The organism is Levilactobacillus suantsaii (assembly GCF_014069315.1).
GTDB classification, from domain to species: domain Bacteria; phylum Bacillota; class Bacilli; order Lactobacillales; family Lactobacillaceae; genus Levilactobacillus; species Levilactobacillus suantsaii.
This window is the reverse complement of sequence record NZ_CP059603.1, coordinates 2,418,362-2,476,032: the sequence shown is the minus strand read 5'-3', so window position 1 is coordinate 2,476,032 and position 57,671 is coordinate 2,418,362. Positions and strand designations below refer to the sequence as shown.

Below are 57,671 nucleotides of genomic sequence, written 5' to 3'. Positions count from 1 at the left end.
CGGCAATTAAAAAGGCCGGGCAACCAGTAATTTCGTTTCCAATTGAAGTTACTGATGTTCCTCAGGAGACAAATTATTTAGCATTGTCGTTGATTGATTATGATGCAGTACCACGAACGGGCTTTCCATTTATTCATTGGTTAGCCGCTAATCTTCCCGTTAAAAATATTGATGAAGATTTTAGTAGGGGGTTCAAAGGACCCCAGGGGATGAATACGTGGGCTTCACGGTTCTACGATGAAGATGATGACTACGTAACCAGTCATTATGCAGGTCCAATGCCGCCAGATAAGCCCCATCGATATACCTTAACTGTTTATGCGTTAAAGCATGCAATGGCTGTTAAGGATAAATTCTATTACAATCAATTTCGCGATGAACTAAAGAATAATCTATTAGACAAAACAGATTTCGTTGTTAATGCCCATGATTAAAGCGAGATTTTATGAAACTAGAACGAGCTACATCGGCGGACTTAGAGAGTTATATCAATTACCATTATTAGCTTTTGAAAGTGAAGCGGAAATGATTGGCAGTTAGGAAATCTCAGCGCTTCGAGAAACAGCAAAAGAGAGTAAGAAGGATTTCCCACATTATTGGATTGTTTTAAAGTTGGTTGCTGATAATCAAATTGCTGGAGCGATTCATTACCGTGAACGAGGAGATAAGCTTGAAATTGGGCAGGTCATGGTCCATTCTGACTATTGTTGTCGCGGGTTTGCCAAAAGTCGTTGACGAATAGTATCCAGCCCAAGTGCGCAAATGATACACTTGCACAAAGAGCTGGAAAACAGTGCCATATATGGGTATGAACCGGTTGAAAGAAGTAACAGAAGAAAGTGACTTCTCTTTTGTTTCTATGGAAAAGAGTCATTAGAATTTAAGGTCAGCAGGTAAGAATCTGTTGATTTTTTTGCTTTAACTCATTTTGCGCGAAAGCTAAGTGCGGGATAGGCAAGCAAATATGTATCTTTTTATTGGGTGACAGTTGGCAATGTTATTTTTTACGGTAATTGTCCTGTTGGATTTGAGAGGACAAGAAAATAGTAAATAGTAAAGGGAGAAAATTTGAAAAGTGATAGTTAAAAATAGTGAAAGAATATTGCTAGTTCTATTGGTAATTATTAGTATCCTAAATTTGGCGTTAGCTAATCAAGTAGCGTTGGTGTTAGCTATTGCTTCCTTGTTAGTTCTAATTGGCGGATTTCATCATTTAGGGACCGCATTTAAATGGGCAACGGGGATCTTCTTTATTCTGGGACTATTAATTGCTGGATATGAGCATTTTTCATTATCGATGGTGATTAATGCAGTTAATTCAATGGACAATCTAATCGTATTATTAATCGTAATGCAACTTTTTACGGTTCCAATTGCCGTGGGGCGATACCAAAATTCAATCGTGACACTGGTTAATGGTAAGTTACCAACTAATCGGGGCTTATTTGCCTTCACAATGTTAATTACATTCTTGCTATCTAGTATTCTTTCAATGGGAACTGTCCCCATCATCTACTCCATCTTGGGGCCAACAATAAAACAACGACTTGGTGAAAAGTATAATCACTTCTCATCGGTTGCCATTAGTCGTTCTTTTACCTTAGGAACATTATGGGCGCCGGGCGCCGCGACAATTTTTTTAATTAGTACAATTACTCATGTGCCTTTGCAAAAACTATTTGTTCCCAGTTTTATTTTAGGGTTATTAGGACTGCTGTTAGCCTTGCTGATCGAATTACATGCTTTGCCAGCAAAGAAGAATGGCAAGCAGATTAAAAGTCGAGGTAATACTACGCGAGCAATGTTACAGGTATTCCAAATTATTTTGGCTGTGGTTGTTTTATTGGTAATCGCTTTTACATTGATTCACCTTGAAATTGGTGAAGCGATGATAGATGTTACCTTGGCTGGCTTAGTGGTTATCTTATTTTGGCTGTTGGCTTTACAAGTGGGAGACCATGACCATCAACGAACTGTTAAGGCTGGAAAGGAGTATCTTCAGAGCGGATTAATGCGTGGTGGAAGTTTGGCGCCATTCTTTGTTGCTATCGGTTTGTTTTCAAATGTCTTTGAACATTCCCAAGTATCCAAAATAATCGGTCGATTTTTAACACCATATATTGCGCACTTATCATGGGGAGCATTAATTTTAGTTCCCTTACTGGTTGTTATTTTATCTTTAATCGGTATACATCCCTTGGCTTCTGTAACCTTGTTGGGACAGGTCATGATGGGAATTAATTTACCATTTAATGCTTTAGCTATTGCTCTTGGATTAAATATTGGTAGTGTTTTAGCATACATGATGTCACCCTTTGCGGGAATCGTAGTTGTAATTGCCAATATTCTGGGAACTAGTCCAGCAACGGTATCATTGAAGTGGAATGGAAAATATTGTGTGAATTTATTTATTTTAAGTATAATTTTTATTATCGGATATACATTATTAGTTTAGGAACAAAGCGCTTAGAATCAATTGCTCGGGTTGATTTTAGGAGCTTATTTCCCAAGGATAGAAAACTGGGATCCGGTGGACTAATAAATAAGTCCAAAACGTTCTAGTTAAAGTGGGCGTCCCCAACTGTGGGCCTGGTTACTACAAAAGTCACGCCACATCGGGGACGTTGGGAAACGTTGAGTTGGAATCGATTTCAGAGATTGATTCTTCACGAGGGTCAATGCTTTCGACGCATGATAGTTTAAGATATAATGGTGCTTGAAAGGAGATTGATCTACATGAAGTATGCCGAAACGAAAAAGGTATTGAACCAATTAGTTGCTGATCTCAGTCAGATGTCGATGATTATCCATCAAACCCACTGGTACATGCGGGGGACGAACTTTTTGAAGTTACACCCGTTAATGGATAAATTCATGGCAGAAATCGACGACCAATTGGATGTCATTTCGGAACGCCTGATTGCTTTAGATGGAGAACCTTATTCAACGTTACAAGAGATGGCCGACCATACTCAAATCAAAGATTGGCCTGGCGATTGGGATAAGACGACGCCAGAACGCCTGGAACACCTGGTAACGGGTTACCGTTACTTAGAAAACCTCTACCAACACGGAATTGAAGTTACGGATGATGAGAAGGACTTCAGTACGCAGGATATCTTAATTGGACTCAAGACCGCCATTGAGAAGAAGATTTGGATGGTCCAAGCCGAATTGGGTAAGGCTCCAGAGATTGATCAATAAAATAACTCAGCTTTAAAATGACTAACCAACTAGCGCTTCGTTACGGTGAAAATACCGTTAACGGAGCGCTTTTCTGTGGGGTGAAAGGAGACGGAGTATAAGGATGGTAATAAAATCAAAAATGTACTTTTAATAAATAATTTATAGTGCGTCTATTTCACCTGGGTGACGATAATTTGCTATACTGAGGCTAATCAAGGAGGGATAGTTTTGGAAAATTCAGTGTTATCGGTCCGTCACCTGACCAAGGCGTATGGGCACCGCCAGGTTCTCCATAACGTGAATTTCGATTGCCAACGGGGTCACGTGGTGGGGTTGGTTGGGGCCAACGGGGCCGGCAAAACAACAATTATGAAAGCGGTTTTAAACCTGGTGAAGTTTCAAGGGGTCGTCACTATTAATGGACAACGTGTCGGTTTTAATCATCACCGGGAACTGACTCACGTGGGCTCACTAGTGGAAGCCCCCGGATTGTACCCGTACTTGACGGGGCGGGCGAATTTGGAATTGTTTGCGGATGCGACGGCTACACAGGCACAGCGGATTCAAGAGGTCAGTCGGGCATTAGAGATTGAGACCGTGTTGGACTGTGATGTGAAGACCTATTCGGTGGGGCTCAAACAAAAGTTGGGGATTGCGCTGGCGTTAGTCAATCAACCCAGCTTGGTGATTTTAGATGAACCCATGAAGGGGTTGGATCCCCAAGCAACTAAGGCGCTTCGTGAGTTAATTGTTAAACGTCAAGCGGCGGGAACCACCTTTCTGATTTCCAGTCATATTTTGGACGAATTGCAGCGTATCGCAGAAGACTTGGTAGTGATTAACCAGGGGCGGGTGATTTGCAACACCAGTATGCGGGAGGTCTTAGCGCAAAACCAACATTTCTTAGTGATTAAGACTTTGCAGGAAGACCAAGCCGTTAGCATCTTGCGCATTGCGGGGTACCGGGTGGTCGCACGTCACCCGCTGCGGGTGAAGTTACGGGGAAAAGACGTTGTGGCCCAGATTCTACGGACGCTCACGGATCACAACATTATGATTGATGATGTGCGACATGAAGACGGCGACCTCGAGCAGTTCTTCTTACATATGCTGGACCAGCAGGAGGCGCAACATGCTTAGACTTTATCGACAAGAAATGTTCAAACTGCTACGGCATCGGGGGACCTATTTTTGCTTGGTGTTGGTCATTCTCCAAAACATTGGTTGTGCTTGGTTGAGTGATCTTTACCGGCAAACGACCCGCACGAGTGATCTGTGGGTGGCTAACTTTGCTAGTCCGTGGCTAATTACAGTCATCATGATTGCGGCCACGGCGACGACTATTGCCAGTGAAGTCGAGTTCAATACGTTGAAGGATTTGGTCACCCAAGCTTATTCCAGAGAACAGGTGCTTATCAGCAAGTGGCTGACCATGTTGACTTACTCAGTGGTCCTTTACGCGGTGATGCTTGGGACCACGTTCATTAACAAGTTCATGTGGCCAAGTAATCAGTTTGCGGTGACCGCTAGCTTTCCGGGGACACCGAGTCTCATTTGGCAAGTGTGGCTGGCCAGCACAGCCGCTAACTTCATGACCATGTGGTTATTGCTGAGCGTGGTCTTCTTGTTAGCCGTCAAGTTTAAACGAGGAGTGACGGCCGCTAGCGTTGGTGTCGTGGGTTACGTGATCTTGCTGGGCCTCAGTCGGATGACCACGCAGGCCGTTGATAAATGGGAGTTTTTGAAGTGGAACCCCCTAAACCTTTTAAACTATCCGGTACAGTTGATTACCATTTGGTTGCCAAAAGTGACGCATTTGACCAATAATCAGATGTTTATTGGCAATTTAGGGTATATTTTGGTGTTTTTAGGTCTGGGGCTTTACTTTTTTGGCAAACGGGAAGTTTAGCAAACGCCTTCGCAAAAAAACTAACAAATTGTAAGCGATTCAGGTTTTGTAATCTTTGAAATATTTGTAAAAAAGCCCAAAAATTGCACAGTTTTACATGATTGGCTAAATAATTGTAAGTAAATTCGTTGCATACTAGCACTCTTAACCAAAAATCGAGTTTCAATTGGCGACCAAGGAAAGTGAGTGCTTAGTATTTATACGACGAATTGTCAAATCAAGTGTAACTTTTTACCGAAGAAAACTTCAGATGGTGTCTTCCAGCCTAAGACCTTACGGGGGCGATTATTTAAATTCCTGACAAACTTCGCGATATCTTGATCGGTCAGTTCATCAAGGTCAGTTCCTTTGGGAAAATACTCTCGGATGAGACCATTGGTATTTTCGTTGGTCCCACGTTGTTGTGGTGCGTGCGGGTCTGGAAAATAGACTGAGATACCAAGCTCTTTACCGACTTCACGATAACCCGCAAACTCTGTACCTCGGTCTGGTGTAAGCGTACGAACGCGTTTAGGTGTGACTGTATGCAGGAGGTCGATCATCGCTTGGGTCACATTCTTGGCATTCACTTTGGGTACACGCTCAGACAGAAGGTATCGTGACTTACGGTCGACCAGTGACACTAAACCCGAACGCCCGACCTTGCCGCGAACGGTATCGCCTTCCCAATGGCCAAAACGAGTCCGATTCTCACATGAGACTGGTCGTTCATGGACTGATGGGACATTATTAAAACGGCCACGTCGTTCGTTGACAGTTCCTTTAACCTTACGAGTTTTCCCACGATGTCGTAACTTTCGAGCGAATCCTCGAGCCCCATGACTTTTACGTTTAACGCCTAAATTATTTCGTTCAATTCCGCGATAAATCGTGTTGTAGCTGATATGCCAATTACTGGTCTCTAAAGATAAACGACCGGCGATTTGCTCGGGTGACCATTGTCGTTGAAGAATGCAGTGAAGGACAAAGTCGCGTAGCTTTAAATTCTCCAGTACCCTGAGGCGGCGACTCTTTAATCGGCGCTGTTGATAGTTCTGCTGGGCTTTTACGGCGGAATAGGCGCCCCGACCGCCGTTGCGTTTAATTTCTCGTGACACAGTGGCTTTGGAACAACCGATTTGATTGGCAATAACCTGGTAAGTATGGTGTAAAGTTACACCTAACAGTATGCATTCGCGGTCTTTTAAGGTAAGATGTGTATATGGACTCATAGCCTAAGAACTCCTTTAGATGATTGTTATGGTGACTTCATTCTACAGGACTCAGGCTAGGAGTCTATTTTTATTTTCTTACTTGTTGCACTTCAATTGTAAATTCGTCACCCAAAAAATCAAACACGTTGTCCGCATGATCATCATCACTGCCAGTCTGGTGATTAGTTTAGGGGCTTCTTTAACAACGACGGCGCAAGCCAAGACCTACAAGACCCCTTCGTGGGGCCATTGGGATTCCCGGACGGTGACGTACAGCATGTCCGGCTCATCCAAGAGTTATAAAAAGAGTTGGAAGACCGCAATCAAGCGCTGGAATAAGACCAAGATTGTGCACCTTAAAGCAGCTAAAGCGGGTCACAAGGCCGACATTGCACTCCAGTCTTCTGCCAAACTGGATACTGATGGGGAAAAGCTCTATACGGGATTCACCAACTATTCCTTTTATCGCCACACGTCAGCTCTGAGTGAAATTGTGTCCGCTAAGTCGACCTTGAATCGGGACCTCTTAACGGATTACCATTACACGAAGAAACAACGGGCGAACGTTGCGACCCATGAACTGGGGCACGCGTTAGGCCTGAGTCATTCAAAGGACAAAAAGAGTGTAATGTACGCCAAGAACCGGTACAAGACCATTGATCATCAAGATAAAAAGGCTCTGACCAAGGCGTATGCCAACGTTTAAAAGTTTCTAAGTCAATATACTGACAGGTCCAGGAAGTTTTCCTGGGCCTTTTCCTTTTAGCGGGTTAGACGTTGGGGAAAGTCCTACCACATTATCAGCGTTTAGCCGAGGAATGGCGTATAATGAAATTATTCTAATAAGTTTTTAACTTGGAGGGGAATTTATGACTGAAACGAAACACTTTTATCAGACGTTCCAACCCACGCATTATCAGATTGCACTCGATATTAATCGGGGCACAAAACTGATTAGTGGGACATCCACGATTACGGGGGAAGCCCTGGAATCGATCATTTCTGTTCACGAAAAATACATGACGATTAACGCTGTGACGGTGGCGGGGACCGCGGTGCCTTTTACCATTGATGAACAAGCTGAGGGCTTGCATATCGATTTGGGTCAGACCGGGAAGACAACGGTCACCATCGACTTTACCGCCCCCCTGACCGATTCGATGATGGGAATTTATCCGTCTTATTACGAAGTTAACGGCGAAAAGAAGCAAATCATTGGGACCCAATTTGAGACCACGGCGGCCCGGCAGGCCTTCCCGTGTGTCGATGAACCCGAAGCTAAAGCGACTTTCGATTTAGCCATCAAGTTTGACGAACAACCGGGAGAGACGATTTTAAGCAACATGCCCGAGACCAAGACGGAAGCGGGTGTGCACTACTTTGCTACGACCAAGAAGATGTCTTCCTATCTAATCGCCTTTGCCTTTGGGGATTTGCAAAAGAAGGTCACCGAGACGAAGAGCGGTGTCAAGGTCGGCGTTTTCGCCACCAAGGCTCACCAGGCCAATGAACTTGATTTCGCCTTGGATATTGCGAAGCGGTCCATCGAATTTTACGAGGACTTCTACCAAACGCCGTACCCGCTCCCTCATTCCTGGCAATTAGCCTTACCAGATTTTTCGGCTGGAGCGATGGAGAACTGGGGCTTGGTCACGTATCGGGAAGCTTACTTGCTGCTTGATCCGGATAACACGGCTCTCGATATGAAGCAACGGGTCGCCACGGTGATTGCCCACGAATTGGCGCATCAATGGTTCGGTGATTTGGTCACCATGAAATGGTGGGATGACCTCTGGTTGAACGAAAGCTTCGCTAACATGATGGAATACGTGGCCATCGATGCTCTGGAACCGGATTGGCACATCTGGGAGACTTTCCAGACATCTGATGCCCCAATGGCGCTCCAACGGGATGCCACTGACGGCGTCCAATCCGTCCACGTGGAAGTAGAAGATCCTGCCGAAATCGATGCCATTTTTGATAGTGCCATCGTGTACGCTAAGGGCGCACGGATGTTAGTCATGGCCCGAGCTTTAGTGGGCGACCAAGCATTGCGTCAGGGCTTAAAGGCCTACTTTGAAGCCCACCAGTATGGTAACGCTAAGGGTGCTGATTTGTGGGCCGCTTTGAGTGACGCTTCCGGCATGGATGTTGGTAGCATCATGAACACGTGGCTCGAACAACCTGGGTATCCCGTGGTCACGGCGGCCGTCAAAGACGGTCAACTGACCTTGAGTCAGGCCCAGTTCTTTATCGGTGATGGCCAAGACGCTCAGCGACAATGGAAGATTCCGTTGAACAGTAACTATGAGACGGCACCAGCTATCTTTGAGACGCCGACCGTGACGTTAGGAACGTACCAAGACTTACGGCAAAAAGCGGGCGAACCGTTCCAGGTCAACGTGGGTAACAACTCCCACTTCATTGTGAAGTATGATGACACGTTACTGACTGATATTTTAGACCACTTAGATGATTTAGACGCCATTGCGCAGTTACAAGTTCTCCAAGACCTGCGCTTGTTAGCGGATGGACGGCAGATTTCTTACGCGAAGATTGTGCCGTTACTCAGTCGATTTGCAGCAAGTGACGCAACGGTGGTCAATGCAGCGCTATACCGGATTGCTAATAATCTTAAGAAGTTCGTCACACCGGATTCCACGGAAGAGAAGGCCTTACGCGCCCTCTTCGACCAACTTAGTGCGCAACAAGTGGCGCGTTTAGGTTGGACGCCTAAGGCAACGGATACCAACGATGACCAGTTGACCCGGCCAATCGTTTTAAATGCCGCCTTGTACGCACAAAACGCCCAGGCGGTGGCGGACGCTCATGAACTGTTCACGGCAAACGCGGCACACTTAGGAACGCTACCGGCGGCCATTCGGGTCTTTGTGCTACGGAACGAAGTGCAGCATTTCGGCAACGCGACCTTATTCGACAATTTATTGAACGAGTACCGGACCTCGACGGATCCCAGTTATAAGGCAGATTTGTCGGTAGCGGTGACCGCAACGACGGACCCAACTTTGATTCACAAGTTGATTGGGGTCTTCGAAGATGCAGACACCGTCAAGCCACAAGACTTACGGTCCTGGTACCGGGGCGCCTTGGCCAACGATGCGGCCCAACAAGCGGCTTGGGACTGGTTACGAAACGACTGGCAGTGGCTAGAAGACACGGTCGGCGGCGACATGGAATTCACCACCTACATTACCGTGACGGCCGGCATTTTCCACACACCGGTTCGGTTTGCGGAGTTCAAAGCCTTCTTCAACCCGAAAATCAATACGCCGGGGATGACCCGTGAAATCAAGATGGATATCAAAATCATCGAGAGTCGCGTAAAATTAATTGAGGACGAGAAAGCAGCCGTGAATGCTTCGGTGGCGCAACAAACGCAATCTAAATAAAGATTTATGAATGTGTCGGTGACCGAGTGGTTGCCGGCACGTTTTTTGAAAACGGGAATGGGAAATGATTTGCCTTAGACCCACTCTAAGTTGGCACACTAAAGCGCGTATCAATTGACATAAGGGAGCGATTAAGATGAGTCAAGTATTAGCGATTATGACCAATGATGTTGAAGATATCGAGTATACCTCTCCCGCAGAAGCCTTAGAGGCGGCGGGCCATCACGTGACGTTGGTGGAAGATGAAGCCAATAAAACGTTGACTGGTAAGCACGGTACTACTTTTACGACGGAAAAGGGCATTGACGACATTTCAGTGGCTGACTACGACGCCTTATTGATTCCTGGTGGCTTCTCACCGGACCAATTACGGGCGGACGACCGTTATGTGGCTTTAGTCAAGGATTTCTTCCTGGCGGATAAGCCGGTCTTTTCGATTTGCCACGGCCCACAACTCTTCATCCAAACGGGTCTGGTCAAGGGGCGGACGTTAACGGCTTACACGACGGTGCGTCCTGACCTGTACTACGCGGGTGGTATCGTCAAAGATGAACCAGTCGTGATTGATCGGCACTTGATCACCAGCCGGACACCGGATGATTTACCCCAATTCAACGCCGCTATCACCAAAGAATTGGCATAGTTCTAGCGTTGAGGAAAAGGACCGAACTTGAGGAAAGTTTCCTCAGGTCCGGTCCTTTTTGGTGCACTCATCAAGCTAAACACATTTTTTCAGATGGCAGGCCAGCGATTGTCCCGCCAAGGCCGCCTGGCGTTTTTGAGCTAAACGTTGCTGCGTGTGTTGTAGCGCCGCAATTTCCTGGGTCAGCCGGGTGTCGGCTAAGGCTAAGAGTTGCAGGTAGTCCTTGGAGGAGACTTGGCCAGTGAGAATGGTCGCAATCTCCTTGATGGTTAGACCGGCTTGCCGGTAGCAGTGAATCCAATGCAAACGGTCGAGGTCGGTGGCGGAAAAGTCGCGTACGCCACTGGCCGTTCGTGGAATGGTGATGAGGCCGCGTTTTTCGTAGAATCGAATCGTGTAGGCACTGATTCCGGAAGCGGCAACGGCGTCTTTAATTTGCATGGGGCAAGCTCCTTTCACGATGTTAATCTTATCTAGTTTACGACTTCAGAGGTTGGTCCGTCAACGGGCGCAAGTTCTCCCGGGAGATAATGGAATTTGTAAGGCGTTTGACTAGGGGAACGTATGGTCGCTGTGGTAGGCTGAACCTAAGCTAAAAACAGGAGGAGAACGGGATGCGACGACAACTAGCACATTTGGGGAGCCAAGACCGCCACTTTTTTCAGGGAACCTTTGTCCGGACCGGCTACAAGAGTTACCGGGACCATTATCAGCCAACGCTACTGTTACGAGATATTTATGATGACCAGCACCGCTTGATTACGGATCACCTCTGGTTTAACTACACGTTAGGCTTTTTACAGTTAGGAGAACTGTTAGTGGGGGACCAACTTCAGTTTGCAGCCCGGGTCGCTCGATATGAGAAAGGGGCTTATTTGACTCGGCAGACAGACTATAAATTGGCGTGGCCAACGCAAGTCTGCGTAATCCGGCAAGTTAAAGGAACGCGGCAACCTGTGCCGGTGACCGACCGGCACGCATTGATTGGTTATATCATGATGCAAAATGCAGCTTTTTATCGGTTCCACGACCGACTGATTGATGATTATTACGTGGCGTCGTTTCGGCAATGGTTAGCGGCGCCGCATACGACACCAGCGCCAAAAACAGCCCCACGTCGAAATGACGGGGACTGTTCATAATCAGTGCTTAGTCGTTTAAGTTATAACGTAACTTCATGTGTTCAGAGCCCATGATGACCATGTCACCGAGTAACTTGGTTTGCCGCTTGAGCGACTCCGCGGCCAATTGGTCGTTAGCCTGAGCCAAGAAAGCCGTTGGGTCAGCTTGATCAGCAATGGCAGCATCGGTATCGTTTTGAATCTTACGGTAAGCGCCCATGGCTTCTAGAGCAAAAGTATTGCGGAAGTCGACATAGAGATCGTAATCGGTATCCCCTAAGAGGGCCGTGGTGCAACTGAGCCAGTACATATCGTTAAGGTTGAAGTTACCGTCGGCATTCTTGTAACTGGCCGGGGTATCGTTAACGTTAGCGTAGAAGGGCACTACTGTGTTGAAGGTGTTGGCACCGAAGGCTAACCAGTGGATACCGGCAACGGTTGCAGGCACGTTGTTTCGGATTTGTAAGATATGCACGTCGTGGTTCCGGTTGATACCAATTGGTCGGAATAAAGTCTTGTCGGTTTCGGAACCAGAGCCGTACGGGTCATACTTGGTGTTTTCAAAATGGGAACTCAAAACGAACTTCACGTCTTCGATACTAATCTTGCGGTTAGCATGGCAGATGAAGGGTAAGTCCTGTTCCATCGGGTCCTGGGTAACGTCTGGGGTGAAGTATTTTTGACCGAACCATGCCCGCGGGTTGTTGTAAACTGTGTCCTTAATCGTGGCACTGCCAAAGATGTGGCGTAGGTTGACTTGATCAAAATCAGGATTCAAATTGTATTGGTCAATCATCGCCTGCAAGTCCGCGGAAGCCAACGTGTCGTCGGCATCGAAATCGAACGTATCGATGTTCATCCGGTTAGGGGCGACCACGTAAGCATCATCGGGGATGCGCTTAGCCGCCCAATGGTGACCACCGATGGTCTCTAACCACCAAACGTCGTCGTGGTCGGAAAAGGCAATTCCGTTAGGTTCGTAAGTCCCGTATTTTTCTAACAGGGCGCCGAGACGTTCGACCCCTTCTTTGGCACTGTGGATGTAAGGCAGAACCAAGGTTACCAGGTCTTCTTCGCCAATCCCACCATCAACGTAAGGGTCGATCCCCATCACACGGGAATTAGTAGTGATGGTTTCCGTGGCGGACATTGCCACGTTGTCGCTATTGATGCCGGCTGCCGGCCAGATACCGTTGGTCAGAATAGAATTAGGAATGGAAGTATACCGTAACGGGTTGTCCGGCAACTCAACTTGAACTTTGCTGATGACAGATTGATAGTGGCGCGGTTGGTCGGCGGGGTTAACCACGACAAACCGTTCGGGGTCGAGCGCTTCATGACCGTCATCGTTACGTGAGATGATAGTTGAACCGTCGATGGAGGCCTTTTTTCCCACTAAGATCGTGGTGCAGGAACCTTTAATACGCTTAGTCATAACATGCGACACTCCTTTGTTAAGTTAACCTGTATTATAGCATTAGTCGGAGCTGAACACGAATCACCCTGTAGACTGCGGGACTATGATTTCTTGCATTCAGTTCGGATAGTTCGTAGACTGAAAGGGTAGTTTGTTTACAACTGTAAAGGAGCGATGAGTAATGGGAAAGAAAATTGTGATTGTGGGTGGTGTTGCTGGTGGGGCCTCGGTGGCGGCACGGGCGCGCCGATTAGATGAAACGGCTGAAATTACGATGTATGAACGGGGACCGTACGTGTCGTTTTCGAACTGTTCGTTACCGTACTACCTCTCACGGACTGTGGCTGACGCAACAGATTTGGTGATGATGTCACCAGGACAATTCAAGGCTCAATATAACGTCGACGCCGTGGTCAACCATGAGGTAACGGCCATTGACCCGGTTAACCGAACGGTGCACGTTAAAAATCGGGTTACCGGAAAAACGCAAACAACTGCTTACGACGATCTTTTCTTAGCCCCCGGGGCGACCCCGTTACGACCACAAAATTTACGGGGCAGTGACCAGGGACATGTCTTTACGTTGCGCACGGTTCCTGATGTCACGCATTTTGATGATTACTTAACGACTCAGAAAGTGCGCGACGTGGCGATTGTAGGTGCCGGTGCTATTGGCTTGGAAGTCACTGAAAATCTGACCCGGGCCGGCTATCATGTCACCCTGGTTGATCAAAAGAATCAGGCCTTAGCAGGGATGCTGGATAGTGATCTCGCTCAGTTGGTGCATAAGCAACTGCTGGACCACCACGTGGATTTACAGCTAGGCCAAGCAGTTAGTCAAATTACAACGACTACGGTAGACCTAGCAGATGGCACACAGATTCCGGCCCAAGCCGTTCTTTTGGCGTTAGGTGTTCAGCCCAACACAACTCTGGCCGCAAAGGCGGGTGCCAAGTTGGGGACGACCGGTGCGATTCAGGTCAATCAGCACTACCAGACTAGTTTACCGCATGTCTATGCTATTGGGGATGCTGTAGAACTCACCAGTGCATTGACACATCAGCCAACGCAATTAACGTTGGCATTGCCAGCTCAAATGGCGGCTCGCCGGGCTGTTGATCACGTTTACGGTCGGCCAGTACGGACCCGCGGGGTATTGGGCTCCCAGTTAGTTCCGGTCTTTGAATTGGAAGCTGCCGCGACGGGATTGACGGAAGCAGCGGCAAAGGCGGCGCACTTAGCTGTTCGCAGTGCATTGGTCATTCCAAGCGATAAAGTCGATTTACTTCCCAATGCTCACCATCTATATTTGAAGGTGTTGTTTGCGCCCATGACTGGCACGGTGTTAGGTGCCCAAGGTATCGGCAAGACTATTGACCGGCAAATCGACGTGATTGCGACGGTGATGGCTCAACACGGGACCGTTGAAGATCTGGCTGACTTAGAATTGGCTTACCAGCCGACGGTCAGTCCAGCAAAGAATGCGGTGGTCGTGGCTGGCTTAGTTGCCACAAATCTGCTCAACGACGAATATCACCAGGTCGATGTGCGCCAAGTTCCGGAATTAGTGGCCCATGATGCGTTGATTATCGATGTCCGAGAACCCGGTGAATTTGCCAACGGGCACGTCAAAGGGGCTCGTAATATTCCGATGAGCCAATTCCGGCAACGGCTGGCCGAGATTCCCCATAACCAGCCAGTCTATCTCCACTGTGCGACGGGAAAACGCAGTTATAACGTGACCCGGGCATTGCAAAATTTGGGTTACACCAACGTTTTCAATATTGCGGGATCGTTCAATGCCATTTGTGAAACTACCTATTTTCAGGACGTGACCACCCAGCGGACGCCCATCGTGACGGCTTACCATTTCGATTTATAAATCAACGCGTTATAGGAAGAGAAAGGGTGGGCTTGATTGACTGGTGGTTGTCCTCAGTAGCGATTGCCGGTAAAATAGATTCACTGATTACAATAAAGGAGCGCTTTTTAGGATGGATTTAGCGGCGGCCCAAGGGGTCTTGAAGACAACTTTTGGATACGATGATTTTCGGCCAGGACAACGGGCAGTGCTGACCCACGTTTTTGCGGGGGACAACACGTTAGCCATCATGCCTACGGGGGGTGGAAAATCACTGTGTTATCAAATCCCGGCATTGTTGTTTGACGGTATCACGGTGGTGGTCTCACCTCTGATTTCCTTGATGAAGGACCAAGTCGACGCGCTCAATGATGGTGGCGTCCCGGCAACTTACATCAACAGTAGCCTGGATTGGCCCGCCATCCAAGATCGGTTAGCGGCGTTACATCGAGGAGATTACAAACTCCTTTACGTCGCTCCAGAACGGTTGGAGTCAACGGCTTTTTTACAGGCGTTGGGCCAACTTCCCGTTGATTTATTGGCGGTGGATGAAGCCCATTGTATTTCTCAATGGGGGCATGATTTCCGGCCCAGTTATTTGGCGTTAAGTACGGTTATCCAACAATTGCCAACCCACCCACAAGTTTTGGCATTGACGGCCACCGCGACGGAACAGGTTGCGACAGATATTTGTCAACAACTTGGGATTGCGGCTGATAATGAGGTCAACACGGGATTTGAACGTAATAACCTTAATTTGACCGTGGTCAAAAATCAGGATACGGACCGCTACGTTCTGGATTATTTGCACGTCAATGCTGATGCGGACGGGATTATTTATGCCAGTACGCGTAAGGAAGTCGATCGGTTGACCGCCTTACTGAGTAAACGCAAGATTAAGGTCGCCAAGTATCATGCGGGACTTACAGATGAGGTGCGCCGGCAAAACCAGGAAGACTTTTTGTACGACCGGGTGCAAGTGATGGTGGCGACCAACGCCTTTGGCATGGGAATCGATAAGAGCAACGTTCGGTTTGTGATTCACGCACAGGTTCCAGGAACGCTTGAGGCGTACTATCAAGAGGCGGGGCGGGCCGGTCGAGACGGCTTGCCGAGTGAGGCCATCTTGCTTTACCGTGCCCAGGACCTCCAGATTCAACATTTCTTCATTGACCAGTCAGAAATGGATGAGGTGCATAAGCAGCGGGCCTACCAGAAACTACAGGTTATGAGTCAGTACGCCAATACGCAGGGGTGTTTACAGCAATTTATTTTGGCTTATTTCGGGGAGCAGTCCCAACCTTGTGGCCGGTGTAGTAATTGTCAAGATGACCGTGAAGCCCAGGACGTCACGACCGATACGCAAAAGGTTTTATCTTGTGTGATTCGGTTGCGTTCCCGCTATGGTAAGGGCATCGTCGCCCAAGTTTTGACGGGCGCTAAGAACAAACGGATCTTGGACCAACAACTCGATCAGCTGCCGACGTACGGCATTATGAAAAATCAACGCCAGAAGAGTGTCGGTGAACTTATTGATTTCTTGACGGCTACCGGTTATTTGCAAAGCGTGGGTGGCCAGTACCCCACATTGCAAGTTACCCAACTAGGAATTAGAGTCCTCAAGGGCGAGCAGACAGTCTACCGAAAGATGGCTCGGCAAGCACAACGATTGACGCCTGAAGACGATGCCATGTTTGATCAGTTGCGGACGTTACGGCGTGATTTAGCAGAACAACAGCATGTCCCGCCATTCGTCATTTTCTCTGACCGGGCGTTACATGATATGTGTACGATTCTCCCGCAGACGGCTCCAGAGTTTTTAACCGTTCGCGGGGTTGGGCAAAGTAAGCTGGAGAAGTATGGGGAAGCCTTTATGGCGGTAATACGGGAGATTAATCATTAATAAGGCTATTTAGTTAGATAAGCCGACGGTTTGATGGATAAGATTCATTAAGCCGCCGGTTTAATTTAGCCCAAATTAACAGCAAAAGATATTGATACTTTTTTCACAATAAAGGCTACTTTAACCCTATTTTTGATTTATCCAGATGATTTTTAGTTAAACGATTTATTAGGATAATGGTAAGTCCAGATAATAACATATATGTTCATAATAGCTGCAAATTAGTAAATTTAAGCGTAAATACAATCATGTATAGGTTTATATAAGCCGATAAATATCTTAAAAGTAATCAAAATGCTATTGACGAGTGATTATGTAAGCGCTATCATAAACATTGTTAAAAGAATTACTAAATGAGTTATTGAAGGAGGGATAGTATGAAGATTAATCTTCAAGCCGATCCAGGAACGCCCGTTAAATTAAGCAAGTATTTGCAAGGCCAATTTTCGGAACATCTTGGTCGAGGCATTTACGGCGGTCTCTGGGTCGGCAAAGACAGTGATATTCCCAACGTCAATGGGTTACGGTCCGATGTGATTGATGCGTTGAAGCGGCTCCACGTACCAGTACTTCGATGGCCTGGCGGGTGCTTCGCCGATGAGTATCACTGGCGGGACGGTATCGGTGACCCGGCCAAACGCCGTAAGATTGTGAATAACAATTGGGGTGGGACCACGGAAGATAATTCCTTTGGGACCCATGAATTCTTCGAGCTTTGTCGGCAATTAGGTACCGAAGCCTATATTAATTGTAACGTTGGCAGTGGGACGGTTCAAGAAATGGCGGATTGGGTCGAGTACATGACCGCGTCCGGTGAATCGACCATGGCTGAACTACGTGCACAAAACGGGCACCCGGAACCGTGGGCCGTGAAATTCTTAGGCATTGGTAACGAAACTTGGGGTGGTGGCGGCAACATGCGACCCGAGTACTATGCCGATGTTTATCGTCAATTTCAGACTTTCGTCCGGCAATACGGGCAACATCCAATTTATAAAATTGCGTGTGGCCCCAACATCGATGATTTCAATTGGACGAACGTCCTGATGGCGAACGCGGGGCCGTACATGGATGGGCTTAGTTTACACCACTATGCATTAACTGATTTGTGGGAGCATAAGGGTGATGCCATCGACTTTACCGATGATGAATGGCGATCCTTACTTAACAGTGCTAAGAAGATGGACTACCTAATTCATGAACATTCGGTACGCATGAATCGGTATGACCCCGAACACCGAGTTGACTTGATTGTCGATGAATGGGGCTCATGGTTCAAGGAACAAGCTGGGACGAATCCCGCCTTTCTTTATCAGCAGAATACGTTGCGAGATGCGATGGTAGCAGCGACGACTTTAAACATATTCAACAAACACGCGGAACGGGTCCACATGGCCAACATCGCACAGATGGTGAACGTGTTACAGTCAATGGTCTTAACCGATGACGACAAAATGTTGTTGACCCCAACCTACTTTGTCTTTCTAATGTATCGGTTCCACCAAGGTGCCCAACGATTAGCAGCGTATAACAGTCAGGGAAGCGACGTCAGCTACACGATTTCCGAAAAGGATGGTGAGGATATCTTATCGTTCTGCAACACCAGTCTGACAGCCAATGATTCAGTTGAAATCAACTTTCCAGCGGACCTGGGTGACGTGACCTATGCACAAATTCTGCATGAGGAGCAGGCTAATGCGCACAACACGTTTGAGGACCCAGACCGTGTCCAACTTAAGTCCTTTGATCAGGTACAAGTCCAAGGGCGGACGGTTTATTGCCAGTTACCAAATATGAGTGTTGTGACGGTGAAGATTCAGAAGAAGTAAGTCATATTAGTTTAAAGCGAAAAGGTGGTCAGACATGTCAAGTGTATCGCTGGAACACATTTATAAAAAATACGACGGTAGTGACGAATACAGTGTGACCGACTTCAACCTGGAAGTTAAAGATAAGGAATTCATCGTCTTCGTTGGGCCTTCCGGTTGTGGAAAGTCTACGACGTTGCGGATGATTTCAGGGTTGGAGGAAATTACGAAAGGGACCTTGAAGATTAATGGCGAGGTAGCCAACACCAAGGCCCCGAAAGACCGAGACATCGCGATGGTCTTTCAAAACTACGCGCTTTACCCCCATATGACGGTGTACCAAAACATGGCCTTTGGGTTGAAGATGCGGAAGTACGATAAAGATCAGATTGATAAGCGGGTAAAGCACGCGGCGACCATTTTGGGGTTGACCGAATTCCTGCCCAAGCGTCCCAGTGCTTTGTCCGGTGGGCAACGGCAACGGGTCGCCTTAGGACGGGCAATTGTCCGTGATGCGCCAATCTTCTTGATGGACGAACCACTGTCTAACTTGGATGCCAAGTTGCGGGTCTCCATGCGGACCGAAATTGCCCGGTTACACCGTTCGTTGGATACGACGACGATTTATGTCACTCATGACCAGACAGAGGCCATGACGATGGCGGACCGTATCGTAGTCATGAAGGACGGCGCGGTTCAGCAAATTGGGACACCTGCCGAAGTATACGATAACCCAGTCAACGTCTTTGTTGGTGGCTTTATTGGAGCTCCGCCAATGAATTTCTTTACTTTGGATTTTGACGGTAAATATTTAACGGATAAAAAGAATGGAATTCAGCTATTATTACGGACAGAACAAGCCCGGAAGTTAATCCAGAGAGGTTACGAAGGGAAGTCAATCATTCTAGGAATTCGTCCGGAAAATATTCGTGTGGATAAAGAATTCGTGGTGGCACATCCAGATACGACCATCAACGGTGAAATTGTGGTTTCGGAATTATTAGGGAATGAATCACAACTTTACTGCAAGGTAAACGATAAGAACTATATTGCTAAAGTTAATGCCCGTGATCATGAGGAGCCGGGCACTAAAAAGGTTGCCAGTTTTGATTTAGATAGGGTTCATTTCTTCGATCCAGAGACTGAATTAGTCCTTAAATAACTCAAAGGGGAGAAACAATATTATGAAAACACATAGTTGGAAAAAGTTGTCCGTTTTAGCAATAGCCGTATTGGCAGCGCTTTCCTTGACCGAATGTGGGAACAGCAATAAGAGTTCCAGCGGTAGTTCTTCGAAGACGACCACCATTACTTTTTGGAATGGGTTTACGGCCTCTGACGGGACAAACTTAAAGAAAATCGTGGCAGACTATAACAAGACAAATAAAGACCACGTTAAGGTCAAGATGGACCAAATGAGTTGGGATAACTTCAACGAAAAGTTACCAACGGCCATCACGGCAAAAAAGGCACCTGACTTTGTAGCGATGAATTATGGTGACATGGCGGGTTATGTACATAACGGTACCATGAAAGACATGTCGAATTTCTACAACTACAAGGGCGTTGATAAGTCTAACTTTGAAAAATCAGCGGTTAACATGGGGAAGATTAATGGCAAGTCCTACTTCATCCCAATGCAAGTTCAAGGAAACTATCTGTACTGGAACAAGGATCTTTACAAGAAGGCTGGCATCAACCCTAACAGTAAAGTTAAGACGATTGCCCAGTACATGAATTACGCTAAGCGCATTAAAGCCTTAGGTAACGGTGTTCAGGGGACTTACTGGTCTGACTTTGCGCAATGGTCACTGGTTTACGGTGGGTCAATTCTAAACAAGTCGGAAACGAAGTCGACCATCAACAACGCGGCTAACCGGAAAGTGCTGAATCAATTCCGTCAAATGATGTACGTTGAAAATTTAGGGAACCCAAGTACCCAAGGGGTTGCCGTTGATAACCTAATGTTTGCCGGTAAGTTAGGTTTGGAAGTCAGTGGTCCATGGCTGAACGAAGGGATGATCAAGAACAAGATCAATTATGGGGTTACACAGTTCCCAACCTTGGAAAAGAATGGGAAGAAGCAAGCTTGGTTAGCCGGGGTTGGTTTTGGGATTCCATCCAGTACTGATGACAGTAAGACCAAAGCTATTTACTCCTTCGTGAAGTACTGGAACTCCAAGAAGATCAGTAAGCGTTGGAGCCAAGAAAACAAGTGTGCGCCATATCTGAAGGACGTTGCGGCTGATAAACAAATTAAGAATGATCCAGTTATTTCTGAATTGGCTAAGCAAACCAGTTATTCTAAGGTTATGTGGTCTGGTAATGTTCACGCATCTGACATTACAAATAATGTTATTACCCCAATGTGCAACAAGGTTGTGACGGGGAGTGATGTTAATACACAATTGAAGCTGGCTGATAAGAAGATCAATAAGATCCTGAAAGATAATAATTAGTTCGCCATAATCCTAGTAATTAGGGTTAAACGACCGATTTTATACACTGATGCCAACGAATGGTTATCAGTGTATAAAATTATACCGAACATTTTGGGAGGGAAGTTGTTATTATGGAAAATACATCCAGATGGTCCCGGATAAAGACGTACTGGAATCAGCCCAAACACGTCGGTTATCTCTTCATCCTACCGTCATTAATTGCCCTACTGATTTTTGCGTTTATTCCAGTAGTTATTGGACTCGGGATGAGTTTCTTCGACGTCAACATTTTCTTCAATGGTACGAAATTCGTTGGGCTACAAAATTTTGTTCATTTCTTTTCGGACACGCGGGCGGTTAACTCAATCTGGCACACAGTTTACTTTACCGTGCTAGAAACACCCGTTCAAATCTTAGTTGGGGTCCTGTGCGCGGCAGCCCTAGCTCGAAATACCCGGTTCAACCGGTTCTGCCGGTCAACCTTCTATATCCCAGTTGTGTGTTCCTTAACTGCGATTGGGTTAGTCTTCAACATGTTGCTTGATCCGAACATTGGCCTTTTCCCTCATTTATTGAAGGAAATTGGGATGACGTCACCGGATTTCTTCGGTGATGCTCACTGGGCCATGCCAACGATTGCTTTTCTGACTGTTTGGAAGAGTTTCGGGGTCACGATGATCATCATGTTGACGGCCGTTCAGGCCATTTCGCCGAGTCTTTACGAATCGGCTGAAATGGATGGCGCGAGTCGGATGCAACAATTCTTCCATGTTACGATTCCACAATGTGTGCCCGCTTTAGGGTTCTGCGTGTTGACGAATTTAACGGGTTCCATGCAGGTCTTTGACCAAATCTTCGTCACGACCGGTGGGGGACCAAACTTTAAAACCGAATCTACGGTGCAGTACATCTATAATCGTGGGTTTGCGGCACCTTATGAACTAGGCTACGCCTCGACGGTTGCGACGGTTCTGTTTGTCATCATCGCGATTCTAGCGGTCGGGTCGAACCTGTACATGACGCATAAAGAAAACCAAATGAGATAGGAGGGGAATCAGTCTTATGAAACGAACAAATAAACATTCGGTTCTATCGAATATTTTACTGATTATCGTGTTGATTTCGGTTGTTTTCCCATTCCTGTGGGTACTGGTTAGTTCCTTTAAGAACGAAGCGGATATCATCAACTATCCACCGAAGATGTTTGCCGGGCATTACACGCTGGCAAATTATGTCGACATTTGGAAAACTATCCCGATGACGCGTTACATCATCAATACCATGATTTACGCGGTGGGGGTCTGCGTTATCTCCATCACATTGGATTCGTTTTCGGGTTATGCCTTAGCGCGGATGCGATTCCGTGGCCGGACGTTCTTCTACTACGTGGTCATGGTTACCATGTTCATCCCGTTTGCCATTACCATGATTCCACTGTTTATGGAATTAAGTGAGTTTGGGATGATCAACACTTATCCCGGGTTAATCATACCGCATGCGACGACGGCCTTTGGGATCTTCATGATGCGTTCCTTCTTCGTGGGGCTCCCGGAAGACTTAGCCGAAGCGGCGCGGCTGGACGGCCTGAATGAATTTCAGATTTACTTCCGGATTATGTTACCGTTGGCGAAGCCCCAGTTGATCACGCTGGCCATCTTTAGTTTGATGGGCAGTTGGAACGACCTGCTGTACCCAATGTTAATGACCACGGACCAGAGTATGCGGACGTTAGCCGCTGGGTTAGCCTTAATTGGTGGCCAACACATTACCTACTATGGGCCAGTGATGGCGGGGACCATTATCTCCATGCTGCCACTGTTTATCATTTACATGTTCGCCCAGAAGTACTTTATCCAAGGTTCAGCTATGTCAGGAATGAAGGAATAAACCATGATGAAATACTCAGATGGCCCAATTGCAACGTCACTTGCAGTTTTATGGGATTACGTTGTCTTGGCGGCAATGTTGATCGTTGTCAGTTTACCAATCGTCACGTTCGGGTGTACCTTTCACGCGACCTTGCGGGTTGTGAACGATTTTCGGGTCACCGGGCATGGTGCTGCCGTTAGTTCGCTATTCTTTAAATACTTACGTGAACAATGGCTTTGGTACACCGTTACCTTCATCATTGGGGCGTTATCGGTGACTACCAGTCTAATCAACCTCAAGACACTTGCGTCATCCAGCTTGGTCAACACTTTGCTGGGAAGTGTGATGTTGATCTTGGCCGTACTGGTCACTGGAATTTGGTTCTGTATTCAGGTGATTGGGGTTTACGAACGTGTTAAACCCATTAAATCTTTGAAAACAGCGCTGGTGTTCTTTATCTTAAATTTACCCAAGAATTTAGGGGTATTCGTGCTAACTAGCGCTCTGTGCTACATTTTAGCGGTTTTACCGTTGAGTTTTCCGGTCGTTTTAATCGTACTGGATATCGTTTGGACCCGCTATTTAGGGACCGCCAAACGGTACAGCCAACGGGCCCAGCAAATTGTGGCGCAGTAGTCATGAGCTTTTAAACCTAGTTGATGGTATTATAAGTTCAAAGTGGTAGATATAGATAAAGACCAAAAACGAGACTAGGTGATTTATTTTCGGTATTTATCGGGAGTGAAGCACCTAGTTTTATTGGTCTTCAAATGAAAACACACCGTGGATGCGGCATAAAATGATGGCAGGGGGATTTTTACAATGGACGTGGATATTACTGAAAAATCAATTCCAGTGTTTACAGCGCTGGATAGCCCGGTGCGGCTAAAAATTATTAATTTGTTATCTAAAAACAAGATGAACGTTAAAGAAATTTCGCAGGCGTTGCATTTAAGTAGCACGATCACTATCATGCATTTAAATAAACTGGAAGCAGCGAACATCATCCACACCGAAAAACAGGGGACCCGGCGAATCTCTAGCTTACGGGTGGATAATATCAACGTTAGTTTTCCCAAGCAGCTTTACGTGCCGTACGACTTCAAGGAGATCGAGGTCCCCGTAGGTCAGTATACGGAGTATGACGTGAAACCATCTTGTGGTCTCGCCGGCCAACACGGCTTCATTGGAAAAGTCGATAATCCGAAATACTTTATGACGCCCGACCGGGATAAGGCGGGAATGGTGTGGTTTTCTAAGGGGTACGTCGAGTACCAGATTCCTAATTTTATTGAAGACCAACAACACGTTGAAATGATTGAGATTTCGTTGGAGTTAGGTTCAGAATTTCCCTTTTCGAATAACAATTGGAAATCGGATCTCTTCTTAACCCTCAATGGCAAAGAAATCGGCTACTGGGAAAGTCCCGGTGATTTTTCCGATACGCGGGGGCGGTTGACCCCCAGTTGGGTCTACGATGATATGAACCAGTATGGTATCTTGAAACTCTTTCGAGTCTCCAAGCACGGGTCATTTATCGATGGCCACTACGCGAGTGATACGTTAATCTCTGACTTGGATCTGTCGGGGGATTCTTGGACGCTGCGCATCGGGGTCAAACCCAATGCCAATTACGTTGGCGGGTGCACCATCTTTGGCCGGCAATTCGGGAATCATGATCAGGGCATCAAATGCAAGATTTATTACAGTAGCGAAGATGACTAGAGTACTTGCAATGAGTGCTCATCTGAGAGTGACGAATTGTCAAATCAAGTGTAACTTTTTACCGAAGAAAACTTCAGATGGTGTCTTCCAGCCTAAGACCTTACGGGGGCGATTATTTAAATTCCTGACAAACTTCGCGATATCTTGATCGGTCAGTTCATCAAGGTCAGTTCCTTTGGGAAAATACTCTCGGATGAGACCATTGGTATTTTCGTTGGTCCCACGTTGTTGTGGTGCGTGCGGGTCTGGAAAATAGACTGAGATACCAAGCTCTTTACCGACTTCACGATAACCCGCAAACTCTGTACCTCGGTCTGGTGTAAGCGTACGAACGCGTTTAGGTGTGACTGTATGCAGGAGGTCGATCATCGCTTGGGTCACATTCTTGGCATTCACTTTGGGTACACGCTCAGACAGAAGGTATCGTGACTTACGGTCGACCAGTGACACTAAACCCGAACGCCCGACCTTGCCGCGAACGGTATCGCCTTCCCAATGGCCAAAACGAGTCCGATTCTCACATGAGACTGGTCGTTCATGGACTGATGGGACATTATTAAAACGGCCACGTCGTTCGTTGACAGTTCCTTTAACCTTACGAGTTTTCCCACGATGTCGTAACTTTCGAGCGAATCCTCGAGCCCCATGACTTTTACGTTTAACGCCTAAATTATTTCGTTCAATTCCGCGATAAATCGTGTTGTAGCTGATATGCCAATTACTGGTCTCTAAAGATAAACGACCGGCGATTTGCTCGGGTGACCATTGTCGTTGAAGAATGCAGTGAAGGACAAAGTCGCGTAGCTTTAAATTCTCCAGTACCCTGAGGCGGCGACTCTTTAATCGGCGCTGTTGATAGTTCTGCTGGGCTTTTACGGCGGAATAGGCGCCCCGACCGCCGTTGCGTTTAATTTCTCGTGACACAGTGGCTTTGGAACAACCGATTTGATTGGCAATAACCTGGTAAGTATGGTGTAAAGTTACACCTAACAGTATGCATTCGCGGTCTTTTAAGGTAAGATGTGTATATGGACTCATAGCCTAAGAACTCCTTTAGATGATTGTTATGGTGACTTCATTCTACAGGACTCAGGCTAGGAGTCTATTTTTATTTTCTTACTTGTTGCACTTCAATTGTAAATTCGTCGTCTAAAAAGACCCCCAACCATTAACGGTTGGGGGACTTTTTGACCTAAGGTTGTGGGAGCAAGTGGTTCATGAAACTAAGCGATAACGCTCACGCGGAACATGTTCCAGGAGAGCGGTTCGAGTTGGGTCTTTAAGACGCCGTCGGTCACGTTCACGTGGTCGTGCGGTTGGATCTTCATGGTTTGGTCCTCGTTGGTCTGCTTGATATCGTACCCGCAGAACTGGGTGGCTGCTTCGAGGTGGTCGACGTTGAAGCCATTTAGAGTCGTGGTGAAGTCCATGGCTTGTTCACCCTTATTTTCGGCAAAGATGACCACTTCGTTTTGGTCAGGGTTGTAGACGGCCATGCTGTCCAGGTAAGGAACATCCTTGAAGTCCTTGCTGTCGTAAGTATCAGCGGTTTGTTGTGGGGTCAAAGCGATTCCCCGACCGTACTTGGAGACTTGCATGAAGGGGAAGAAGATGGATTGTAACCAGATGCCTTGCTTGGTCGTCATGATTGGGGCGATGACGTTGACCAGTTGCGCTAAACAAGCAATCTTGACCCGGTCGGCGTGTTTTAATAGGGTGATCAGCATGGTACCAACCATGAGAGCATCTTCGAAATTGTAGTGATCTTCTAGCAAGTGCGGTGCTTGTTGCCACGGCGCGGTTTCATCGTCCTGCTTGTGGGAGTGGTACCAAACGTTCCATTCGTCCAGTGCCAGGTTCAACGTCTTATCGCTGTGCTTACGGGCCTTAACGGCGTCGCAAACGGCAACGATACCACTGATGAATTCGTCGAAGTCCACCGACTTAGCCAGGAAGTTATGCAAATCATTTTCTTCGTTATCATAGTAGCGGTGCAGCGACAGGAAGTCAACATCGTCGTAGGTGTGGTCTAAGACGGTTTCTTCCCAGCTGCCGAACGTGGCCATTTCTCGGGTTGAACTGCCGCTGACCACCAGATCGATATCGGGATCCACTAGGCGCATGACTTTGGCCGTTTCGTGGGCGAGACGACCGTATTCTGCAGCGGTCTTATGACCAATCTGCCAGTCACCATCCATTTCGTTTCCTAAGCACCAAGTCTTGATATTAAAGGGTTCTTTGGCCCCGTTCTTCTTCCGCAGATCACTCCAGTAGGTCCCCCCGGGGAAGTTGCAATACTCAATTAGGTTGCGGGCCGCATCGATGCCCCGACTTCCCAGGTTAACGGCCATGTCCGGCCGAGTTCCGGTTTGTTTGGTCCACTTCATGAACTCGTGCAGACCAAACTGGTTCGTTTCGATACTCCGCCAAGCTAAGTCTAAACGCGTCGGACGCTGGTCTTTGGGACCCACGCTGTCTTCCCAATTGAAGCCGGACACAAAGTTCCCGCCGGGGTAGCGAACCAAGTCAATATTGAGATCTTTAACGGCTTTGACGACGTCTTGTCGGATGCCATCTTTATCCGCTTGTGGACTATCCGGGTCGTATAGGCCCTCATAAACTGCGCGGCCCAGGTGTTCAATTAGAGAACTATAGAGTCGATCGTCAACCTTTGCAATTTGGTTGCTAGGGTCAATCGTTAATTTTCCTTGCATATGATAACCTCCATGTTGATTTAGTAAAAAGAAAGGGGGAAACCATTAGAATTGGTTTCCCCCTTTCAGGTGATTAGTCAACGCCCTAATGAAGCGTTGTTAATCACGGGTGCTAACAGATTCAGATGTTGCAGTTGCGGTCTCAGGAGCTTCGACTTCACCAGCTTGAACAGGGTCTTCTTTCTTGAGCATGAAGGCAGCGAACAAGGTGATGACGAAGACGACAATCCCCATGATAACGTAAGTATGTTGGTAGCCGATAATATCGTACATCTTCCCGGCAACCGAGGAGAAGATGAAGACGGAGACTTGCTTAGCAAAGTTGGACGCCAGTGCGTAAACCGTCGCGTACAGCCGAATGTCGAAGGCACCGGCAATGTACTTCATGATGGACGTTAAGAGCAATGGCATTTCCAGACCAGCTAGCAACCGGAAGCCGACAATCCACATCCAGTTAGGTGACAGTGCGGACCCAAGGATCCGGATACAAGTCAAGAAACCGTAAATAATTAACCCGTTCCGCGAACCAATCTTGTTGATGATCCATGGCATTGGGAACATCAAGCAGAATTCAATGGCCGTTTGGGCGGAACTCATGTAACTGTAAACCAGGGTCCCTTGAGCAGCAGTGTTAAAGAACGTCTTGAAGAAGATGATGAACTGTTGGTCAAAGACGTCGAATAACGCCGAAGCCCCCATGTAGAAGATAGCTAAAACCCAGAGGTTCTTAATTTTGAAGACGGATAAAACCGTTTTCATATCCAGGGAGTTAGAAGTGTCCCCAGCAGCCGAAGCATTATCCATATCAATTTTATCACTAAAAATCAATAAACCGGTTAAAATAACAGCGGCAATGGTACATGCCCAGAAAATGGAATTTGGTTCCCAGAGGAAGACACGACCAGCAACTAAGGAAGCGACAACCCCGGCAACGGAACCACCAACCCGAGAGTGGGCGTATTCGAAGCCGTTAGCCAAACTAGCCCGTTGAACGTATTGTTCAATAACGGAAACACCACCGTTAAGGATGAAACTTAAGAAAATCCCAGTGATGAAGGCGACCAAGAAGGCGTTAATGTGCAGAATTGGCATGAAAACCCATTGGAAGTAAGGTCCAATTAAAATTCCGGCAATAGAAATCGTTAAAATTAAGTCTTTTCTGAAGAGGAGTTTATCGGAAACCACCCCGAAGACGGGTTGGAAGATCAATGAGATCCCTGCCATCATGGAGAAGACGGCCCCGGACTCAGTCCCGTTCAGATGAGCAACTTGTTCTAACCAGAGGGTTAAATAACCGTTAACAACCGCCCAAATGAAGAAGTAACTAAAGTGGGTGATCGGAAACCCCCAAAAGTGTTTCGACTCAGCTTGTGTATTATTCAATTCATTTCTCTCCAATCATTATGAAATGATAATTAGGCATGCCCTGCCTATTGATAATTGTATGGGACGGGCTTACCGAAGTTTGGTGTCCCGTCATCGTTCCAGGTGAATGGTTGTACCATCGTGTGCCGGTTCGGATCATAAAGGGGATCACCCTTGATATCGGTGTAATTCCGGCAGTGGTAAACTAAGATATCCGTTTTGTTGTCTTCCGCTACGGTGAAGGAGTTATGGCCGGGACCGTATTGGTGAATTGGCATATTGCTTTGGAAAACGGGGGTCTTGGATTTGTGCCAATTGCTGGCATCCAAGAGGTCTGCGTTTTCGTCAACGGTTAACATGCCCATGGCGTAGTTTTCGTCGGTAGCGCTTGCAGAATAAGTCAGGAAGAACCGACCGTTCCGGTGTAAGACTGCGGGACCTTCGTTGACCCAAAAAATTTTGGTTTCCCAATCATATTCGGGCTTCGTCAGCATGACGGGCTTAGTCTTGAGCGTCCAAGGGTTTTCCATTTCCGCAATATAGATGTTGGAATTGCCTTTGATAGCGGGGTCCTTTTGCGCCCAAACATAGTAGAGCTTGTCGTGCACTTCAAAGACCGTGGCGTCGAGGGCGAACGTGTCCAGTGGCGTTTTAATCTGACCATGTTCAATCCAGTCAGCTTCATCGCGCATTGGATCTGGATTATCACATTCGATGCAGTACATCCGGTGTTGGAACATACCGTTATGGTCAAATTCCTTGGTGTGGGAAGCAGCGAAGTAGATAAACCACTTGCCGTCAATGTAATGTAGTTCAGGGGCCCAAATCAACTGGCTCATGGCACCGCTTCCATCTGGATGCTTACGCCAGATGGTTCGAGGAGCGGCGTTGGCCAACCCGTTTAAGGTTTTAGCCCGACGAATCTCAATCAAGTTGTAAGCGGGGACCGAAGCGGTAAAGTAGTAATACCCGTCAGAGTGCTTATAGATGTAAGGATCCGCCCGTTGGACGATCAAGGGGTTGGTGTAGTCTGATGCTTGTACCATATATTCATCTCTCCTTTATAAAAATGAAAAAGCTATTTGTAAGGACTTAATAATTTCCGTTTCCAATAAATCCTAATAAATAAGTACAATTGCAATATACGACCGTATGAAAACGTTGTCAACCTTTTTAGGATTCTTTTCGGAGAAATAATTAAAAAAAGGTTTATAATTAAGGCTAAGCTTAATTTTAAAACTGATATACAGCAATATTGTGATTAAAGTTAATGAATAGAGAAATGTAAGCCGTTTATTTAGTCCCTAGGAGGACGAAAAATGCAATTAGACCTTTCAAATGAATCGTTACCCGTTTACGAAGCTTTGGCGAGTCCGGTTCGATTACAAATTATGCGTCTCTTATCTGAACGGCCACGAAGTGTTCAAGATTTGGCAACCGCTTTACAACTTAGTAGTCCCATCGTGACTAAACACCTCGATAAGCTGGTGGCCGCTAAAATAATTGATAGTCACCGGGTCGGTCACAAGAAGGTTTCCACGTTGCGGGTCGATACGATTGACGTTAAGTTTCCGCAACAGGTTTATCCGGACTTCAAGGTGCATCGGACGGCAATTCCCGTGGGCCACTACACAGCTTATCACGTGGCGCCGTCGTGTGGGTTGGCAGGCCCGGACGATTATATTGGTCGAGTCGATAATCCCAAGTACTTCATGTTGGCCGACCGAGTTAAGGCGGGGATGATTTGGTTCAATGATGGATTCGTGGAGTATCAAACGCCGAATTTTTTACGTCGACGGGAAAATTTAGAGATGCTGGACCTATCAATGGAACTGGGTTCTGAGTTTCCTTTTTCCAACAATACCTGGCCGTCCGATATTACTTTCTTCATTAATGGATGTGAAATTGGAACCTGGCGGAGTCCCGGTGACTTTTCCGATATCCGGGGGAAGTACACACCCGATTGGGTGCCCGATAATGTGAACCAGTACGGCATCCTTAAGATTTTACGGGTCACCAACCACGGAACTTACCTGGATGGGCAACCTTTTGCAGCGGTCAATCTGGATGACTTACCACAAGATAGCGACGTATGGACGATTCGTTTCGAAATTAAACCTGATGCCAAGAAGTCCGGTGGTTGCACCATTTTTGGGAAAGGGTTTGGCAATTATGATCAGAATATCAATCTGGCCGCCTACTATAGTTAAAAAAGGTTCAATAAATTTAAGCTTAGATGTAGAATTTATTGAAAGCGCTACCAAATAAGGGTAAAATTCACTTTGATAAGGTCATTACTAGGCCAATTAGGTAGTCTGTTTGATTAAGGAGGATTTGAGCGTTATGGCAAGATTACAGCTGAACCAGCAAAAGCATTTTTCGGTGGGACCGCAGTTGTTCGGGTCGTTTGTGGAGCACATGGGAACCGTGGTGTATACGGGGATTTATGAACCGGATCACCCAACGGCGACGGCAGCCGGCTTTCGTGACGATGTGGTGCAACTGGTACGCAAGTTAGGGCTCAAGACGGTCCGCTATCCCGGTGGCAACTATACGTCGAGCTATCATTGGGAAGATACTATTGGGGATAAAAAGCAACGGCCGCGGCGGATGAATCTGGCGTGGCAGGCCGTGGAAACCAACCAATTTGGCTTGGACGAGTTTTTTCAGTGGTGTCAACAGGTTCACGTCGAAAATCCCGTGTTGACCGTTAATCTGGGGACCAGGGGAATTGACGATGCGCTTCACGAACTGGAATACGTAAACGGGGCGTTGGATACCGACTGGGCCAATTTGCGGCGACAAAACGGGCATACCGAACCGTACGGGGTCAAATATTGGTGCCTGGGTAACGAACTCGACGGGAAGTGGCAAGTTGCTAAGAAGACTCCAGAAGCGTATGGCAAACTGGCGAACGAAACGGCGAAGGCCATGAAGTTAATGGATCTGAACATCGAAACGATTTTGGTGGGAAGCTCAACTCCCCGCTTAGCCTCGTACCCGTCTTGGGATTTCAAAGTTTTAATGGCGGCTTATGATAATGTAGACTTCATTGCCATGCACGACTATGTCGACCGGGGGCAGTCTGAACATATGGATCAAGAAGACCAAGCTAGTGTCGATGATTTACCCACTTACTTGGCCCGTTCACGGGAGTTCGACAAGCAAATCGAAGAGATTGAAACGATTGCGGATGCGGTGAAGGCACTGAAACACAGTTCGAAAACCATGAAGATTTCCTTTGATGAATGGAATGTTCATCGGCGTTCGCTCAAGGCCCCACAACCCTGGACAGAACATAACCCAGTGGATTGGTGCTACTTTAACCTTGCCGATACGCTGTTGTTTGGATCGATGGCTTTGGCAATTTTACGCCACGGTGACCGCGTGAAGCTGTCGTGTCAGGCCTTATTAGTCAATACGATTCCCCTAATTTTAACGGACGAAGGCGGTGCTGCCTGGGCTAACCCGACTTATTATGTCTTACAGTCATTGTTGCAGAATTTGACTGATCAAACACACGTTGTTGAGTCGACGTTGGTGGACGGTGACGTTTATTCAACGACACGTTATCAAAACGTGCCCGTTGTGGATCAGGTAGTTGTGGATACTGGGTCGGCATATGTCATTTATGCGGTTAACCGGGGAAAAACAACCCAACAACTCACTGTTACGTTACCCCGTACCATTAAGTCTGGGCAGCAACAGCATCTAATTGGGGAATTAGATGCGCAAAACACGCGCGAACATCCAGATACGCTGACATTGATGCCACGGGATGATTTTCAGTGTGATCCCTCCAGTACAACCCAAACGGCAATGTTGAACGGGTATTCTTGGAACGTAATCACTTATAATTATCGGTAACTAATAAGCGGACCTCATGAATAAGAGTAAAGGAGAACAGATAGGTTTGGTGACTGACCTAGCTAAACAGCTTAGTTATGTGACCAATTTAAATTTGGGGTGAATTTGTTTGAAGTATCACCCCAAAACCGGTAGACTTAAAAGCAATAATGAGGTGCGCTATGGAAAACAAATATCAGAAAGTAAAAGATGGATTAAAAGAAGAGATTATTTCCGGTAAATATAAGATTCACGATAAGTTACCCACGGAGTCGGAATTGATGCAACAGTACGCGGTTAGCCGGTATACGGTACGTCGAGCCGTGGGGGATTTGGAAAGCGACCATTTTATCTACCGGATTCAAGGCGGGGGGATGTTCGTTCAGGATTGGCACAAAGATTGGTCAGCCCCGGCGGATACTAAGCTGATTGGGGTGATTACCACCCACATCGCCGACTATATTTTTCCGAATATTATTTCGGGCATCGACCAGGTTCTTTCTCAGGCGGGATATTCAATTTTGCTGAGTAACACGCATAACACCCACCAAAAGGAACGCAAGAGTCTCATCAGTATGCTGGACAGTAAGGTGGCTGGGTTGATTATTGAGCCCACGCAAAGTGCGTTGCCTAATCCCAACCAGGATCTGTATCAAGAAATCAAGGACGATGAGTTGCCCACGTTATTTATTAACGCGCACTACCCAACCTTTGATTTTCCGTACGTCGATACGGACGATTTAGCGGCTGAACAGGACCTTGTCAATTATCTGTTTGGTCTGGGACATGAAAGCATCCTGGGGATTTTTCAGGTCGATGATATCCAGGGAGTCAACCGGATGAACGGCTTTATCCGGGCCTATCAGCAACGACCGGAACTGTCTTACATGAGCAACATCATCATGTATCAGTCTGGGGAAGACACCCAGAAGTTATTTGAACGGATTATTGGTTACCTGAAGCAACACGACGCGCCGAGCGCCATCGTGTGTTACAACGATCAGTTGGCTATCGAGGTCATCGATTTTCTCAAGTCACAAAACGTGCAGGTTCCAACCGATGTCTCCGTGGTGGGCTTCGATAATTATCAAATGGGTGAGTACTTTACCCCCAGCTTGACGACCATCAATCACGAAAAAGAACGGATGGGCGCCGATGCAGCGGGCTTACTGATTAAGTTATTGAATCGGGAGACTGTCGAGTCAATTACCTACCATCCTGAAGTGGTCGAACGTGACTCAGCTATTCAACGGGTAAAACCTGCAAAATAAATGATTTCTACGGTTGTTCGTGACGACGAACAACCGTTTTTTATTGCTATTAAATTCTAGTAGATACCGTGCCACCATCTATTTAGTTAGTCTCAGTATGGATACGGCTATGTTAAGTCGGCTGGGTTTATTTATCCGGATAATAGTTGAGCGAGAAAATAGCGAACTTATCTTAAAGGGAACAAATTTCTTTAATTTAAGGCGGTTTATGAATCATTAAATTTGGTGGACAATCTAGTTTGCGACAATTATATGGGTGAAAGATAGCGGATACAGCAACCGATTTTACTGACGATTGTTTATGAATAATACGGATGAATATAAAAACTCCTTGATTTATTCGAATAAAAATAATACACTTGAGTCATTAAGAAATCACGAATTAACAATCACAAACCAAGGTAGAGTTATGGAGGGTGTTGCATGAGTGCGGAGAAGATTATTCGAGATGTTGAAAGCGGTAACATTTCGTTAGGAATTGAATTGGGGTCCACGCGAATTAAAGCTGTGTTAGTCACCCCAGATTTCAAGACCATTGCGAGTGGAAGCTATGGTTGGGAGAACCAACTGGAACAAGGAATTTGGACGTATTCTTTGGACAAGATTTGGGCGGGGATTCAAGCCAGTTATCAAGCCATGGCCGCCCAAGTTCAAGATAAATACGGTGTGACCCTGACTAAGATTGGATCAATCGGTGTCAGTGCCATGATGCACGGATACATGGCGTTCAATCAAGATGATCAGTTATTAGTTCCATTCCGGACTTGGCGCAATAACATCACAGCTCAAGCGGCCGACGATTTGACCGAGTTGTTCGATTTCAACATTCCCCAACGGTGGAGCATTGCGCATTTGTATCAAGCCATTCTGAATCAGGAAGATCACGTGAAAGACGTGGCCTTCATCACCACTTTGGCGGGCTACGTTCACTGGCAATTATCTGGTCGAAAGGTTGTGGGTATCGGAGATGCTTCCGGAATCTTCCCAATTGATAGTGAGACCAAGACTTACAACCAAGACTTTCTAAAGCAGTTTGCAAGTTTAAAAGCTGTTCGCCAATACCTGTGGAACATCGACGATATTTTGCCACAAGTGCTGGTCGCCGGAGAACCCGCAGGTGAGCTGACTGCAACTGGGGCCAAGCTCTTGGACGTCAATGGTAACTTGACCGCTGGTAGTGTGATGGCCCCACCTGAAGGGGACGCCGGGACTGGGATGGTCGGCACTAACGCCGTTCGCGAACGAACCGGGAACATTTCCGCCGGGACGTCGGCCTTCTCCATGGTGGTCTTGGATCAACCTATGAAGGACGTTCACCGCGATATCGACATGGTCACAACGCCGACCGGGTTACCTGTTGCCATGGTCCACACCAACAATTGCTCGTCAGACATCAACGCCTGGGTGGACCTCTTCAATGAGTTTGCCCAAGCCGTTGGCGTGAAGCTATCACCGGATGACTTGTATGGTGCGTTGTTCAACCAGTCGACTAAGGGTGATGCGGATGCTGGGGGCCTGTTGAATTACAGTTACCTTTCAGGGGAAAACATCACTAAAGTCACTGCGGGTCGGCCGCTTTTCGTCCGAACACCCAACAGCCACTTTAACCTGGCTAACTTTATGAAAACTCAGCTTTATGCGGCGTTTGCGCCCTTGAAAATTGGCATGGACATCCTGGCCAAGGAAGAGCACATTCATGTGGATTCCTTGATTGCCCAGGGTGGGATCTTCCGCACCCCTAAAGTTGGTCAACAAATTTTAGCAGATTCACTCGACGCACCGATTACGGTGATGAGTACCGCTGGTGAAGGTGGTCCGTGGGGGATGGCGATCTTAGGCTTCTACGTGACGGCGAAAAAGGCTGGCGAAAGTCTCGAAGACTTTCTGGATCACCGGGTCTTCGTCAATCCCGAAAGCACTACGCTGAATCCCACCGAAGAAGGGGTCAAAGGCGCCGACGTATTTATTGAAAACTACAAACGTGGCTTATCGATTGAAACGCAGGCCGTGCAACAATTGAAAGACTAAAGGAGAATCAGAACATGTTAGAAGACTTAAAGCAAGAGGTCTACGAGGCCAACATGCAACTACCAAAGTTAGACCTCGTGACCTTCACCTGGGGGAACGTTTCCGGAATTGACCGGGAAAAGGGTTTGTTCGTCATCAAACCATCTGGTGTCGACTACGACCAACTCAAGCCTAGCGATATGGTGGTCGTAAACCTTAAGGGTGAAGTCGTTGAAGGGGACATGAACCCGTCCAGCGATACACCGACCCACACCGTGTTGTACAACGCTTTCCCGAATATTGGCGGAATCGTGCACACCCACTCACCATGGGCGGTCTCCTTTGCGGCGGCGAAGATGGACATTCCAGCCATGAACACCACGCACGCGGACACCTTCTTCACGGGGGTCCCAGCAGCGGATGCTTTAACTAAGGAAGAAATTGAAGAAGACTACGAAGGCAACACGGGGAAGACCATCGTGAAGACCTTCAAGGAACGGGGTCTCGATTACGAAGCCACGCCAGCAGCGTTGGTCAGCCAACACGGTCCCTTTGCTTGGGGGCCAACGCCAGATAAAGCGGTTTACAACGCCAAGGTCTTGGAAGTCGTTGCAGGTGAAGATTACCATACTATGCAGTTGACCCGGGCCAACTCGGAGTTGCCACAATATTTGTTGGATAAGCATTATTACCGTAAGCACGGAAAGAATGCTTATTATGGGCAAAACAATGCCAAGTCGCAAGAACATGCGGCGCGTGAAACTGAGTAACACTGACCCTTACTAACAATTATTTAAAAGGAGTGCTTAACTATGTTATCTGTACCTGATTATGAATTTTGGTTTGTCACCGGTAGCCAACATCTCTATGGTGAAGAACAATTGAAGTCCGTGGCTAAGGATGCCCAAGATATCGCTGACAAATTAAATGCCAGCGGCAAGTTACCTTATAAAGTGGTCTTTAAAGACGTCATGACCACGGCTGATGGTATTACGAAATTCATGAAGGAAGCTAACTACAACGACAAGGTGGCCGGGGTCATCACCTGGATGCACACCTTTTCTCCAGCCAAGAACTGGATCCGCGGGACGGAATTATTGCAAAAGCCGTTATTACACTTAGCCACCCAATACTTAAACAATATCCCTTATGCCGACATCGACTTTGATTACATGAACTTGAATCAAAGTGCTCATGGTGATCGGGAATATGCTTATATCAATGCACGGTTGAAGAAGCACAACAAGATTATTTACGGTTACTGGGGCGACGCCGACGTTCAAGCTGAAATCGCACGTTGGGAAGACGTTGCGGTAGCTTACAACGAAAGCTTTAAGTTGAAGGTGGCTCGTTTTGGCGATACCATGCGTGACGTAGCCGTCACGGAAGGCGACAAGGTCCAAGCACAGATTCAAATGGGCTGGACGGTCGACTACTACCCAATTCACGACTTAGTGGAAGTTATCGATGCCGTTGACGATGCGGACGTAGAAAAGGAATACAAAGATTTGGAGTCCCGTTACGAAATGGTTCAAGGCGACAACGGTGCTGACAAGTACGAACATTCCGTCCGGGTTCAGCTTCGTCAGTACTTAGGCATCAAGAAGTTCTTGGAACAGGGCGGTTACACGGCCTTCACCACCAACTTCCAAGACCTGAATGGCATGGAACAACTCCCTGGCTTAGCTGCCCAACTGTTAATTCGTGATGGTTATGGCTTCGGGGCTGAAGGTGACTGGAAGACCGCTGCCTTAGGTCGGGTCATGAAGATCATGTCCCACAACAAGCAAACGGCCTTCATGGAAGACTACACGTTAGACCTGCGGAAGGGTCACGAAGCCATTCTGGGTTCCCACATGCTCGAAGTCGACCCGAGCATTGCGTCTGACAAGCCACGGGTTGAAGTTCACCCGTTGGATATTGGGAACAAAGCGGACCCAGCTCGGTTGGTCTTCACGGGTTCCGAAGGCGATGCCATTGACGTCACGGTAGCGGACTTCCGTGATGGTTTCAAGATGATTAGCTACGCCGTTGATGCGCACAAGCCAGAAGCCGAAACCCCTAAGTTGCCGGTTGCTAAGCAACTTTGGACGCCAAAGGTTGGCTTACGGCAAGGTGCCTTGGCTTGGATGCAGGCTGGTGGTGGCCACCACACCATGTTGTCTTTCAGCTTAACCGAAGAACAGATGGAAGACTTTGCGACGATGGTTAACATGAACAAGGCATTCATCAAGTAAATTAAACTTAAAAATGGTGGGGCGTTCGACTGTGAGCGAGCGTCTCACCATTTTTATGGTCATCGTGGATAGAATTGAATTGGAGGAGAGCCAATGGCAAGGACGGAAAAAGAAAAGATGCTTGCGGGCAACGAACTGTTTGACGTATACGACGCAGAGCTGGTGGCCGAACGGGCCGCTGCCCGTCAGCAACTTGAGGCATTTAACGCACTAGGTGAAACAGACCCGCAGCGTAGTCAGCAATTGATTCGCCAGTTATTTGGCGCGACCGGGGATGCTGTTAGCGTGCACGCGACGTTTCGGTGTGATTACGGATACAATATTTACGTGGGCGACGACTTCTTTGCTAACTACGATTGTGTGATGCTTGACGTGGCGCACATTCGCATTGGTAAGCATTGTTTGTTAGGGCCCAAGGTCCAGCTCTATTCAGTCAATCATCCGGCAGAACCCAAACTTCGCCGGAACGGTGCAATGGGGATTGGGAAACCCATCACACTGGGTGATGACGTCTGGGTCGGTGGTGGTGCCATTATTTGCCCCGGTGTGACGTTAGGGAATAATGTGATTGTAGGAGTCGGTAGCGTGGTGACGAAATCATTCGGTGATAATGTGGTAATCGCTGGGAGCCCCGCTCGCATTATTGAGACCCTCGACCCGAAACTTTAGTCTTTCCTCTGATAATAGGTAGAAACTGAATTCACTTTACAAAATGAGCGCCTCAAGAAATAATTTTCCTGAGGCGCTCATTTGTGATTAAAGTGACTTGAATTTTAGCTTAGGAAAAGAAGATCCAACTGCCCATTTCCATGACGCACACACTGGCGACTAAATACAGGCGGGACAAGAAACGTCCATCAACTTCAGTCTTCATTTTGGGCATTAATTTGGCCAGGACGAAGATGAAGAAGATGACCCCAATCACCATAATCAACGTTCCGGTCAGCATGTTTTTCCCACTCAACATGTTAACTCCCCCTTTTATAATTGGCTTCATTATACCCGTTTTGCCGTAAAAAGGGGAGATTTATTTCCCGCCGAATGCGGGGCTATGGTAAACTATAGGGGACTTAGACGCAACAGATAAAGGGGCGTGACGAGATGATTGATCGGTTGGAAACAAGCGCGGATGCCTTATGGTTAACCCCTCAGGCACCGGGAGTCGTACGGTTAGGTTTTGCGGATCATGGCCGTCAATTGGTGGGACCTGTTCAGCGGTTGACTTGGCAAACGCAAACGGGGCACGTTCGCCTCGGCGACCCTTTTTTGCTGGTCACGGGGTCCAAAGACACCCTGATGTTGCGTTTCCCGTTAGCGGGACGCATTAAACGGATTAACGCGGCGTTAGTTGACCATCCAGACCGGCTCGATACCCATAATGACGCGTTGGACTGGATGGTTGAGTTAGACGATGAGTAAGAAGGGATTTAAGCAATGAAATTATCTTGGCCCGTGACGGCCCCCGTCACTAGTTTAAAACGATTTTTAAGCCAACAAGGCATCAGTCACCGGGGATTCAGCGATTTAAAACACCGGGGAATCATCTGGGTCAACGGGCAAAACGTGGCCCCCGATGTCCAACTCGCAGTTGGCGATGAAGTGACCGTGATTCTGCCGCCGGAACTGGCTGACCCGGCCGTGGCTAGCAGTTCCGGCCCGCTACACGTCCTGTTTAGTAACCGAGATTGGGTCATCGTGGACAAACCAGCGGGATTAAACGTGGTTCCGGGGCCGGCAAACCGTAAAGATACCCTGGTTAATCGGCTCAAGGGCGCTTGGCAAGCCGAAAATGCCGAAAACCAAGTTCCTCATATTTTGACCCGTTTGGACCGCTTCACAAGTGGATTGGTCTGGGTTGCGCGGCACCGTTTGGCTAATAGTTTGGCTAGTCAGCTACAGGCTGCTAAGCAGGTGGATAAGCGTTATTTGGCTTTGGTCAGTGGTCAGCTCACTGACGACCACGATATGATTGATGCGCCGTTAGCGCCAGATCCGGCGGGCTATAATCAGTTGGTCTCGCCGGCGGGCAAACCTGCGCGTACGGAATACTGGGTCGAAGAACGCTTGCCCCAAGCAACGTTGGTGCGCGTACAGCTACATACGGGGCGGACACACCAGATTCGCGCCCACTTTGCATCGATTGGTCACCCACTGGTGGGGGATCAATTATATGATGGCCCACTATTAGCTGGTGCCACGCATCAGGCGTTGCATGCGGCCAGTTTGACGTTTACGGACCCGTTTACTCAGGAACCACGTCAATTTACTAGTTCGCTACCAGCGGATTGGCAAACGTTGTTGCAGACGTTACGGGTCCAAGGATAAGGAGGGACGCGAGATGACGACAACGGGAGCAGACTTGACTTGTTTGGTCGATCACCAACCGGTGACGCTGGAGAATGGGTTACAGCTCGCCGAACTCGATACCAATTTACGGAATCGAATCAAACGCGATTATCCGAAGGCAAAGGTGACGGATTATATTTGCGGTCATCACCTCTTGAAGTATCGGTTGGAGCGGGTCGATGCGATGATCAACGCGGACTTGAAGCAAACGAAGAAGATTAACCATAAGTTGACTCGGGCTTTACAAAGCGACGATTACGATATTATTGATGTGAACGAAGTCTTAACCAAGAGTTTAACTTTTGGCCAACGAGTCTCCGATGGGGTTGCCCGGTTTGGCGGTTCCTGGAGCTTTATCGGTATTTTCATGTTCGTGCTTTTGGGGTGGATGCTCGTCAACGGCCTGCACCTTTTTGGGGTCAACTTTGACAACTACCCCTACATTCTGTTAAATTTAGTACTCAGCTGTGTGGCCGCGGTTCAGGCGCCCATCATTATGATGAGTCAGAATCGTTCGGCGGACCGGGATCGGATGATGGCCGAGAACGACTACCATGTCAATTTGAAGTCCGAGCATGAATTGCGACTACTGCACGCCAAGGTGGATCATTTGGCGCAGAACCAGGTGCCCCATACTATGGAAATTGAACGCTTCCAGTTAGAGATCTTAGGCGAGATTCGCCAAGAATTAGCAGAACTACGGGCGACACCTAAAACGCCGCCAAAACCGTAACGTGAAGGGAGTTTCAACATGCGTACTTGGGTAACCATGAGTACTTTGTTCGTTGTAGGCTTGATTTTTGGCCACCACGTAGCAAGTTACACGGGTCATTAGACCATTAGCATATTCGTTGACAATTTAGTAATCCTTCGTTAGTCTAGTGACATAACTAGAAATGGAGGATTTTTTGTGATAATACGAAAAGCTCAACCGACGGATGCGCCCCAGATAGCCCCGTTGATGAACTTAATCTATGATGAGATGGCATTGACCGACCTCGAGGATGTTCCGGGCCCCGACTTATTGCAGGTCATCACGGCAGCCTACCGCACCCCAACTTATTTGTCGGGAGCGGCGACTACGGTGGTGGCCGAGGCCAATGGCCAAGTGGTCGGGGCAGCGTTTGGCTACCCCGGCGATCAAGAGGAAGTCGTGGACGACGTCATGGCCGATTTGACCGCTAAGAGTGCGGCCTTTGAGGTGCCTTACGAGGCTGAACAAGAGACGACCCCGGGTGAATGGTACCTAGATTCACTCGCTGTGGACCCGCACTATCAGGGGCATGGTATCGGTCGGCGACTGTTGCAGGCGTTACCGCAATACGCTAAGCAAGACCAGGAAACGGTCATTGGGTTGAACGTCGACCGGGAAAATCCGGGAGCGTTTCGCCTGTATGATCGGATGGGGTATCAGGTCACGGGGACCCAGATGATTGGGGACCATACCTATGACCACATGCAACTCCCCATCGGGAAGCTTGCTCACGTCATGGATGCGTAATCAAACAGAAATCCTGGTAGTCTGGAGCGAGGGTTCCAGACTATTTTTTAATCACTATTAATTTAATCCCGCGCGACGGGAAAGCGAGGAGTTTACCATGAAAGATCAATTACAGTTAGGCGACGACGAATTTGGCCAGATGATGATGGTGTTAAAAGAACCTGTTACCCAAGCCAACCATAAGGAATTTAAGTTTTTGGATGGCGAGATGCAAGAAATCGCCCCCGATATTTGGGCGATGCCCGCTTACATGACGGAAGATGATGATTTTACGATGTTCTTCTTAACCACGCAAATTGAGTCGGGAGAGACCGTGGTGGCCTTTGCGACGGGCAACTTACAGGGAACTGATTTTCGGCTCAGTGAACCCATGATTACGGGGACCGGGTTAAACCAGTTGAACGTTGATCACCCAGACCGGGCCAAGCGCGTGTTGAAATTTTTGAACGACATCTCGCGAGCCGACGAAGGTAGCTGGCGGATGGTCGATTAACTCTGATTAATTGTTAGCGAATATAAAAGCGCCAGGAATCCGGTCAATGACCAGGTTCTTGGCGCTTTTTGGACGGCGCTCAACCCCAGTTGAAGTAGCGAATGACCGCCATCGCCATGATCCCGACGACCACCACGGCTAACAGACTCTTCGTCAGAATGCCAGCTAGTGTGGCGGGGATAGCCGCGTAAAGGTTGGCCCAATCAATCGTAGCCCAGTGGCCCGCGTGAGCAATAAAAAGGCCCTGGCAACATAAAGCGGTCATAATGGTAATAGGGACAAAGGTTAGAAAGTCAATGACGCCTGCCGGCAATTGTAAGCGTTTTACAAAAACGAAGGGTAACGTGCGTGACAGGAGGGTGACCACGCCACACCCCAGAATGACCCAGAGTTCAAAAAGAGTTAGTGACATTTTTTCAGCTCCATTCCAAAAAAACAACCGAGAATCGTGGCAATCAGCAAGGCCAAATTGGCACTGGTGAACCGTAAACTTATGTAGTAGATTAACGCAACAAAGATCATGACTAGAAGCTGGCGGGTGAGCCCTAAGTGTTTATCACTGATCAGCTGGAGGTAGACCAAGCCGATAAACATGGCGGTTAACGCAAAATCAAAGCCGAACTGCGTCGGGTTTTGAATGAAGCTTCCTAGAACAGCGCCCAAAATGGTGGCTACGCCCCAGACTAGGTAGGCGACCACGTTAGCGGCGGATTGCCAGGCGAAGCTGAGGTGGCCCTCTGTCCGGTTACGTTTGTTCATGGCTAATGCAAAGGTTTCGTCGGTGACTAAGCTCCCAATCAACAGGTTTTTGGTCAACGACTCGTGACGAAAGGCTTGGGCCAGACTGGTACTCATGAGAATCATCCGGGAGTTAACCAGAAACGTGGAGAGCATGATGGCCGACAGGGGATCGTGAGCGACGAGCATACTAGCAATGATGAATTGGGCGGACCCGGCGTAGACGATAAAGGATAGCCCCGCCACCATTAAGAGGCTTAAGTGGCTGGTGTTCGCGACGATACCGAAAGCGAGCCCTACCCCGATATAGCCAAAAACGGTGGGTAAAACGTCCTTCAGACCGGCACGAAAAGAAAGCTCAGGAGTCATATAACCAACTTCTTTCTGCGACAGAATAGGCGAAACGACTCGGTGATTGGGTCGTTTCTTCGCCGCCCAAAGAGACGTGTCGAGTAATCAAGGACAGGCTAAAAAAACCTAGCTGGCGGCGCCGAATGGGGGTAATATAAAATCGTTAATAACCAGTGTAGAACAGTGTTGTGGCAAGGTAAAGGGGCAATTTGAATCACCGCCCAAAAGGAGAGTAAAAAAAGTGTTTAGAAAGGGTTGCATTTTGGTAAAGGTGGCTGTATGATACTCTCATCAGTTAGAAAAGAACGCAAGAAAGTGGGGTAGTGACGATGAGGATGAACTTGACTGAATTGGCGCGTTCGGCGCAGGTGGATGAAACTCGTGTGGAAGAATACGTCAAGAACGGACTGTTAGGTTCCAACCATTCAACAACGGAATTTGATGATTCCGATCTGTATTGGATCGATATGATTCAATGCTTTCAGGACAATGGGACGTCTTTGAGTGACTTATCCGGTTTAATGCCGCGCTGTCGGCAAGCCCAGTCCAAGATGACGCAATTAAGCTAAACGGTAGATATTACCGTACCACGAAAGAAGCGCGCTGCGACCTTTGGGTCCTAGCGCGCTTCTTTTTCAATTCATAACTATAATTAGTGCATTATCAAAAAGCGCCTCACCAGTTTAGTTTGGTGAGGCGCTTTTTTACTTCTATTCTGCTTAGTTCTTAACGCGTTGAATCAATTGTTGCGTGGCCTTAGCCTGGTAAGCGGCAGTGGCCTGTTTAGTGAGTTTTTGTTGTTGGGCCTGGCTCATAGTCGGGTCCTTGGTCATTGCGGCCGTGACTTGTTTTTTCACGTAAGCCGTAGCGGCCTTTTTTTGTTTGGCTTGGTAGCTCTTCGACTTGGCTAACTTTTGGAGCTTTTTAGCCTGCGTCGTGCTGAGCGTTTCCCAGTTGTGTTTCAGGTAAATCGTGTTGGTTTCCTTAACGAGTTGATGGCCATTATCGGCCCAACCGAACCAGAACTTCATGGCGCCACTACGATACTCGCGGTAGGTCTTTTGCGTCACGATGCGGTTGCGACCGGACGTTTTTTTGACCACGTTATGGGTAGTCAATTTAGCGGTTGTATGACTGGTCTTTTTGGCATCGGCACTGGTCTTATAAACGTAGACGCGGTGCTTATCGGCTGTTCCGACAGACTTGTATAACATCAATGGCATCTGTTTCGATGGCGATGCGGAGTAGATCCGCGTGGTCTTAGTTGTGGTAACGTTGTGCATTCCGAAGTGATCGTGGTCATTTTTAATGAGGAACACGATACTGGTGATGAGGCTCAAGACCATTACGACAGTTAAGCTATTAGCCAGCCAGCGCTTGGTGATGTAGACATAGCAAACGAAGGCGAGAACCGCCGATAAAACTAATGTGACTAGAATCATGATGCGGCACCTCCTTGTTGAGCATCGTCATCGGCAAGATGGATGGAGTGTTCCCGGTTGCCCTTTAAGAACAAGGCGACGACGAATGCAACCAAACTCAGGCCGATGGCAATCCAGAAGGCAGCATGGTAACCCGAGACGGTCGCGTTGATGGCTTTATCCGCGTAGGCTAACGGGTTGGTCGTCATCATGTGCTTAGCTGGCGTCTGGCCATTGGTCACGTTGGTCAAGACACTGACCATAATGGCGGTCCCCACGGAACTGGCTACTTGTCGTTGCGTGTTGTTGACCGCGGTCCCGTGACTGATCATGTTCATCGGCAGGGCGTTCATCCCGGCCGTAGTAGCAGGCATCAAGACCATGGCAATCCCAAACATCCGGATAGCGTAAAGTACCACGATGTAGATGGTGGCCGTATCTTTAGTAATCCAGGCAAATGGGAGCGTTCCAATCGTTAAGAGGAACAGACCCATGGTTGCCAAACGTTTGGCGCCAAAGCGGTCGAAGGCACGACCGGTGATGGGACTCATAATCCCCATCATCAGCGCCCCGGCCAATAGCGTCAGCCCGGAGTGGAAAGCGGACATGCCTTTGACCATTTGCAGGTACAGTGGGATGACCATTTCGACCCCAACCATGGCCATCATGACCACGGAACTTAAAATTGCGGCGACCGTGAATTCCTTGGATTTGTAAACCCGGAAGTTCAAGAACGGGTCGTCCATGGTCAATTGCCGCCAGATGAACAGGGCAACTAGAATGGCTCCGATAATCAAGGTGCTTAAGACGATGGTACTGCCCCAGCCGTCGTCCCCGACGGAGGAGAACCCGTAAAGCATGCTGCCGAACCCAGCCGTGGAAAGAACCACGGATAAGAGATCCAGTGGTGATTTACGCGTGTCCAAGACGCTACGCATAATCCAGAAGCTGGCAATGATGACGACGGCGACGATTGGGATGATCATCCCAAATAAGTCCCGCCAAGAGCCGTTATCAATGACCCACCCAGATAAGGTCGGCCCAATCGCAGGCGCTAGGCCAATGACGATTCCGGCAAGCCCCATGGCGGTTCCTCGCTTGTTAGCGGGGAAGATGGTCAGCATCATCGTTTGTAAGAGCGGCATGGAGACCCCGACGCCGACGGCCTGAATCAGCCGGCCAGCCAGTAACATCGGGAAACTCAATGCGGTCCAGCAAAGTAACGTTCCGGCCAAGAAGATGGACATGGCCCCAATGTAGAGCCATTTGGAACTAATCGTGTTGATGAGCCAGGCACTCACGGGAATCATAATCCCGTTGACCAACAAGAAACCGGTCGTGAGCCACTGGACTGTGGACGTTGAAACATCGAAGGCCTTCATTAAAGTCGGGAAGGCGGTCGCTAAAATGGTTTGATTCAGAACGGTACAGAACGAGCCCACTAACAGGAGGATGACAAGTAGCCCCCGGTTGTAGGCGTTACCGTTGGTATCAATTGCTTTTCCCAATTCAATTCCCTCTTTTATGCTAAAAATTATATCTGGAACAACTATACGCAGACCACCCGTTTTTGTCAACTAACTTGACATATATTTCATAAAATATATACTGATTGGAGAAAAACAAACATCGATATTAAATTCGCTTACAAAATTCACAACCGCTTTCATTCATGATAAGCGGCCGACAGACAGAATAGGTGGTGCTTCAACATGGTGAAAGACGACATGGCTAATCTCATGAAAAAGATTCCCATTGAAAGTGTGACGCTGGGGATTGGTGACGTCGCACGGGCAACGGGGGTGGCGCAAAGTAAACTGCGGTACTGGGAAAGCAAGGGCTACATTAAGAATCACGCGGTCACGGATAAAAGTAATCGTAAGTTTACCTATAAGACAGTTCTGCAAGTTCAGCTCATCAAGAGTTTTTTAGCGGACGGGTATACGTTGACCAGTGCTGTCGCTCGCGCGCAGAAACGGGCCATCTATTTAGACGCGCTACGGTCGTTTTTTGAGGACCGGTTCGCGCAGATGGACGTGGCGGATCACACAGCGACTATCGATTTAGGGCCGTTTGACCCGACGCCGTCCAAACACTTGATGGCCAAACGGACGGACCAGCAATGGCGGTTTTATTTAGCAACCCCGGAATCTTAGGCTTTTTGATTGTTTCTGATTTGGGAGCATGGTAGGCTTAAGAAAGCGGGGGAGTTACAAACCCGGGCAGTAAAGACCTTCGATGCTAATCGATCTTCTGGCTGGATTAGTAGACATTCATGTTGTTAACGTGTTGTGAAACCAGGCGAACAACCAAGAGTAATAGCGCGTTTATTTTTGCGCTGGACTACGCTAGCCCAAGCTAACGTAAGCGATCGTGATTGAAACGACGTGTTTTTGAAAATTGAACCGTTTTGATTTTCACTCGCCCCGTTTGCCTCCGCAGGCGCCGATTGAAGTTTAGAGGGTTCTTCAATCGGTGCTTTTTTATGCGCTAGTAACGGGGCAAATCCTTAAAAAATGAGAAAAAGATGAGGGGCCGAAAGCTTGATATGATAAGCTTTCGGCCCCTTTAATCGCTCACGTACTAAAAAGCGAAGCGGGAGTTGTTGCTTTTAGAAGAAGACGTGTTACTATAACAAAAATAAATTAATAAAGGATGGTGTGACACATGCTGTTACGACAAGCAACTATGGCTGATTTATCAGCAATCAAAGCGATTATTCAGGACGGACGTGACCAATTGGCGGCGCAAAACATTGACCAATGGCAGGGAACTTATCCGGAAACGACGGTCTTGGCGGACGATATTCGCCAAGGATGGACGGTTGTCTTGGAGGAAAATGACGAAATATTGGGTACGACGGCCATTATTCCGGGGATTGATCCCAGCTATCAGACCATCAGTGGCCAGTGGTTAACGCATGATGCCAACTATCTGGCGATTCACCGGGTGGCTGTTTCGGCACATCACCGGGGCCACGGGTTAGCCGGTAAGTTGTTCCAACAGTTATTTGAATTGGTTGACCAAGTGAGTGAGATTGAGAGTATCCGGGTCGACACGCACCCGCAAAATCAGGCGATGCAGCACATTATTCAAAAGAACGGCTTCACCCCAACCGGAGAAATCGAACTGGTGGGAATGAGTTTGGACGGCGTTAAGGACTTGGCGTACGAACGGGTCACCACCCACGTGCGACCAGAACATCTTTTTCAACCAACGCCAGCTTAGCCAGCCACTAAAAAAACGGTCGTCACGGTTGAGAACCCCGCTAGAGTGGCGTATCATAAACGTTAATTGACACTAATAAGGGATGACGAGATGACGCGAGCAGAAGTCTTTCAGATTGTCGCAGACCAATACGGAACTGTCCCAGCCTATTTGTGGCGGAAGTATCCACACTATGCTGTTTTGCGGCACGCAGATGGTGGTAAGTGGTATGGTTTAGTGATGAACGTGACTCGGCAGACGTTGGGGCTGACCACTGGCCCCACGGACGTGGATATTCTGGTCGTCAAGGCCTTGCCAGAAGAGATTGATATCTTGAAACAAGGGGCGGGCTTCTTTCCCGCCTATCAGATGAACAAGACCAATTGGGTAACGGTGCGCTTAGCCGACCCGACGGCTGCGGCGCAAGTCCCCCAATTATTAGCTGAAAGTTTTCAATTAACCAGTCGTTAAGATCCAATCGAATGACGCCAAGTTGTCTGTAGGGATGGATAACTTGGCGTTTTTTGGCCCCAATCTGACTTGACCGGTTGGCCGTGAGCTCGCCGGCCGTTAGAAAAATAATCAGGTTCCCCTAAAACTGACTTTTCTTTCGACCAAAACTCTGCCATAATGGAGTCAGTTCGGTAACAGGGGGGTATTTTGATGGAACGGAAAGGGTTAACGGGCGGTCGTTTCTTGCTCGTAACCGTCTTAAATGTTGTCATTACCGTGTTTGAATTATTGGGTGGTCTCCTCTCGGGGAGTTTGTCATTACTTTCGGATGCTTTCCATAATCTTGGTGATGCGTTATCGGTGATTTTAAGTTACGTCGCCCATCGGGTGGGGGGACGACACCAAACGCGGCAAAATACCTTCGGTTATCGACGGGTAGAAATCTTAACGGCGTTACTCAACTCGGGGTTATTGATCCTGGTATCCCTAGGGTTGGGTGGTGAAGCCATTCACCGGTTGTTACGACCACAACCCGTGAAAGGTGATATTATGCTCTGGGTGGCCGTGATTAGTTTCGGGGCCAATTTGTTGTCCACGGTGTTATTGAACCGTGGGGCACAACATAATCTGAATATTCGGGCGACGTACTTGCATTTACTAAGCGATGCGTTAGCGTCAATCGGCGTGATTATCGGGGCGTTGCTGATTACCTTTTGGCAAATCAGTTGGGTCGACCCAGTGATTAGTTTATTAGTCGCCCTGTATATTATTTATGAATCGTGGCCGATTGTGAAACAGACCTTCGGTATTTTGATGGAGGGTGCTCCGGCGTTAGATTACGACGCAATTGCCAAAGATATCTGTGCTTTGCCTCAAATCGAAGGGGTACATCACTTGCACGCTTGGCAAATTGACGAAAATAATCTGGTCTTCTCCGTGCACGTGAATATGGCCGATCTGCCGTTGAGCCAGATTGAACCCGTTTATCGGCAGATTGAGGCCTTGCTGTGTCATAAATACGATGTGAATCACGTGACTATCCAGGCAGAATGTCATCGGGGCAAGGATGAATCCCTCTTTTACAAACAGAATGATTGGCGGCACGATTGACCTTGCGCCCGTGCCCGCCGTGTTGGATCAGGATTGAGACTTAGATGAGGTGAACAAAGTATGACTCCGATGAAGGAGGACTATTTAAAAATTATCTTTGAGCTAGGTGGCAAGCAAAAAAAGGTTTCGAACAAGCAAATTGCCATTAGCTTAAACATTGCAGCTGGCTCCGTGACCGAAATGGTCAACAAGATGGCAACCGAAGGCTTAGCGGAACATACCCCATATGCGGGAATTTCGCTGACTAGCAAGGGGATTCGGTTGGCAGAAGATTTAGTGCGGAAACACCGCATCTGGGAAGACTTTTTAGTGGAAAAGCTGGGGTATGAACTCCCGGACGTGCACGACGAAGCGGAAGTTCTGGAACACGTGACGAGTCCTAAATTGGTCAACTCGCTGGACGATATGTTGGGCCATCCGACTCATTGTCCCCACGGTGGTGTTATTCCCGATCGGTTTGGCCACTATCACGAAGACAGCCATACGGTACTCAACGATGCCAAGGACGGCAGCGTTGTCACCGTGGATCGCTTCATCGATAATCATGACCTATTGACCTATCTTGGGGATTTGAAGCTGGACATTGGTGACCAGTTGAAGATTGAAAAGCACGACCCCTTTGAGGGGCCGGTTACGGTCCGGAATTTGACCGACGATGCCGAATTAATCGTGAGTTATAAGGCGGCCCACTATATTTTCGTCAAGTAGGCTGTCATATGCAGAATTTAAAGAACGACCGTCTCAGGTGGGCCTGGGAACGGTCGTTTTTTACGATTGCGAGGATTGATGGTTTTAGTCAGGGAAGTGCCGGCGTATAATGAATGGAAAAATGAGTATCGGAGGAACCAGTATGGCTGTGAAGCGAAAACGCGATCAATTAATTTTGCATACAGCTCTGACCGCGGGGCGGATCATGATCGAAAATGGGTCGGAAATTGAACGGGTTGAGGACACCATGACCCGGATTGCCGTGAACGCCGGGGCGAAGACGAGTCAATTGTTCGTGATGATTACCGGAATTTTAATGTCACTGGATGGCGACGTCGGTGCACAGATTCAGCCCATCAAACGGCGGACCTTCGATCTGGAGAAAATTTCGGTGGTCAATGACTTATCGCGGCAGTTTGCGGAAAAAAAGATTACGTTGGCCGCTTTTGCCAACCGGTTGGACCATTTGGACGCGACAAGCAAGTATTTCCCGTTTTGGCTCCAATTACTGGCGTCTGCGCTGGTCAGTGGCCCCCTCGAGGTCGTGTTCCGGCACAATCTTCCTGATTTCTGGATTACCTGTGTTGTGGGGATGTTGGGGTGGAGTGTATTTTACGTGATTAGTAAGTACGTCCCGATTCGCTTCATGGCTGAGTTTGCCTCGGCGGTGACGATTGGCGTCTTGGCCGTCTGGAGCCAACACTTTGGCCTGGGAAACAGCGTGGACGATATCATCATCGGAAGTGTGATGCCGCTCGTCCCTGGGGTGCCCATCACCAACTCGGTCCGCGATATTTTGGCCGGTAATCTAGTTAGTGGGCCAGCTCGGGGAATTGAAGCGTTAGTCAGTGCAGCGGCCATCGGTTTTGGGATTGCCATGGTCCTGCAATTCTTGTAAGGAGGTGCCCCGTGTCGATACTCGAACTTGGAATTGAAGTGGCCGGAACCTATGTGGCCACCATTGCTTTTGGTATTCTACTGAACATCCCGCGCCGGGCGCTGAATCTTGGCGGCTGGGTCGGTGTGATCGGGTTTTTACTCTACCGTGGCATCGTCTTAGTCGGGGGTGGGTACGTCGTTGGCAATCTTCTGGGGGCCGTGTGGATCGGGTTGGCGTCTTTACAGGTCGCCCGTTGGAAACACATGCCGATGATCCTTTTTAACATCCCCGCGTTGGTGCCGTTAGTCCCTGGTGGCCAGGCCTACCAAATGATTAAATACTTTGCGCTGGGTCAAAATTCTACGGCGTTTACCTACCTGCTACAGGTGGTGATGATCTCGGGCTCGATTGCGTTCGGCTTTCTGCTATCTGAAATGGTCAATCGATTGCGGCAGCGTGGTTTACGGCGTCACCGGTAGCGGTTTAGAAAATTGTTAACCTTTAGATGCCTAGAAATTTATAGGCGGGGTGGTATACTCAAGGGCGTGGAGTTTTTCGAGACTAAAGTAAGACGAAAGGAATCTAACTTATGATGCTATTTAACCGGGATTGGGACCGCCCGTGGAAGTTCGGTCTAGCGACGATCCTCTTTTTGATTTTAGCGGTCTACATAAAGGCACAGAACGCGTACCTGGCGTTTCTAGATTCGTCCATTGTGGACGTGGTACAAAAGGAACAGCCCGATTGGAAGACACTGATGTACCGCAGCATTACCAGTCTGATGGAACCGAAGTTTTTGATCATCTGGACGGTAGTACTGGCCTTCTTTTTGTGGGGCTTCAAGTTCAAGATTCCCGCTTTGTGGTGCCTCGCGACCCTCATTGGGGGTGACGTCCTGGCGTTTTTGGTCAAAAACGTGATGCAACGGGACCGGCCATCCGGTCACTTGGCCGTTGATGATGGGTATAGCTTTCCCAGTGGGCACGTATTCGGGACGTTTCTGTTGATGGCGATGATCTGGTTGATTTTGATTCCCATGATTTCGTCGGCCTGGCGGGCGTGGTTGCTCCGAATCGTGATCATCTTGTGGGTCGCGTTGGTCATGATTTCGCGGGTCTACCTAAACGCCCATTTTCCGACCGATACGTTTGGATCGGTATTGCTGGCTTACCTGTGGTTACAGGTGAGTGAGGGGCTTTACCTGCGGTGGGCACCCAAAATAAAACACTGGCGATTGCTCCAAAAATCTGAAATTTAACGCTAAAAAAACGGAAGTTTGTCAAATGGTGTTGAAGGATAGTTTCTATCCTTTGGAGATCTCCTCGTGTGGGAGATCTTTTTTGTTGTTTTATTAGTTGCGGCGTTTAATCTGGTGTGTTGTCTGAATATCGTACTTGAAGGCATAACAAATAAGCCTACCATCGTGACGTTATTGTGGTAGATAATCTAGGCAATCAGCTGGTAGACGCGTGTGAACATATTGGCCTGATTGGATAAGCCATAACAAGCACGTTTGAGCTCCTTGATCTTACGGTTGATGCCCTCTATCGGTCCGTTAGAGTAGGACGATTTGGCGGCGTTAATTACTCCATTAAGATTCTTTCGTAGGGTATGCATGGCCGTATCTAGGTGCGTGCCGTTAGGCTGATAGTTAGTGATGATATTCTTGAGTTCATCAGCGTGACGCCCCATCAAAGCATCGTGGAGATCGATGTAGGTTTCATAAGCTGTTTTGAAGGCCGGAAACGCATCGGTTCCAATATCAATAGCGTTCTGTTCGGTCGAGTACTCATTCAGGCCGAAGAGGTAGCGGCTCTTTTGTGCGTCAGGGTTGTCCTTGTGGAATAGGCGCCATAGTGATTTCAGTACTTTATATTCCCGCGAATGCTTGTCGAGTTGCTTTAAACATTGAGTGCGAATGGTATCCATCGTCCGGCCCATTAATTGAATAATGTGGAACCGATCAATAATGAGTTCGGCGTTAGGGAATAGTTCGTGCACGAATGCCTGATAGGAGGCGTTCATGTCCATGATGACGCGTTGAACCGCGGTCCGTTCTGCGGTGCTGTACTGACTAAGAAAGAACTGTTTGATGGTTCTATTAAGGCGGTCGCTAAGTACTTTAACTGATTTGTGAGTGTCGGCGTCAATGCAAATAAACGACATGGAGCCGTGCGTGGAACGGAATTCATCAAAGCATAGATTAATCGGTAACCGGCGGCTCGCGTGTGGATGAATATTAGCCGTCAAAATACGCTGAACTGAGTTTGTCGAAATACCGGTGAGACTGGCGATAGTCTTAGCCGGGAGTGATTTACTGGCTAGCTTCAGCACATGAGTCGCTAGTCCGTGACCGATGGCGTGGTTGGTTGATACCACTGGAGTGGTGGCCGTACAAGTGCTATGGCAGTTACTACAACGCCAGCGTTGCTTGTTTAGCTCTAGAATTACGGGCCGGTCCATGGGTCCTGCAATGTGGACATGAGTGAGCTTGTGTCCGTTAGGGTGCAACGTATTGTATCCACAGCTGGGACAGCGCCTGAGTGTGTAGGTAAGCTCTGCCTGGATGACCAAATACTTTTTGCGACCCGAGCCCCGACCATGAAATTCCTCACGAGTACCGAACACCTGAATGTTTGTGTCTGTAATTCCCAGTAATTTAAGTGTATTATCCAGTTGAGACATCTATTCCTACCCCGCTTATCTTGAGTTTCGTCGCTTAAAGCATAGCACTAGGGAGGCTTAGATGCCTTTTTTTGTTATCAAAAAGGGCCTAGTACTTTTGGAATGGAAATACTTTCCAACACCAAAAATTCTAGACCCAAAAAAACGAAGTTCGTCCGTTAAGGCGAACTTCGTTTTTTTAAGCTAATTAATTGGCGTAGCGAATGGCCCGCCCTACAGTTATTGGTTAAAGTTCGGCCAGCCATTCCTGCGCTAACGCCAGCCAATGCGCCACGTGAGGCAGATTGGTACCCGGTTTCCAGGCCGTGACCTGATTGGCCAGGGCTAACCCGTGGGGACCGTGGTGGAAGACGTGTAACTCGGTGTCGATGCCTTGCTGGATGGAAGCCTGCGCGTAAGCCAAAGCGTTTTGCACGGGCACCAGAGGGTCGCTAGCCGTGACCCAGATAAAGGTCGGGGCGTTCTTCGTGGTGACTTGTTGGTCAGCCGCAATGCTGGCGGCGTTGGTGGTCCACTGAGCCAACGTTTCCTGGTCTTTGGGAAAGCCGGCTTTCGGGGTGATGACGGGGTAACCGAGAATCACCGCTTGGGGCCGGATGGCATCCGGAGTGGTGTGGGCCTGCACGTTAAAGTCGGTATCGGCCCAGCGGTCGTTAAAGAGGGCGACGATATGACCCCCTACGGAAAAGCCCGCGATGACGATACGTTGTGCATCGATTTGCCAAGTCGTAGCGTTTTGCCGGAGAACGGCCATACTCTGGGCCAATTCAATCACCGGTGCGGGCATTAGCGGCTGTTTTTCCGCGACAAAACTGTAACGTAAGAAAAAGGCCTGGTAGCCGATGGCACTCCAGGATAAGGCTAAATCCTCAGCTTGTTGTTCCGGAATGTGGGTATAGGAGCCACCCGGTACGATAATGATGGCCGGATAGGTCTGGTCGGGAGCGTCCTCACGCAGGTAGCCCTGCAGGTAGGCTGCCGAATCGTCCGCCAGGGTGTGCTTAATGATTTTCATTGAAAAATCCTCCCAGATAAGTCATGATAAATGGGGAGTCGGTAAACGCAAGCGACCCCTCAAATTACATTCATTGTACCGCAAATTAGGGGTGCTTGAAGAAAGAAGGCCCAGGGATGCCAGAAGAAATCACCACGGCGCGGTTACGGTTACGACCTTTACAGTTTACGGATCTGTCCCGGTATCAGGCTATCATTACGGACCCGCAGGTGGCGCGGCCCGCGGGGTTAGCGGCGCCATTGACTCCAGCACACGTGGCGGCGGGGTTACGCGCTGATATGCGTCAACCCGTGGCTTACGCGCTGACTGCTAAGACTGATGGTCGGTTTCTGGGGATGATTGTGGGGTATACCCATAGTGATGTCATGGGGGAACCCACCACTACGGCGGTAGATTTAGGTTATTTTTTGGCTCCGAATGAGTGGGGTCAGGGGCTGATGCCGGAAGCTTTACGGGGGCTGTTACTGGCTTTACGACAGGCGAATAGTCCAATCACCACGTTTTGGGCCACGAGTCAGGCCACGAATAAACGTTCCCAGGGAGTCTTAGTTAAATTAGCTTTCGCTTTAATTGACGATCACGTGATGGCCCCCAGTGCCGGTAATCTGACGTTAGAGCGGCATTTCCTCTATTGCTACCAGCAACCCAAATCATAAGCTTACATTTGGGGCTTGCAAAGTGATAGGGAGATGGGTATACTACGAAGTATCGAATAGAAGAGGCGCGATCAACATGAGTTGCTTTTCCGAGGTGGGCCACACCGATGACGGGAAGCGAAAGGGGCGATCGCCGAAATCTTAATCACCGACCGTGATTGGGGTTGGGTCCTGGTTGAATAAATCAGGGACTGTCGCAACCGAATAGGGGTTGCGGGGCGCTTTCAACGATATTGACTTGGATTTTAACTTCCAATCTCTTTCGTGAAGCCACTTTGCGAAAGAGATTTTTTAGTTCCTGCCTAGGTCGTTTCGAGAAGGTCCTTCTATATACAGAAGGAGGAAAATTTTATGGAACAAAGCATGTCAAACGCGACAACTAGTAAGGCTTCGGATTCGGTTAAGCGGGGCCTAAAGACGCGACACGTTTCCATGATCGCGTTAGGTGGCTGTATTGGGACGGGGTTATTTGTGGCCAGTGGGTCCGCGATTTCTTCGGCCGGCCCCGGGGGCGCGTTAGTGGCGTATACCGCTATGGGCCTAATGGTTTACTTCTTGATGACTAGTCTCGGCGAAATGGCCACGAACATGCCAATCTCCGGGTCGTTTGCGGCGTATTCCGCGAAGTATGTTGACCCAGCTTTGGGCTTTGCCATGGGGTGGAACTACTGGTTTAACTGGGCGATTACCGTGGCGGTCGATATCTCGACGGCGGCGTTAGTCATGAAGTTCTGGTTACCCGGCGTGCCCGGTTGGATTTGGAGCTTGGTTGCGTTGGTCTTAGTCTTTACGATTAACGCGTTATCGGTCCAGGCGTTCGGCGAGACCGAATTTTGGATGTCATTGATTAAGGTAGTCACCATCTTTATCTTCTTAGCGGTGGGGTTGTTAACCATCGTGGGGATCATGGGTGGTCATGCGACCGGCCTCAGCAACTTTACGTACAAGCAAGCCCCGTTCGTAGGTGGTTTTCCCGCTATTTTGAGCGTCTTCGTAGTTGCTGGGTTCTCGTTCCAGGGGACTGAATTGGTCGGCATCACGGCCGGCGAATCGGAAGATCCGTCGCACAGTGTCCCGAAGGCCATCAATCAGGTGTTCTGGCGGATTATTTTATTCTACATTTTAGCTATCTTTGTGATTGCCGCCGTCTTGCCTTACACGAGTCACGATTTACTGGGGTCATCGGCCTCTGACGTCGCTATCAGTCCTTTCACCTTGGTCTTCAAGCGGGCTGGGTTAGCCGCTGCGGCAAGTGTCATGAACGCGGTTATTCTGACGTCTGTCATTTCCGCGGCTAATTCGGGGATGTACGCTTCGACGCGGATGCTATACTCCTTGTCTAAGGAAGGCTACGCGCCTCGCTTCTTGGAACGGACCGGGAAGAACGGGATTCCATACCCGGCGCTGTTTGCGACGACTATCGTCGCGGCCTTAACCTTCTTCAGTAGTATTGCGGGGCCACAGATTTACATGTGGTTAGTTGCTGCTAGTGGGTTGACTGGGTTCATCGCGTGGTTCGGGATTGCGTTATCACACTTCCGCTTCCGGCGAGCATTCATTGCTCAGGGGCATAAGCTGTCTGAATTGAAGTACCATGCAAAGTGGTTCCCGTTTGGGCCGGTCTTAGCGCTGGTTCTGTGTATTGCTGTGATTGTGGGCCAGGACCCGCAGTCCTTCTTCTCCGGTAATTGGGAACAGGTCTTAGTGACCTATATCAGTGTACCGTTAGTCTTGATTCTGTATATTGGGTACAAGTTGAAGAAGCATACGAAGCTGATTCCACTGAGCAAGGTCGATGTGTCGCCGGTTCATCGTGACGGCACGTTGAAGGAAGACGCTAAGCCAGAAGAAGATTAACTTAAAAATTAGCAGATTATGCGAGTGGTCGTGTCGGCCGAAACGCCGATGCGGCCACTTTTTGTGGGGGTCCTTAGCCACATTGGGAAAAGTGGCCCCTGAGAAAAATCACCACGACATGTTGTCTTTTCCTAACCAGGTTGGTACAATATGTGGTGGTGTTTTTGGACGGAACGTTCAAAAATTGGAGAAACGGTTAAGGAAATAAAGGAGAGATAGCATGCTTGTATTATCGGGAACTATTGGGGCTGGCAAAACGAGCCTAACCAGTTTATTGGCTAAACACTTACAAAAACCAGCATTTTATGAATCGGTGGATGATAA

57 protein-coding genes and 1 riboswitch (2 of these 58 running past the window's edge) are annotated in these 57,671 nt (G+C 48.1%); of the genes, 43 read left to right on the top strand and 14 right to left on the bottom strand.

Annotation, left to right across the window (positions count from 1 at the left end; all coding sequences use genetic code 11):
- From H3M12_RS11720 to H3M12_RS11700, 6 genes are all read left to right on the top strand, one after another.
- A protein-coding gene (locus H3M12_RS11720; protein ID WP_129033191.1) for a YbhB/YbcL family Raf kinase inhibitor-like protein crosses the window boundary here: on the top strand, positions 1-434 show its 3' portion. The gene continues 61 nt to the left of window position 1, outside the view; only the last 434 of its 495 coding nucleotides appear in the window; its start codon lies off the left edge, out of view; its stop codon occupies positions 432-434.
- A 178-nt stretch (positions 435-612) separates the two neighbouring features.
- Positions 613-735, top strand: coding sequence for a hypothetical protein (locus tag H3M12_RS13150; RefSeq protein ID WP_407657804.1), 123 nt, complete (start codon positions 613-615; stop codon positions 733-735).
- 430 nt (positions 736-1,165) lie between these two features.
- Entirely contained in the window at positions 1,166-2,455 is a 1,290-nt protein-coding gene (locus tag H3M12_RS11715) for a hypothetical protein (protein WP_233449185.1), read from the top strand.
- Between the two features lie 281 nt (positions 2,456-2,736).
- The gene (locus H3M12_RS11710) at positions 2,737-3,204 is read left to right on the top strand and encodes a Dps family protein (protein ID WP_129033189.1); all 468 of its coding nucleotides are present in this window, start codon (positions 2,737-2,739) and stop codon (positions 3,202-3,204) included.
- A gap of 210 nt (positions 3,205-3,414) precedes the next feature.
- Positions 3,415-4,326 carry an ATP-binding cassette domain-containing protein gene (locus H3M12_RS11705; RefSeq protein ID WP_129033188.1) on the top strand — a complete coding sequence of 304 codons (912 nt, stop codon included), beginning with the start codon at positions 3,415-3,417 and terminating at the stop codon, positions 4,324-4,326.
- Complete coding sequence (locus H3M12_RS11700) at positions 4,319-5,095, top strand: ABC transporter permease (protein ID WP_170955004.1); 777 nt, start codon at positions 4,319-4,321, stop codon at positions 5,093-5,095. Before H3M12_RS11705 ends, H3M12_RS11700 begins: the two co-directional genes overlap by 8 nt.
- Before the next feature lie 212 nt (positions 5,096-5,307).
- On the opposite strand, the gene H3M12_RS11695 is transcribed toward H3M12_RS11700, so the two are convergent.
- Positions 5,308-6,306 (bottom strand): IS30 family transposase, encoded by a 999-nt coding sequence (locus H3M12_RS11695; protein WP_182150575.1) that lies wholly within the window; start codon positions 6,304-6,306, stop codon positions 5,308-5,310.
- A 136-nt stretch (positions 6,307-6,442) separates the two neighbouring features.
- On the opposite strand from H3M12_RS11695, the gene H3M12_RS11690 reads away from it, so the two are divergent.
- From H3M12_RS11690 to H3M12_RS11680, 3 genes are all read left to right on the top strand, one after another.
- A complete protein-coding gene (locus H3M12_RS11690; RefSeq protein ID WP_129033196.1) occupies positions 6,443-6,994 on the top strand; it encodes a matrixin family metalloprotease in 552 nt (183 codons plus the stop codon).
- 163 nt (positions 6,995-7,157) lie between these two features.
- The gene (locus H3M12_RS11685) at positions 7,158-9,698 is read left to right on the top strand and encodes a M1 family metallopeptidase (RefSeq protein WP_182150734.1); all 2,541 of its coding nucleotides are present in this window, start codon (positions 7,158-7,160) and stop codon (positions 9,696-9,698) included.
- Between the two features lie 136 nt (positions 9,699-9,834).
- Positions 9,835-10,341, top strand: a complete 507-nt coding sequence (locus H3M12_RS11680) for a type 1 glutamine amidotransferase domain-containing protein (RefSeq protein ID WP_129033185.1) — start codon at positions 9,835-9,837, stop codon at positions 10,339-10,341.
- A 75-nt stretch (positions 10,342-10,416) separates the two neighbouring features.
- On the opposite strand, the gene H3M12_RS11675 is transcribed toward H3M12_RS11680, so the two are convergent.
- Complete coding sequence (locus tag H3M12_RS11675) at positions 10,417-10,782, bottom strand: MerR family transcriptional regulator (protein ID WP_129033184.1); 366 nt, start codon at positions 10,780-10,782, stop codon at positions 10,417-10,419.
- A 173-nt stretch (positions 10,783-10,955) separates the two neighbouring features.
- Here H3M12_RS11675 and H3M12_RS11670 point away from each other — a divergent pair, with 173 nt between their 5' ends.
- On the top strand, positions 10,956-11,483 hold the full coding sequence (locus H3M12_RS11670; protein WP_129033183.1) for a hypothetical protein: 528 nt from the start codon (positions 10,956-10,958) through the stop codon (positions 11,481-11,483).
- Between the two features lie 7 nt (positions 11,484-11,490).
- On the opposite strand, the gene H3M12_RS11665 is transcribed toward H3M12_RS11670, so the two are convergent.
- A complete protein-coding gene (locus tag H3M12_RS11665; protein ID WP_129033182.1) occupies positions 11,491-12,897 on the bottom strand; it encodes a C69 family dipeptidase in 1,407 nt (468 codons plus the stop codon).
- 163 nt (positions 12,898-13,060) lie between these two features.
- On the opposite strand from H3M12_RS11665, the gene H3M12_RS11660 reads away from it, so the two are divergent.
- From H3M12_RS11660 to H3M12_RS11620, 9 genes are all read left to right on the top strand, one after another.
- Positions 13,061-14,761: an FAD-dependent oxidoreductase gene (locus H3M12_RS11660; RefSeq protein WP_129033181.1), complete on the top strand. Its 1,701-nt coding sequence runs from the start codon at positions 13,061-13,063 to the stop codon at positions 14,759-14,761.
- 112 nt (positions 14,762-14,873) lie between these two features.
- Positions 14,874-16,643, top strand: coding sequence for a DNA helicase RecQ (recQ, locus tag H3M12_RS11655; protein ID WP_182150733.1), 1,770 nt, complete (start codon positions 14,874-14,876; stop codon positions 16,641-16,643).
- Positions 16,644-17,020: 377 nt separating this feature from the next.
- On the top strand, positions 17,021-18,472 hold the full coding sequence (locus tag H3M12_RS11650) for an alpha-N-arabinofuranosidase (RefSeq protein ID WP_129033179.1): 1,452 nt from the start codon (positions 17,021-17,023) through the stop codon (positions 18,470-18,472).
- A 34-nt stretch (positions 18,473-18,506) separates the two neighbouring features.
- On the top strand, positions 18,507-19,613 hold the full coding sequence (locus H3M12_RS11645) for an ABC transporter ATP-binding protein (RefSeq protein ID WP_129033178.1): 1,107 nt from the start codon (positions 18,507-18,509) through the stop codon (positions 19,611-19,613).
- A gap of 22 nt (positions 19,614-19,635) precedes the next feature.
- Entirely contained in the window at positions 19,636-20,910 is a 1,275-nt protein-coding gene (locus H3M12_RS11640) for an extracellular solute-binding protein (protein ID WP_182150732.1), read from the top strand.
- 113 nt (positions 20,911-21,023) lie between these two features.
- Positions 21,024-21,938 (top strand): carbohydrate ABC transporter permease, encoded by a 915-nt coding sequence (locus H3M12_RS11635; RefSeq protein ID WP_129033176.1) that lies wholly within the window; start codon positions 21,024-21,026, stop codon positions 21,936-21,938.
- Positions 21,939-21,954: 16 nt separating this feature from the next.
- Entirely contained in the window at positions 21,955-22,779 is an 825-nt protein-coding gene (locus H3M12_RS11630; RefSeq protein ID WP_129033175.1) for a carbohydrate ABC transporter permease, read from the top strand.
- Positions 22,780-22,785: 6 nt separating this feature from the next.
- Positions 22,786-23,397 carry a hypothetical protein gene (locus H3M12_RS11625; RefSeq protein ID WP_129033174.1) on the top strand — a complete coding sequence of 204 codons (612 nt, stop codon included), beginning with the start codon at positions 22,786-22,788 and terminating at the stop codon, positions 23,395-23,397.
- Between the two features lie 186 nt (positions 23,398-23,583).
- Positions 23,584-24,486 carry an ArsR/SmtB family transcription factor gene (locus H3M12_RS11620; protein ID WP_129033173.1) on the top strand — a complete coding sequence of 301 codons (903 nt, stop codon included), beginning with the start codon at positions 23,584-23,586 and terminating at the stop codon, positions 24,484-24,486.
- Positions 24,487-24,525: 39 nt separating this feature from the next.
- Here the strand turns inward: H3M12_RS11620 and H3M12_RS11615 are convergent, their stop codons facing one another.
- The 4 genes from H3M12_RS11615 to H3M12_RS11600 form a co-directional block, all read right to left on the bottom strand.
- Positions 24,526-25,524 (bottom strand): IS30 family transposase, encoded by a 999-nt coding sequence (locus H3M12_RS11615; RefSeq protein WP_182150575.1) that lies wholly within the window; start codon positions 25,522-25,524, stop codon positions 24,526-24,528.
- 185 nt (positions 25,525-25,709) lie between these two features.
- Positions 25,710-27,200: an arabinosylfuranosidase ArfA gene (gene arfA, locus H3M12_RS11610; RefSeq protein WP_129031411.1), complete on the bottom strand. Its 1,491-nt coding sequence runs from the start codon at positions 27,198-27,200 to the stop codon at positions 25,710-25,712.
- 99 nt (positions 27,201-27,299) lie between these two features.
- The gene (locus H3M12_RS11605) at positions 27,300-28,583 is read right to left on the bottom strand and encodes an oligosaccharide MFS transporter (protein WP_129031410.1); all 1,284 of its coding nucleotides are present in this window, start codon (positions 28,581-28,583) and stop codon (positions 27,300-27,302) included.
- A 47-nt stretch (positions 28,584-28,630) separates the two neighbouring features.
- Entirely contained in the window at positions 28,631-29,611 is a 981-nt protein-coding gene (locus tag H3M12_RS11600; RefSeq protein ID WP_129031409.1) for a glycoside hydrolase family 43 protein, read from the bottom strand.
- A 273-nt stretch (positions 29,612-29,884) separates the two neighbouring features.
- Between H3M12_RS11600 and H3M12_RS11595 the strand changes: the two genes are divergently transcribed.
- The 7 genes from H3M12_RS11595 (at position 29,885) to H3M12_RS11565 (ending at position 38,595) form a co-directional block, all read left to right on the top strand.
- Positions 29,885-30,775: an ArsR/SmtB family transcription factor gene (locus H3M12_RS11595; protein ID WP_129031408.1), complete on the top strand. Its 891-nt coding sequence runs from the start codon at positions 29,885-29,887 to the stop codon at positions 30,773-30,775.
- Between the two features lie 133 nt (positions 30,776-30,908).
- The gene (locus H3M12_RS11590) at positions 30,909-32,432 is read left to right on the top strand and encodes an alpha-L-arabinofuranosidase C-terminal domain-containing protein (protein WP_129031407.1); all 1,524 of its coding nucleotides are present in this window, start codon (positions 30,909-30,911) and stop codon (positions 32,430-32,432) included.
- A gap of 161 nt (positions 32,433-32,593) precedes the next feature.
- Positions 32,594-33,682: a GntR family transcriptional regulator gene (locus tag H3M12_RS11585; RefSeq protein WP_129031406.1), complete on the top strand. Its 1,089-nt coding sequence runs from the start codon at positions 32,594-32,596 to the stop codon at positions 33,680-33,682.
- Between the two features lie 423 nt (positions 33,683-34,105).
- On the top strand, positions 34,106-35,710 hold the full coding sequence (locus tag H3M12_RS11580; RefSeq protein WP_182150731.1) for a xylulokinase: 1,605 nt from the start codon (positions 34,106-34,108) through the stop codon (positions 35,708-35,710).
- Positions 35,711-35,724: 14 nt separating this feature from the next.
- Positions 35,725-36,459 carry an L-ribulose-5-phosphate 4-epimerase gene (locus H3M12_RS11575; protein WP_129031404.1) on the top strand — a complete coding sequence of 245 codons (735 nt, stop codon included), beginning with the start codon at positions 35,725-35,727 and terminating at the stop codon, positions 36,457-36,459.
- A gap of 42 nt (positions 36,460-36,501) precedes the next feature.
- Positions 36,502-37,926 (top strand): L-arabinose isomerase, encoded by a 1,425-nt coding sequence (gene araA, locus H3M12_RS11570; RefSeq protein ID WP_129031403.1) that lies wholly within the window; start codon positions 36,502-36,504, stop codon positions 37,924-37,926.
- 93 nt (positions 37,927-38,019) lie between these two features.
- Positions 38,020-38,595, top strand: coding sequence for a sugar O-acetyltransferase (locus H3M12_RS11565; protein ID WP_129031402.1), 576 nt, complete (start codon positions 38,020-38,022; stop codon positions 38,593-38,595).
- 109 nt (positions 38,596-38,704) lie between these two features.
- Here the strand turns inward: H3M12_RS11565 and H3M12_RS11560 are convergent, their stop codons facing one another.
- Positions 38,705-38,893 (bottom strand): hypothetical protein, encoded by a 189-nt coding sequence (locus tag H3M12_RS11560; protein ID WP_129031401.1) that lies wholly within the window; start codon positions 38,891-38,893, stop codon positions 38,705-38,707.
- Positions 38,894-39,027: 134 nt separating this feature from the next.
- On the opposite strand from H3M12_RS11560, the gene H3M12_RS11555 reads away from it, so the two are divergent.
- From H3M12_RS11555 to H3M12_RS11535, 5 genes are all read left to right on the top strand, one after another.
- Positions 39,028-39,345, top strand: coding sequence for a glycine cleavage system H protein (lipoate-binding) (locus H3M12_RS11555; RefSeq protein WP_129031400.1), 318 nt, complete (start codon positions 39,028-39,030; stop codon positions 39,343-39,345).
- Between the two features lie 15 nt (positions 39,346-39,360).
- Positions 39,361-40,251, top strand: coding sequence for an RluA family pseudouridine synthase (locus H3M12_RS11550; RefSeq protein ID WP_129031399.1), 891 nt, complete (start codon positions 39,361-39,363; stop codon positions 40,249-40,251).
- A 13-nt stretch (positions 40,252-40,264) separates the two neighbouring features.
- Positions 40,265-41,005, top strand: a complete 741-nt coding sequence (locus H3M12_RS11545; protein WP_129031398.1) for a DUF1003 domain-containing protein — start codon at positions 40,265-40,267, stop codon at positions 41,003-41,005.
- Between the two features lie 228 nt (positions 41,006-41,233).
- Positions 41,234-41,773: a GNAT family N-acetyltransferase gene (locus H3M12_RS11540; RefSeq protein WP_170954928.1), complete on the top strand. Its 540-nt coding sequence runs from the start codon at positions 41,234-41,236 to the stop codon at positions 41,771-41,773.
- Positions 41,774-41,870: 97 nt separating this feature from the next.
- Positions 41,871-42,266, top strand: coding sequence for a hypothetical protein (locus H3M12_RS11535; protein WP_129031396.1), 396 nt, complete (start codon positions 41,871-41,873; stop codon positions 42,264-42,266).
- A gap of 79 nt (positions 42,267-42,345) precedes the next feature.
- Here the strand turns inward: H3M12_RS11535 and H3M12_RS11530 are convergent, their stop codons facing one another.
- Positions 42,346-42,678: an AzlD domain-containing protein gene (locus tag H3M12_RS11530; RefSeq protein ID WP_129031395.1), complete on the bottom strand. Its 333-nt coding sequence runs from the start codon at positions 42,676-42,678 to the stop codon at positions 42,346-42,348.
- Complete coding sequence (locus tag H3M12_RS11525; RefSeq protein ID WP_129031394.1) at positions 42,669-43,373, bottom strand: AzlC family ABC transporter permease; 705 nt, start codon at positions 43,371-43,373, stop codon at positions 42,669-42,671. Before H3M12_RS11525 ends, H3M12_RS11530 begins: the two co-directional genes overlap by 10 nt.
- A 350-nt stretch (positions 43,374-43,723) precedes the next feature.
- On the opposite strand from H3M12_RS11525, the gene H3M12_RS11520 reads away from it, so the two are divergent.
- The gene (locus H3M12_RS11520; RefSeq protein ID WP_233449184.1) at positions 43,724-43,924 is read left to right on the top strand and encodes a MerR family transcriptional regulator; all 201 of its coding nucleotides are present in this window, start codon (positions 43,724-43,726) and stop codon (positions 43,922-43,924) included.
- Between the two features lie 150 nt (positions 43,925-44,074).
- Here the strand turns inward: H3M12_RS11520 and H3M12_RS11515 are convergent, their stop codons facing one another.
- Positions 44,075-44,797: a DUF4811 domain-containing protein gene (locus H3M12_RS11515; protein WP_129031392.1), complete on the bottom strand. Its 723-nt coding sequence runs from the start codon at positions 44,795-44,797 to the stop codon at positions 44,075-44,077.
- Complete coding sequence (locus H3M12_RS11510) at positions 44,794-46,284, bottom strand: MDR family MFS transporter (RefSeq protein WP_129031391.1); 1,491 nt, start codon at positions 46,282-46,284, stop codon at positions 44,794-44,796. The genes H3M12_RS11515 and H3M12_RS11510 overlap by 4 nt, the downstream gene beginning before the upstream one ends.
- 204 nt (positions 46,285-46,488) lie before the next feature.
- Here H3M12_RS11510 and H3M12_RS11505 point away from each other — a divergent pair, with 204 nt between their 5' ends.
- From H3M12_RS11505 to H3M12_RS11470, 8 genes are all read left to right on the top strand, one after another.
- Positions 46,489-46,932: a MerR family transcriptional regulator gene (locus H3M12_RS11505; RefSeq protein WP_170954923.1), complete on the top strand. Its 444-nt coding sequence runs from the start codon at positions 46,489-46,491 to the stop codon at positions 46,930-46,932.
- Positions 46,933-47,443: 511 nt separating this feature from the next.
- Positions 47,444-48,004, top strand: a complete 561-nt coding sequence (locus H3M12_RS11500) for a GNAT family N-acetyltransferase (RefSeq protein ID WP_182150729.1) — start codon at positions 47,444-47,446, stop codon at positions 48,002-48,004.
- 90 nt (positions 48,005-48,094) lie between these two features.
- A complete protein-coding gene (locus tag H3M12_RS11495) occupies positions 48,095-48,454 on the top strand; it encodes an MmcQ/YjbR family DNA-binding protein (protein ID WP_129031389.1) in 360 nt (119 codons plus the stop codon).
- A 192-nt stretch (positions 48,455-48,646) separates the two neighbouring features.
- Entirely contained in the window at positions 48,647-49,546 is a 900-nt protein-coding gene (locus H3M12_RS11490) for a cation diffusion facilitator family transporter (protein WP_129031388.1), read from the top strand.
- A gap of 60 nt (positions 49,547-49,606) precedes the next feature.
- On the top strand, positions 49,607-50,254 hold the full coding sequence (locus tag H3M12_RS11485) for a metal-dependent transcriptional regulator (protein WP_129031387.1): 648 nt from the start codon (positions 49,607-49,609) through the stop codon (positions 50,252-50,254).
- Between the two features lie 142 nt (positions 50,255-50,396).
- A complete protein-coding gene (locus H3M12_RS11480; protein WP_129031386.1) occupies positions 50,397-51,152 on the top strand; it encodes a threonine/serine exporter family protein in 756 nt (251 codons plus the stop codon).
- A gap of 17 nt (positions 51,153-51,169) precedes the next feature.
- On the top strand, positions 51,170-51,613 hold the full coding sequence (locus H3M12_RS11475) for a threonine/serine exporter family protein (protein WP_404820000.1): 444 nt from the start codon (positions 51,170-51,172) through the stop codon (positions 51,611-51,613).
- Positions 51,614-51,723: 110 nt separating this feature from the next.
- Positions 51,724-52,392 carry a phosphatase PAP2 family protein gene (locus tag H3M12_RS11470; RefSeq protein ID WP_129031384.1) on the top strand — a complete coding sequence of 223 codons (669 nt, stop codon included), beginning with the start codon at positions 51,724-51,726 and terminating at the stop codon, positions 52,390-52,392.
- A gap of 188 nt (positions 52,393-52,580) precedes the next feature.
- On the opposite strand, the gene H3M12_RS11465 is transcribed toward H3M12_RS11470, so the two are convergent.
- Positions 52,581-53,819 carry an ISL3 family transposase gene (locus tag H3M12_RS11465; protein WP_129033428.1) on the bottom strand — a complete coding sequence of 413 codons (1,239 nt, stop codon included), beginning with the start codon at positions 53,817-53,819 and terminating at the stop codon, positions 52,581-52,583.
- 226 nt (positions 53,820-54,045) lie between these two features.
- Complete coding sequence (locus H3M12_RS11460; RefSeq protein WP_129031383.1) at positions 54,046-54,834, bottom strand: alpha/beta hydrolase; 789 nt, start codon at positions 54,832-54,834, stop codon at positions 54,046-54,048.
- Positions 54,835-54,950: 116 nt separating this feature from the next.
- On the opposite strand from H3M12_RS11460, the gene H3M12_RS11455 reads away from it, so the two are divergent.
- From H3M12_RS11455 to H3M12_RS11445, 3 genes are all read left to right on the top strand, one after another.
- Positions 54,951-55,490 carry a GNAT family N-acetyltransferase gene (locus H3M12_RS11455; protein ID WP_129031382.1) on the top strand — a complete coding sequence of 180 codons (540 nt, stop codon included), beginning with the start codon at positions 54,951-54,953 and terminating at the stop codon, positions 55,488-55,490.
- 52 nt (positions 55,491-55,542) lie between these two features.
- Positions 55,543-55,722: riboswitch (Lysine riboswitch) on the top strand.
- A 119-nt stretch (positions 55,723-55,841) separates the two neighbouring features.
- Entirely contained in the window at positions 55,842-57,347 is a 1,506-nt protein-coding gene (locus H3M12_RS11450) for an amino acid permease (RefSeq protein WP_404819998.1), read from the top strand.
- A 220-nt stretch (positions 57,348-57,567) separates the two neighbouring features.
- Positions 57,568-57,671, top strand: partial view of a deoxynucleoside kinase gene (locus H3M12_RS11445; RefSeq protein WP_129031381.1) — the beginning only. The gene runs 529 nt beyond the window's last position; 104 of the gene's 633 nt are visible here — the first part of the coding sequence; the start codon lies at positions 57,568-57,570; the stop codon falls past the right edge of the window.

Coding starts and splice junctions, on each gene's coding strand:
- H3M12_RS11545 (WP_129031398.1), top strand. CDS start 40,265: ATGACGACAACGGGAGCAGACTTGACTTGTTTGGTCGATCACCAACCG.
- H3M12_RS11670 (WP_129033183.1), top strand. CDS start 10,956: ATGCGACGACAACTAGCACATTTGGGGAGCCAAGACCGCCACTTTTTT.
- H3M12_RS11620 (WP_129033173.1), top strand. CDS start 23,584: ATGGACGTGGATATTACTGAAAAATCAATTCCAGTGTTTACAGCGCTG.
- H3M12_RS11695 (WP_182150575.1), bottom strand. CDS start 6,306: ATGAGTCCATATACACATCTTACCTTAAAAGACCGCGAATGCATACTG.
- H3M12_RS11600 (WP_129031409.1), bottom strand. CDS start 29,611: ATGGTACAAGCATCAGACTACACCAACCCCTTGATCGTCCAACGGGCG.
- H3M12_RS11635 (WP_129033176.1), top strand. CDS start 21,024: ATGGAAAATACATCCAGATGGTCCCGGATAAAGACGTACTGGAATCAG.
- H3M12_RS11615 (WP_182150575.1), bottom strand. CDS start 25,524: ATGAGTCCATATACACATCTTACCTTAAAAGACCGCGAATGCATACTG.
- H3M12_RS11650 (WP_129033179.1), top strand. CDS start 17,021: ATGAAGATTAATCTTCAAGCCGATCCAGGAACGCCCGTTAAATTAAGC.
- H3M12_RS11700 (WP_170955004.1), top strand. CDS start 4,319: ATGCTTAGACTTTATCGACAAGAAATGTTCAAACTGCTACGGCATCGG.
- H3M12_RS11480 (WP_129031386.1), top strand. CDS start 50,397: ATGGCTGTGAAGCGAAAACGCGATCAATTAATTTTGCATACAGCTCTG.
- H3M12_RS11590 (WP_129031407.1), top strand. CDS start 30,909: ATGGCAAGATTACAGCTGAACCAGCAAAAGCATTTTTCGGTGGGACCG.
- H3M12_RS11525 (WP_129031394.1), bottom strand. CDS start 43,373: ATGACTCCTGAGCTTTCTTTTCGTGCCGGTCTGAAGGACGTTTTACCC.
- H3M12_RS11560 (WP_129031401.1), bottom strand. CDS start 38,893: ATGTTGAGTGGGAAAAACATGCTGACCGGAACGTTGATTATGGTGATT.
- recQ (WP_182150733.1), top strand. CDS start 14,874: ATGGATTTAGCGGCGGCCCAAGGGGTCTTGAAGACAACTTTTGGATAC.
- H3M12_RS11470 (WP_129031384.1), top strand. CDS start 51,724: ATGATGCTATTTAACCGGGATTGGGACCGCCCGTGGAAGTTCGGTCTA.
- H3M12_RS11690 (WP_129033196.1), top strand. CDS start 6,443: ATGATCATCATCACTGCCAGTCTGGTGATTAGTTTAGGGGCTTCTTTA.
- H3M12_RS11535 (WP_129031396.1), top strand. CDS start 41,871: ATGAAAGATCAATTACAGTTAGGCGACGACGAATTTGGCCAGATGATG.
- H3M12_RS11490 (WP_129031388.1), top strand. CDS start 48,647: ATGGAACGGAAAGGGTTAACGGGCGGTCGTTTCTTGCTCGTAACCGTC.
- H3M12_RS11495 (WP_129031389.1), top strand. CDS start 48,095: ATGACGCGAGCAGAAGTCTTTCAGATTGTCGCAGACCAATACGGAACT.
- H3M12_RS11500 (WP_182150729.1), top strand. CDS start 47,444: ATGCTGTTACGACAAGCAACTATGGCTGATTTATCAGCAATCAAAGCG.
- H3M12_RS11645 (WP_129033178.1), top strand. CDS start 18,507: ATGTCAAGTGTATCGCTGGAACACATTTATAAAAAATACGACGGTAGT.
- H3M12_RS11455 (WP_129031382.1), top strand. CDS start 54,951: ATGCCAGAAGAAATCACCACGGCGCGGTTACGGTTACGACCTTTACAG.
- H3M12_RS11465 (WP_129033428.1), bottom strand. CDS start 53,819: ATGTCTCAACTGGATAATACACTTAAATTACTGGGAATTACAGACACA.
- H3M12_RS11660 (WP_129033181.1), top strand. CDS start 13,061: ATGGGAAAGAAAATTGTGATTGTGGGTGGTGTTGCTGGTGGGGCCTCG.
- H3M12_RS11675 (WP_129033184.1), bottom strand. CDS start 10,782: ATGCAAATTAAAGACGCCGTTGCCGCTTCCGGAATCAGTGCCTACACG.
- H3M12_RS11680 (WP_129033185.1), top strand. CDS start 9,835: ATGAGTCAAGTATTAGCGATTATGACCAATGATGTTGAAGATATCGAG.
- H3M12_RS11640 (WP_182150732.1), top strand. CDS start 19,636: ATGAAAACACATAGTTGGAAAAAGTTGTCCGTTTTAGCAATAGCCGTA.
- H3M12_RS11460 (WP_129031383.1), bottom strand. CDS start 54,834: ATGAAAATCATTAAGCACACCCTGGCGGACGATTCGGCAGCCTACCTG.
- H3M12_RS11630 (WP_129033175.1), top strand. CDS start 21,955: ATGAAACGAACAAATAAACATTCGGTTCTATCGAATATTTTACTGATT.
- H3M12_RS11550 (WP_129031399.1), top strand. CDS start 39,361: ATGAAATTATCTTGGCCCGTGACGGCCCCCGTCACTAGTTTAAAACGA.
- H3M12_RS11710 (WP_129033189.1), top strand. CDS start 2,737: ATGAAGTATGCCGAAACGAAAAAGGTATTGAACCAATTAGTTGCTGAT.
- H3M12_RS11485 (WP_129031387.1), top strand. CDS start 49,607: ATGACTCCGATGAAGGAGGACTATTTAAAAATTATCTTTGAGCTAGGT.
- arfA (WP_129031411.1), bottom strand. CDS start 27,200: ATGCAAGGAAAATTAACGATTGACCCTAGCAACCAAATTGCAAAGGTT.
- H3M12_RS11595 (WP_129031408.1), top strand. CDS start 29,885: ATGCAATTAGACCTTTCAAATGAATCGTTACCCGTTTACGAAGCTTTG.
- H3M12_RS11585 (WP_129031406.1), top strand. CDS start 32,594: ATGGAAAACAAATATCAGAAAGTAAAAGATGGATTAAAAGAAGAGATT.
- H3M12_RS11685 (WP_182150734.1), top strand. CDS start 7,158: ATGACTGAAACGAAACACTTTTATCAGACGTTCCAACCCACGCATTAT.
- H3M12_RS11665 (WP_129033182.1), bottom strand. CDS start 12,897: ATGACTAAGCGTATTAAAGGTTCCTGCACCACGATCTTAGTGGGAAAA.
- H3M12_RS11540 (WP_170954928.1), top strand. CDS start 41,234: ATGAACTTAATCTATGATGAGATGGCATTGACCGACCTCGAGGATGTT.
- araA (WP_129031403.1), top strand. CDS start 36,502: ATGTTATCTGTACCTGATTATGAATTTTGGTTTGTCACCGGTAGCCAA.
- H3M12_RS11530 (WP_129031395.1), bottom strand. CDS start 42,678: ATGTCACTAACTCTTTTTGAACTCTGGGTCATTCTGGGGTGTGGCGTG.
- H3M12_RS11575 (WP_129031404.1), top strand. CDS start 35,725: ATGTTAGAAGACTTAAAGCAAGAGGTCTACGAGGCCAACATGCAACTA.
- H3M12_RS11565 (WP_129031402.1), top strand. CDS start 38,020: ATGGCAAGGACGGAAAAAGAAAAGATGCTTGCGGGCAACGAACTGTTT.
- H3M12_RS11515 (WP_129031392.1), bottom strand. CDS start 44,797: ATGATTCTAGTCACATTAGTTTTATCGGCGGTTCTCGCCTTCGTTTGC.
- H3M12_RS11580 (WP_182150731.1), top strand. CDS start 34,106: ATGAGTGCGGAGAAGATTATTCGAGATGTTGAAAGCGGTAACATTTCG.
- H3M12_RS11505 (WP_170954923.1), top strand. CDS start 46,489: ATGGTGAAAGACGACATGGCTAATCTCATGAAAAAGATTCCCATTGAA.
- H3M12_RS11450 (WP_404819998.1), top strand. CDS start 55,842: ATGGAACAAAGCATGTCAAACGCGACAACTAGTAAGGCTTCGGATTCG.
- H3M12_RS11625 (WP_129033174.1), top strand. CDS start 22,786: ATGAAATACTCAGATGGCCCAATTGCAACGTCACTTGCAGTTTTATGG.
- H3M12_RS11555 (WP_129031400.1), top strand. CDS start 39,028: ATGATTGATCGGTTGGAAACAAGCGCGGATGCCTTATGGTTAACCCCT.